General features: G+C 44.1%; 41 protein-coding genes and 1 pseudogene. 39 read left to right on the top strand and 3 right to left on the bottom strand.

Annotated features, from left to right (window positions below; genetic code table 11):
• The first annotated feature begins 283 nt into the window (after positions 1-283).
• From RDQ32_RS03955 to RDQ32_RS03920, 8 genes and pseudogenes are all read left to right on the top strand, one after another.
• Positions 284-1,747, top strand: a complete 1,464-nt coding sequence (locus RDQ32_RS03955) for an anthranilate synthase component I family protein (protein WP_308579204.1) — start codon at positions 284-286, stop codon at positions 1,745-1,747.
• A complete protein-coding gene (locus RDQ32_RS03950) occupies positions 1,744-2,322 on the top strand; it encodes an aminodeoxychorismate/anthranilate synthase component II (RefSeq protein ID WP_007156979.1) in 579 nt (192 codons plus the stop codon). Before RDQ32_RS03955 ends, RDQ32_RS03950 begins: the two co-directional genes overlap by 4 nt.
• Positions 2,323-2,334: 12 nt before the next feature.
• Positions 2,335-3,189, top strand: a complete 855-nt coding sequence (gene trpC, locus RDQ32_RS03945; RefSeq protein WP_308579203.1) for an indole-3-glycerol phosphate synthase TrpC — start codon at positions 2,335-2,337, stop codon at positions 3,187-3,189.
• 125 nt (positions 3,190-3,314) lie between these two features.
• A complete protein-coding gene (trpD, locus tag RDQ32_RS03940) occupies positions 3,315-4,337 on the top strand; it encodes an anthranilate phosphoribosyltransferase (RefSeq protein ID WP_308579202.1) in 1,023 nt (340 codons plus the stop codon).
• Between the two features lie 83 nt (positions 4,338-4,420).
• Positions 4,421-5,008, top strand: a pseudogene (locus RDQ32_RS11140) (phosphoribosylanthranilate isomerase); the annotation flags it as partial.
• Positions 5,009-5,047: 39 nt separating this feature from the next.
• Positions 5,048-6,238, top strand: coding sequence for a tryptophan synthase subunit beta (gene trpB, locus RDQ32_RS03930; RefSeq protein ID WP_308579205.1), 1,191 nt, complete (start codon positions 5,048-5,050; stop codon positions 6,236-6,238).
• Positions 6,235-7,002, top strand: a complete 768-nt coding sequence (trpA, locus tag RDQ32_RS03925) for a tryptophan synthase subunit alpha (RefSeq protein ID WP_308579201.1) — start codon at positions 6,235-6,237, stop codon at positions 7,000-7,002. The genes trpB and trpA overlap by 4 nt, the downstream gene beginning before the upstream one ends.
• A 570-nt stretch (positions 7,003-7,572) precedes the next feature.
• Entirely contained in the window at positions 7,573-9,345 is a 1,773-nt protein-coding gene (locus RDQ32_RS03920; RefSeq protein WP_308579200.1) for an oleate hydratase, read from the top strand.
• Between the two features lie 25 nt (positions 9,346-9,370).
• Here RDQ32_RS03920 and RDQ32_RS03915 read toward each other — a convergent pair whose 3' ends face one another.
• Positions 9,371-10,270 (bottom strand): EamA family transporter, encoded by a 900-nt coding sequence (locus RDQ32_RS03915; protein WP_308579199.1) that lies wholly within the window; start codon positions 10,268-10,270, stop codon positions 9,371-9,373.
• A 349-nt stretch (positions 10,271-10,619) separates the two neighbouring features.
• On the opposite strand from RDQ32_RS03915, the gene RDQ32_RS03910 reads away from it, so the two are divergent.
• From RDQ32_RS03910 to RDQ32_RS03885, 6 genes are all read left to right on the top strand, one after another.
• Positions 10,620-11,747 carry an acyl-CoA dehydrogenase family protein gene (locus RDQ32_RS03910; RefSeq protein ID WP_308579198.1) on the top strand — a complete coding sequence of 376 codons (1,128 nt, stop codon included), beginning with the start codon at positions 10,620-10,622 and terminating at the stop codon, positions 11,745-11,747.
• 159 nt (positions 11,748-11,906) lie between these two features.
• Positions 11,907-12,728, top strand: coding sequence for a phosphate/phosphite/phosphonate ABC transporter substrate-binding protein (locus tag RDQ32_RS03905; RefSeq protein WP_007156970.1), 822 nt, complete (start codon positions 11,907-11,909; stop codon positions 12,726-12,728).
• A complete protein-coding gene (locus RDQ32_RS03900) occupies positions 12,725-13,903 on the top strand; it encodes a cobalamin-independent methionine synthase II family protein (protein WP_308579197.1) in 1,179 nt (392 codons plus the stop codon). Before RDQ32_RS03905 ends, RDQ32_RS03900 begins: the two co-directional genes overlap by 4 nt.
• Before the next feature lie 10 nt (positions 13,904-13,913).
• Complete coding sequence (locus RDQ32_RS03895) at positions 13,914-14,384, top strand: hypothetical protein (RefSeq protein ID WP_308579196.1); 471 nt, start codon at positions 13,914-13,916, stop codon at positions 14,382-14,384.
• 169 nt (positions 14,385-14,553) lie between these two features.
• Positions 14,554-15,300: an enhanced serine sensitivity protein SseB C-terminal domain-containing protein gene (locus tag RDQ32_RS03890; protein WP_040648734.1), complete on the top strand. Its 747-nt coding sequence runs from the start codon at positions 14,554-14,556 to the stop codon at positions 15,298-15,300.
• Between the two features lie 339 nt (positions 15,301-15,639).
• Positions 15,640-15,876: a hypothetical protein gene (locus RDQ32_RS03885; RefSeq protein WP_183682709.1), complete on the top strand. Its 237-nt coding sequence runs from the start codon at positions 15,640-15,642 to the stop codon at positions 15,874-15,876.
• Between the two features lie 214 nt (positions 15,877-16,090).
• On the opposite strand, the gene RDQ32_RS03880 is transcribed toward RDQ32_RS03885, so the two are convergent.
• Positions 16,091-16,261, bottom strand: a complete 171-nt coding sequence (locus tag RDQ32_RS03880; protein ID WP_007156965.1) for a DUF362 domain-containing protein — start codon at positions 16,259-16,261, stop codon at positions 16,091-16,093.
• 263 nt (positions 16,262-16,524) lie between these two features.
• Between RDQ32_RS03880 and RDQ32_RS03875 the strand changes: the two genes are divergently transcribed.
• The 6 genes from RDQ32_RS03875 (at position 16,525) to RDQ32_RS03850 (ending at position 21,116) form a co-directional block, all read left to right on the top strand.
• Positions 16,525-16,704: a hypothetical protein gene (locus RDQ32_RS03875; RefSeq protein WP_007156964.1), complete on the top strand. Its 180-nt coding sequence runs from the start codon at positions 16,525-16,527 to the stop codon at positions 16,702-16,704.
• Positions 16,705-16,960: 256 nt separating this feature from the next.
• A complete protein-coding gene (locus tag RDQ32_RS03870; RefSeq protein ID WP_308579195.1) occupies positions 16,961-17,560 on the top strand; it encodes a DUF6088 family protein in 600 nt (199 codons plus the stop codon).
• A gap of 2 nt (positions 17,561-17,562) precedes the next feature.
• Positions 17,563-18,564 carry a nucleotidyl transferase AbiEii/AbiGii toxin family protein gene (locus tag RDQ32_RS03865; protein WP_308579194.1) on the top strand — a complete coding sequence of 334 codons (1,002 nt, stop codon included), beginning with the start codon at positions 17,563-17,565 and terminating at the stop codon, positions 18,562-18,564.
• A 127-nt stretch (positions 18,565-18,691) separates the two neighbouring features.
• The gene (locus tag RDQ32_RS03860) at positions 18,692-20,428 is read left to right on the top strand and encodes an ATP-binding cassette domain-containing protein (protein WP_308579193.1); all 1,737 of its coding nucleotides are present in this window, start codon (positions 18,692-18,694) and stop codon (positions 20,426-20,428) included.
• A gap of 122 nt (positions 20,429-20,550) precedes the next feature.
• Positions 20,551-20,838, top strand: a complete 288-nt coding sequence (locus tag RDQ32_RS03855) for a type II toxin-antitoxin system RelB/DinJ family antitoxin (RefSeq protein ID WP_040648731.1) — start codon at positions 20,551-20,553, stop codon at positions 20,836-20,838.
• Positions 20,838-21,116, top strand: coding sequence for a type II toxin-antitoxin system YafQ family toxin (locus RDQ32_RS03850; protein WP_183682723.1), 279 nt, complete (start codon positions 20,838-20,840; stop codon positions 21,114-21,116). The genes RDQ32_RS03855 and RDQ32_RS03850 overlap by 1 nt, the downstream gene beginning before the upstream one ends.
• Positions 21,117-21,158: 42 nt before the next feature.
• Here RDQ32_RS03850 and RDQ32_RS03845 read toward each other — a convergent pair whose 3' ends face one another.
• Complete coding sequence (locus RDQ32_RS03845; RefSeq protein WP_308579192.1) at positions 21,159-23,321, bottom strand: Tex family protein; 2,163 nt, start codon at positions 23,319-23,321, stop codon at positions 21,159-21,161.
• 423 nt (positions 23,322-23,744) lie between these two features.
• Between RDQ32_RS03845 and RDQ32_RS03840 the strand changes: the two genes are divergently transcribed.
• The 19 genes from RDQ32_RS03840 to rlmD all read left to right on the top strand — a co-directional run bounded on the left by RDQ32_RS03840 (position 23,745) and on the right by rlmD (position 48,361).
• On the top strand, positions 23,745-24,173 hold the full coding sequence (locus tag RDQ32_RS03840; RefSeq protein ID WP_308579191.1) for a DNA-binding protein: 429 nt from the start codon (positions 23,745-23,747) through the stop codon (positions 24,171-24,173).
• A gap of 464 nt (positions 24,174-24,637) precedes the next feature.
• Positions 24,638-25,198, top strand: coding sequence for a manganese efflux pump MntP family protein (locus tag RDQ32_RS03835; protein WP_308579190.1), 561 nt, complete (start codon positions 24,638-24,640; stop codon positions 25,196-25,198).
• A gap of 13 nt (positions 25,199-25,211) precedes the next feature.
• Positions 25,212-26,387: an A/G-specific adenine glycosylase gene (gene mutY / locus RDQ32_RS03830; protein WP_308579189.1), complete on the top strand. Its 1,176-nt coding sequence runs from the start codon at positions 25,212-25,214 to the stop codon at positions 26,385-26,387.
• 69 nt (positions 26,388-26,456) lie between these two features.
• Positions 26,457-27,536 carry a PLP-dependent aminotransferase family protein gene (locus RDQ32_RS03825; RefSeq protein ID WP_308579188.1) on the top strand — a complete coding sequence of 360 codons (1,080 nt, stop codon included), beginning with the start codon at positions 26,457-26,459 and terminating at the stop codon, positions 27,534-27,536.
• Between the two features lie 122 nt (positions 27,537-27,658).
• Complete coding sequence (locus RDQ32_RS03820; protein WP_007156953.1) at positions 27,659-28,210, top strand: signal peptidase II; 552 nt, start codon at positions 27,659-27,661, stop codon at positions 28,208-28,210.
• 201 nt (positions 28,211-28,411) lie between these two features.
• Complete coding sequence (locus RDQ32_RS03815; RefSeq protein ID WP_007156951.1) at positions 28,412-30,394, top strand: sodium-translocating pyrophosphatase; 1,983 nt, start codon at positions 28,412-28,414, stop codon at positions 30,392-30,394.
• A 358-nt stretch (positions 30,395-30,752) separates the two neighbouring features.
• Entirely contained in the window at positions 30,753-31,955 is a 1,203-nt protein-coding gene (locus RDQ32_RS03810) for a dicarboxylate/amino acid:cation symporter (protein WP_243155818.1), read from the top strand.
• Between the two features lie 238 nt (positions 31,956-32,193).
• On the top strand, positions 32,194-35,247 hold the full coding sequence (locus tag RDQ32_RS03805) for a leucine-rich repeat protein (protein WP_308579187.1): 3,054 nt from the start codon (positions 32,194-32,196) through the stop codon (positions 35,245-35,247).
• Positions 35,248-35,544: 297 nt separating this feature from the next.
• Positions 35,545-36,213 carry an L-serine ammonia-lyase, iron-sulfur-dependent subunit beta gene (gene sdaAB, locus RDQ32_RS03800; RefSeq protein ID WP_308579186.1) on the top strand — a complete coding sequence of 223 codons (669 nt, stop codon included), beginning with the start codon at positions 35,545-35,547 and terminating at the stop codon, positions 36,211-36,213.
• A 203-nt stretch (positions 36,214-36,416) separates the two neighbouring features.
• Positions 36,417-37,298 carry an L-serine ammonia-lyase, iron-sulfur-dependent, subunit alpha gene (gene sdaAA, locus RDQ32_RS03795; RefSeq protein ID WP_183682744.1) on the top strand — a complete coding sequence of 294 codons (882 nt, stop codon included), beginning with the start codon at positions 36,417-36,419 and terminating at the stop codon, positions 37,296-37,298.
• Positions 37,299-37,464: 166 nt separating this feature from the next.
• Positions 37,465-38,913 (top strand): L,D-transpeptidase family protein, encoded by a 1,449-nt coding sequence (locus RDQ32_RS03790; protein ID WP_308579185.1) that lies wholly within the window; start codon positions 37,465-37,467, stop codon positions 38,911-38,913.
• A gap of 361 nt (positions 38,914-39,274) precedes the next feature.
• Positions 39,275-39,955: a DUF6198 family protein gene (locus tag RDQ32_RS03785; RefSeq protein ID WP_308579184.1), complete on the top strand. Its 681-nt coding sequence runs from the start codon at positions 39,275-39,277 to the stop codon at positions 39,953-39,955.
• Between the two features lie 319 nt (positions 39,956-40,274).
• Entirely contained in the window at positions 40,275-40,916 is a 642-nt protein-coding gene (locus RDQ32_RS03780) for a C40 family peptidase (RefSeq protein WP_308579183.1), read from the top strand.
• Between the two features lie 334 nt (positions 40,917-41,250).
• Complete coding sequence (locus RDQ32_RS03775; RefSeq protein ID WP_308579181.1) at positions 41,251-42,810, top strand: GH25 family lysozyme; 1,560 nt, start codon at positions 41,251-41,253, stop codon at positions 42,808-42,810.
• A gap of 206 nt (positions 42,811-43,016) precedes the next feature.
• A complete protein-coding gene (locus RDQ32_RS03770; protein ID WP_308579180.1) occupies positions 43,017-44,381 on the top strand; it encodes an N-acetylmuramoyl-L-alanine amidase family protein in 1,365 nt (454 codons plus the stop codon).
• Positions 44,382-44,588: 207 nt separating this feature from the next.
• Positions 44,589-45,821, top strand: a complete 1,233-nt coding sequence (locus RDQ32_RS03765; protein ID WP_308579179.1) for an MBL fold metallo-hydrolase — start codon at positions 44,589-44,591, stop codon at positions 45,819-45,821.
• Between the two features lie 159 nt (positions 45,822-45,980).
• A complete protein-coding gene (locus RDQ32_RS03760; RefSeq protein WP_040649015.1) occupies positions 45,981-46,265 on the top strand; it encodes a hypothetical protein in 285 nt (94 codons plus the stop codon).
• 255 nt (positions 46,266-46,520) lie between these two features.
• A complete protein-coding gene (locus tag RDQ32_RS03755; protein WP_308579178.1) occupies positions 46,521-47,030 on the top strand; it encodes a helix-turn-helix transcriptional regulator in 510 nt (169 codons plus the stop codon).
• A gap of 62 nt (positions 47,031-47,092) precedes the next feature.
• The gene (gene rlmD, locus RDQ32_RS03750; protein ID WP_308579177.1) at positions 47,093-48,361 is read left to right on the top strand and encodes a 23S rRNA (uracil(1939)-C(5))-methyltransferase RlmD; all 1,269 of its coding nucleotides are present in this window, start codon (positions 47,093-47,095) and stop codon (positions 48,359-48,361) included.
• The last annotated feature ends 141 nt before the right edge of the window (positions 48,362-48,502 follow it).

Here is a 48,502-nt window from a genome sequence, read left to right as displayed (position 1 = left end):
GTATGAGCTCACAGAGAGTCCGGGAAGGTGAGAGCCGGGCAGAACACAGCTTAGCAAATGGACCACTGAGGGCATGGTCAAAGGAGCAATCCGAGTATTCCATGACGCGTAGGAATGCGTTAGTTTCCGGAGGTATGTTAGTACCTTGCTAAGAGCACGAGTGAATCGTGAACTAGGGTGGCACCGCGAACTTTAATTTTCGTCCCTAGCAGAATTTTTATTCTGCTGGGGTTTTTTTATTTAAAAAAATACTCCCCATGCAGAGCGTAGAGAAAGGAAGAAAATGATGATTAGACCAAGTCTTGTGGAAATGGAAGCCTACCGGAAGGATGAAAGCCTTCGCCTGCTTCCCGTCATGAAGGAGATTTTTTCAGATTTCATTACTCCCATTACCGCATTGTCCATTTTGAAAAATATTTCGCAAAATGTCTTTTTACTGGAGTCCATGGAGGACAGAGAAAAATGGGGGAGATATACCTTTCTGGGCTATGATCCGAAGCAAAGCATTTCCTGTAAAAATGGAATCGTAGAAAGCTCCGGCTTAAAGCTTCCCACCAAGGATCCCAAGGCTCTAATCCGGCAAATCCTTCAAGAGCACAAGGCGCCCAAAGTACCCGGGGCCCCTTCCTTTACCGGAGGACTGGTTGGATACTTCGCTTATGACTTTATCCAGTATGAGGAGAACAGCCTTCATTTTTCAGGAAAGGATGAGGAGGACTTCCAGGATTTGGACCTGATGCTCTTTGACAAGGTAATCTGTTTTGACCACTTTCTGCAAAAGATTTTCCTGATTGTGAATATGTCCCTTTCCGAGGGCGAGGCGGGATATAAGAGAGCGGTTTTGGAATTGGAAAATATGCACAGGCTCTTAAAGAGCGGAGAGCAGAAGAAGGAAGAGCCCGGCAGATGCCTAAGCGACTTCCGCCTCCTCCACAGCAAGGAAGAATATATGCAAATGGTGAAGAAGGCCAAGAGACATTTGAAGGATGGAGACATTTTCCAAATCGTCCTCTCCAACAGGCTGGAAGCGGACTATGAGGGAAGTCTTTTGGAAAGCTATAGGCACCTTCGTTGCTTAAATCCCTCCCCCTACCTTTTCTACTTTTCCAGTAAGGACTTGGAGCTGGCAGGAGCCAGCCCGGAAACGCTGGTGAAGCTTGAGGAGGGCGTTTTGCAGACCTTCCCTCTGGCAGGAACCAGAAAGAGGGGAGGAACAGAGGAAGAGGACAAGCGCATCGCCATGGAGCTTTTACAGGATGAAAAGGAAGTTTCCGAGCACGATATGCTGGTGGATTTAGGCAGAAACGATATCGGGAAAATCGCCAAGGTAGGCACTGTGAAGGTGGAAAAGTACCACGAGATTCAGCGTTATTCCCATGTGATGCATATCGGTTCCACCGTAATGGGAGAGCTTAAGGAAGGCTATGACGCGCTGGACTGCGTTTCCGCCGTGCTTCCTGCCGGAACCCTAAGCGGAGCACCGAAGATTCGGGCCATGCAGCTGATTGACGATATAGAGCAAAACCGCCGGGGCATCTACGGGGGAGGAATCGGATACATTGATTTCAACGGAAATCTGGACCTCTGTATTGCGATCCGCTTTGCCTACAAGAAAAATGGAAAGGTGGGGATTCGCTCCGGCGCAGGCATCGTGGTGGACTCCTCCGAGGAAAAGGAATTTGAGGAGTGTAAGAATAAGGCGCAGGCCATGGTAGAAGCCATTCGAAGAGGGGAGGAGGCAGAATGATTCTTTTAATTGATAACTATGACAGCTTTACCTTTAACCTATATCAGATGCTGTCCCAATACGAGAGGGTGGAAGTGATTCGAAATGACGGGAAAACGGTGGAAGAAATCGAGGCCATGAAGCCGGCAGGAATCGTTCTTTCTCCCGGACCGGGCAGACCGGAAAATTCCGGCATTTGCCCCCAAGTCATTCGTTCTCTTCGGGGAAAAATCCCTATTCTTGGGGTTTGTCTTGGAGAACAGGCCATCTGTCAGGTCTATGGGGGTACCGTAAGCCACGCCATAAAACCCATGCACGGCAGACAGTCCGAGGTGGACATTGTGGAAGACTCGGAGCTTTTTAAAGGTCTTGGCCGGAAAATGAAGGTGGCTCGCTACCATAGCCTCATTGCCGAGGAGGAAAGTCTGGAGGGCACAGAGCTTAGGATTACCGGAAAAACCAAGCAGGAGGAAGTGATGGCGGTGGAAGACAGGGAGCGGAAGGTTTACGGCGTACAGTTCCATCCGGAAAGTATCATGACCAAGGACGGAGCGAAGATTTTAGAAAACTTTGCAAGGATTTGTAAGGGAGCATAAGGGCAGAAGCAAATGAGCATTTTAGAAGAAATTGCAAGGGAAAGAAGAAAGGCTGTGGAAGAGGAGAAAAAGCTGCTTTCGTTTATGGAGCTGGAAAGGCTTTTGGAGGAGCGGGAGGCCTTAAGGAAAGCTGCTTTAAAGAATGAAGTTCAGGAAAATGATGCATCAAGCCTAAAATCTTCGGAAACCGAAGGCAAAAGCTTTTACCAGGCCTTAGCCAAGAAGGGCTTATCCATTATCGGAGAGGTGAAGAAAGCTTCTCCCTCCAAGGGCATTATCGCAGAGGATTTTCCCTATTTACAGATTGCAAAGGACTATGAAGCTGCCGGCATTGACGCCATTTCCTGCTTGACGGAGCCTAAGTATTTTCTGGGGAAGGATCAATATTTACAAGAAATCGCACAAGCTGTTTCGGTACCGGTGCTTCGGAAGGATTTTCTGATTGACCCCTACCAAATCTATCAGGCCAAGCTTTTAGGAGCGAAAGCTATTCTCCTGATTGTTTCTCTTCTTGGAGAAAGGGAACTGAAGGAATTTCTAAGCATAGCCGGAAAGCTGGGACTGGATGCCTTGGTGGAATGCCATGATGAGGAAGAAATCCGCTGTGCCCTTTCTGTGGGAGCGGAGATTATCGGAGTCAACAACAGAAATCTAAAGACCTTTTCCGTAAATCTGGAAAACAGCCTATCCCTAAGAAATTTGGTACCAAAGGGACAGCTCTTCGTGGCGGAAAGCGGAATGTCCAAGGCGGAAGAACTAAGGCTTTTAGAGGAAGCCGGGGTAGATGGGGTTCTGATTGGAGAAAGCCTGATGCGGGCAGAGAGCAAGAAGGAAAAACTTCAGGAATTACGGAGCCTATTGAAATAAGAAATAATCTACAAAAAAGGAGTCTTATGTAGAGAAGTAGAATAGCTAGCCTGCGTAGAACAGACGGTTTTTGCCAAAAAAGAGGATTTCAAAGGAACAGAAGTAAGGGAGAGAAAGGAGCGGGTATGCTGCAAGAATGTATCAAAAAACTGGTGTTGGGAGAGGATTTAAGCTTTCAGGAAAGTTACGAAAGCATGAATGAAATTCTGGACGGGAAAAGCTCTCCGGTGCAAAATACCGCCTTTCTTACGGCTCTGGCCTGCAGAAAGCGGGAGGAAGAAAATATCACGGAAATTACCGCATTTGCCAAGGCGATGCGGGAGCACGCCACAGAGGTAAAGCATGAGGGTATGGAGGTTTTAGAAATCGTAGGAACCGGTGGTGACCACAGCAACAGCTACAACATTTCCACCACCTCCGCTTTGGTGGTAGCTTCTTTAGGGGTAAAGGTGGCTAAGCATGGAAATCGGGCAGCCTCCTCCAAGTCCGGCACCGCGGATTGTCAGGAAGCCCTGGGCATTAACATTGTGCAGGACAAGGAAAAGGCGGAGGAAATACTGAGAAATACCGGCCTTTGCTTCCTCTTTGCCCAGCACTACCATACCGCCATGAAGTATGTGGGCGCTATCCGTAAGGAATTGGGCTTTCGGACCATTTTCAATATCCTTGGACCCCTGACCAACCCTGCAAAGCCGGATGCCATGCTTCTTGGGGTATATCAGGAAAGACTATTAGAGCCGATGGCGGCAGTGCTGCATCACTTAGGGGTAAAGCGGGCGTTGGTGGTCTACGGAGAGGACGGCATGGATGAAATTTCCGTTTCCGACAAGACCTTGGTGTGCGAATTAAGGGATGGACAAAGCCGAATCTTTGAGATTGCTCCGGAGGACTTCCATTTGGAAAGAGGAAAGAAAGAGGAGCTTGTGGGGGGAGATGCAGCGGAAAATGCAGCAATTACCAAGGGACTTTTGGGCAATGAAATCCAGGGCAGCAAGAAAACGGCTCTTTTGTTAAATGCGGGAGCAGCCCTCTTTATCGCCGGAAAGGCGGAAAGCATTGAAGAAGGCATTCGACTGGCAGAGGAAGCCATCAGCAGCGGAAAGGCATTGGCCTTCTTGGAAGAGTATAGAAAGGCCTCCCAAAGCTAGGGCAGGAAAGGAAGGGGCATGATCGTCAAGCATCGAGGGCTGAAAGGAGTTGGCGTGAAGGTCAAGTACTGAAAGGAGTTGGCATGGTCGTCAAGTACTGCGGTATCACAAAGGAAGAGGAAATTCAGCATTTGCAGCAGCTTCCCATAGATTATGTGGGTTTTGTCTTCTATAAGAAAAGCAAACGCTATGTGGATAAGGAGCAGGCAAGGCGTCTTAGGGAAAAATTGAATCCTTCCATTCCGGCGGTGGGAGTCTTTGTAGAGGAAGAGATTCCGAAGATTTTGGAACTTTTGCAGGAGGGGATTATCCAAGGGGTTCAGCTCCATGGGGAAGAAGAGGAAGCATACGTCTTGAAACTTAAGCAGGAGATGGCAAAGCTTGGTATAAAGCCCTTTCTCTGGCAGGCCTTTATCTTAAAGGAAGAAAAGGATATAGAACGGGCAAATGCTTCCCCGGCGGATCTGATTCTTCTGGACGGAGGTAAGGGGGAAGGAAAAGAGGCGGAGTCAGGGCTTTTACAAAAGATTCATCGTCCCTATATCTTGGCAGGAGGACTTTCCCCGGAAAATGTAGTAGAGAAAATCAAAGCATTTTCCCCCTATGGGCTGGATGTCAGCTCCGGAATCGAGGAGCAGGGAGAAGAGGGAAGCCGGAAAAGCCCGGAGAAAATGGAGAGTTTTATTCGCTTGGTAAAAGAAAGGAGTAGTATGGCAGAGAAAATCGGACGTTTTGGGATTCACGGAGGACAGTACATTCCGGAAACCCTGATGCAGGCAATAGAAGAATTGGATAAGGCCTATACAGAGACTAAGGCGGATCCTGCATTTCAGAAGGAGTTAAGCCGTTACTTAAATGACTATGCAGGACGGCCCTCCCGTCTGTATTATGCGGAAAAGATGACGAAGGATCTTGGAGGCGCCAGGATTTACTTAAAGAGAGAGGACTTAAACCATACCGGAGCCCACAAAATCAACAATGTTTTGGGGCAGGCCTTGCTGGCAAAGCGTATGGGAAAGACCAGATTGATTGCGGAAACCGGAGCAGGACAGCACGGCGTGGCAACGGCAACGGCAGCAGCCCTTTTCGGCATGGAATGTGTGGTTTTCATGGGGCAGGAGGACATTGAGCGTCAGGCTTTAAATGTTTACAAGATGCGTCTTTTAGGAGCGGAGGTGGTTTCCGTAAAGACCGGAACTGCTACCTTAAAGGATGCGGTGTCTGAGGCCATGAGAGAGTGGACGAAGAGAATTTCCGATACCCACTACTGCCTCGGTTCCGTTATGGGACCTCACCCCTTCCCTGCCATGGTCAGGGATTTTCAGGCGGTGATTTCCAAGGAGATTCGAGAAGAGATTTTGGAAAGGGAAGGAAAGCTTCCTGCAGCAGTATTGGCCTGCGTGGGAGGCGGCTCCAATGCCATCGGAACCTTCTATCATTTTATTCCGGATGAGGGTGTAGAGCTGATTGGCTGTGAGGCGGCAGGAAGAGGGGTGGATACGGAGGAAACTGCGGCCACCATTGCGGTAGGGAAGCTGGGCATTTTCCACGGCATGAAGTCCTACTTCTGTCAGGATGAATTTGGACAGATTGCCCCGGTATACTCCATTTCCGCAGGACTGGATTATCCCGGAATCGGACCGGAGCACGCAGCACTCCATGACAGCGGACGGGCAAAGTATGTGCCGGTAACGGATTTGGAGGCGGTAGAGGCCTTTGAGTATCTTTCGAAAATGGAGGGAATCATCCCGGCCATTGAATCCGCCCATGCCATTTCCTATGGCATGAAGGTGGCGAAGGAGAAGAGTAAGGAGGAAAGCATTGTTATCTGCATCTCCGGAAGAGGGGATAAGGACTGTGTTTCCGTAGCACGTTTTAGAGGGGAGGACCTGGTAGAATGAGAAGCATAAAAGACGCATTTGCAAAGGGAAAGGCATTTATTCCCTTTATCACCTGTGGAGATCCGGATTTGGAAAGCACCAAGAAGCTGGTAAAGAGCATGGTGGAAAATGGAGCGGACCTGATTGAGTTGGGGATTCCCTTCTCCGACCCCACCGCAGAGGGACCGGTGATTATGGAGGCGGACCTTCGGGCCTTGCAAGGAGGATGCACCACAGAGCAGGTTTTTCAAATGACCAAGGAGCTTCGGCAGGAAGTGGATGTGCCCTTTGTGTATATGACCTATGCCAATGTGGTTTTCTCCTACGGCAGCAGAAAGTTCATGGAAAAGGCCAAGGAAGCAGGGGTTTCCGGACTGATTCTTCCGGATGTGCCCTATGAAGAGCGGGAAGAGTTTTTGCAGGATTGTAGGGACTTCGGCATTGCCCTCATTTCCATGGTTGCCCCCACCTCCGAGGATCGTATCGCAAAGATTGCGAAAGATGCGGAAGGATTTTTATATATCGTGTCATCCCTTGGGGTTACGGGAGAACGAAAGGAAATCACCACGGACCTGTCTTCTCTTTCGAAAATGGTGAAGAGTCACACGGACATTCCCTGTGCTGTCGGTTTTGGTATTTCCACCAAGGAGCAGGCAAAGGAAGTGGCACAGTATGCGGACGGCGTGATTGTAGGATCCGCCATTATGAAAAAAATCCATGAGAATCCGGGGGAGGAAGAGGCAGTACTGGGAGAGTATGTGGCGTCTATGAAGTCGGTGTTATAAATGTGGTATCACCGTCCGGCAATGAGTTTCTTCTGTAGAAATAGTGTCACCGTCCTACAATGAAGTTTCTTTCTTCAGACACGTTCTCACTAACCTCGCCTCATAGCAGTACTAAGCTGAAAGCTTCGTTCACTCGCTTTCAGCAAGTACTGATGGGCTCAGATTGTCTTCAGAAAGAAACTTCTTGCGGGTCGGTGAGCTGTATTTCGGGCTAAAGAAAAATCTTCTATGTTCGGCTGGGACTAGAATGTCTTCAGAATGAAAACTCATTGCAGGACGGTGAGGAAAATTTCTAGTCTCAAGACAATTTTCTATGTGCGACTGGGACTAAAATGTCTTCAGAAAGAAAACTCATTGCCGGATGGTGAGGTACATTTCCGGGCTAAAGAAAAATGATTTAAATAGGGGCTGTAAAAAATCATAATAATAATTAGATTTTCGGCAATTTAGACCTATATTGCTTAGAAAACTATTTTGATTTTTTACAGCTTCTTATTGTTTCCATATTTTTATAGGAGTAAGATATATTGTATACACGAAAACGGTAGTTTTAAGAAAGGAAGGTATGATATGTATTATTCCAGCGGAAATTATGAGGCATTTGCCCGTCCGGAAAAGCCGGAGGGGATTGAGAACAAGTCGGCCTATTTAATTGGTAGTGGTTTAGCTTCTCTCGCAGCTGCCTGCTTTTTGGTACGGGATGCACAGATGGAAGGGAAGAGAATTCATATTCTGGAAAAGGAATCTCATCCGGGCGGAGCTTTGGATGGGGATAAAATTTCTGCGGGTTATGTCATGCGTGGCGGCAGAGAGATGGATAACCATTTCGAATGTATGTGGGATCTGTTTCATTCTATTCCCTCTATAGAGACGGAGGGAGTCAGCGTTCTGGATGAGTATTACTGGTTAAATAAAAAGGATCCAAATTATTCTTTATGCCGTGCTACCAAAAATCGGGGAGAAAATGCCAAAACCGGCGATAAGTTCGGTCTTTCCGACAAGGGAAGCATGGAAATCATGAAGCTTTTTATGACAACGGATGAAGATTTGGCCAATGTGAAAATGACGGAAATTTTTGACGATGAAGTCTTTAAGACCAATTTCTGGATGTATTGGCGGACCATGTTTGCCTTTAAGGATGATCAAAGTGCTCTGGAAATGAAGCGTTATATGCAAAGATTCATCCATCATATCGGGGGATTGCCGGACTTTAAGGCATTACGTTTTACCAGATACAATCAGTATGAGTCTATGGTACTACCGATGGTGAAGTATCTGGAGGAGCGTGGGGTTGCGTTTCACTACGGTGTTAGCGTGACAAATGTGCTTTTTGATATTTCTGCCGGAAAAAAGCAGGCAAAACGGATTGAGCTTTTGCGAGACGGTAAAGAGGAAAGCATTGACCTAACGGAAAATGATTTGCTTTTCTATACGAATGGAAGTAACGTGGAAAATTCCACTTATGGCAGTCAGACAGAAGCTACAGGCATGGATAGTGAGATTCATCCGGGAGGCTCCTTTGACTTATGGAGAAAAATTGCGGCACAGGATCCATCTTTCGGAAAACCGGACAAATTCTGTACAAACCCTGAGGATAGTAACTGGGTAAGTGCAACGGTGAATACCTTGGATGAGAAGATTCTTCCTTATATCAAAAACATTTGCAAAAGAGACCCTCTCTCCGGAAAAGTTGTCACCGGCGGTATTGTAACCGTAACGGATTCCTCTTGGCTTCTAAGCTGGACCATTAATCGTCAACCCCAGTACAGAAATCAGCCGAAGGGACAGGTTCTGGTATGGCTTTACGGTATGTTTTCCGATAAGCCCGGAGATTTTATTAAGAAATCCATGCGGGAATGTACCGGACAGGAAATCTGTGAAGAATGGCTCTATCACCTAGGTGTTCCGGTGGAGGAAATTCCGGAACTGGCAGCCCATAGTGCCAATACCGTTCCGGTGATGATGCCCTTTGCCAGCGCTTATTTCCAGCCCAGAGAAGCCGGAGACCGTCCTTTAGTGGTACCGGAGGGCTCTGTAAACTTTGCTTTTATCGGAAACTTTGCGGAAACGCCCAGAGATACCGTTTTTACTACAGAGTATTCTATTCGAACAGCTATGGAGGCCGTGTACACCCTGGCAAATGTGGATAGAGGCGTTCCGGAGGTCTGGGGTAGCGTGTTCGACCTTCGAGATCTGTTAAATGCTACCGTTGCCCTTCGAGACGGAAAGAAAATTACGGACTTACATCTTGGATTTATTCAGGATATTGTACTGAAGACAGCCCTGAAGCGTGTAAAAGGAACGGAAATTGAGAAGCTGATGAAGAACTGCCGGATGCTGTAAGAAAAGCTCTCTATATCTTGCGATTCTAGCCTTCTTCAAAGAAGCCCAAAATCAAGATTCCCAAAACCGCCAGTCCAACGGCAAAATACTGGGCTTTGCTGAGCTTTTCTTTTAGGAAGATTCTGGCCCAGATTACGGAGAAGAGGCAGTAGCTGGAAATCAGGGGTGCGGAGGCAACAGCATTTGCCCCAATGGCATAGATATAGGTGAACTGGCCTATTGTTTCACAGATGGCACCTAAAAATTTCGGCCCTTCCGTAGGAAGGCTGAACTTGGTCTTTTTGACAAAAACCAAATAGAAGAAAAGGCAGACGGCCAGGGTACAGAAGGTGTACTCGTAGGCTACATTTGCAGAGGCTTCCGGAATTTTTTCCAGAACCACCGCGTCTAAAAATGTGCCCAGTCCGTCAATGATGCAGTAAAAGATGGGGAAGAAAATGGCGATAAAGCTGTTTACATATTTATCCTCCACCTTTTTCTGCATCTTTTTTCGTTCCGCATCCTCACGCTTTTTTTGTAGATAGGAAAGCAGGTAAATGGCGAAAAGAATCAAAAGAATGGCAAAAAGCTGGGGTAGTGCCAAGACCTGCTTTAGAAAGATAAAGGAAAGCAGAGCCGCCACCGCACCGGAGGTATTGCAGATGGGGGAAGAGACGGAAAGCTCAATATAGCGCAATCCTATATAACCCAAAAGCATGGAGGAAATGTAAAGGAAGGAAACCGGCAAATAAGCAATGAGAATTTCCTTGGTAAAGCTTACACCTTGAAACAAAACCTGACTGGTGGCGTGGGCACCCATAACCAATCCCACCACCATAAGCATTTTTAAATGACTGTCTTTATCCTTGGCAGGGGATCCCAGCTTGGAAAAGAAATCCGAACCGGACCAGAAAAAGATAGAAATTAATGATAAAATAAACCACATATTGACTCCTTTTTAAAGAATTTTCATGTTTTTTTCGTCACTTTTATATCGAAAACCGATAAATAAATATTCTAAAAATTAAACTAAGAAGTTTTTTAATTCCTAGTAAAACAATAGGAATAATAGCATAGAAGCCTTGTTCTGTATAGAGATTTTTAGCTTCTATAGCGTAAAGTTTTGGATAGTTCAAAATATTATTTATTCAAATTCCGCATAAATAAACAAAAATATTTGAAAAAAATATATAGATATACAGCATACTGGCTAAGTATTATGATGCTAAACGAGTGTCGTAACAAAACTGTGCGACCTCTCCTTGTAAGCACAGTCGTTTTTTTATGGAGGTACAATGATGTCAATTTATTGTGAGGCTAGAAATTTTGCAGAGAAATTCATTGATCCTTATAGCAAAAAGGTAGATGAAGAAGGAGTATTTCCTGTAGAAGCGTTTGCAGAGATTAAAAAATCGGATTTTTTAACTCTGCTCATTCCTAAGGAGCAGGGAGGCTTAGGCTTGGGAATTCAGGAGCATGTGGAAGTTTGTCGCGCTTTTGCCAAAAGTGATGCGACAACCGGACTATGCTATATGATGCATAATGTGGCTTTGACAGTAGTTTTGTCTCGAGGAAGTGAGGAGATGAAGAAGAGAATTGTCAAAGAAGTGGTAGAAGAGAGAAAGCTTCTTGCTCTGGCATACAGTGAGCTGGGAACAGGAACCCATTTCTATATTTCCGATTTAAAGGCGGAAAATGATGGAGACAAGAAACTCTTAAGCGGTGTAAAGAGCATGGTTACCTCCGCCGGGCAGGCTTCTTATTACCTGGTTTTAGCTCCATCAGACGTGGAGGGAGCTATTGATAACTGGTTGGTTCCTCTGGAGACTCCGGGATTAAAGTTTGAACAAAACACCTGGCATGGTCTTGGGATGAGAGGAAATGTTTCCTGCCAGATGCACTTAAACAAGGCGGCTGTTTCCGTAAGCAATAGAATCGGCGAGGAGGGTGCCGGACAGGAACATGTATTTAACGTTGTAGCACCTTACTTTATTGCAGGACTTGCAGGAGTCTATTCCGGACTTGGGGAGCACATGTTAGAGGAAAGCATTGCCCATGCAAAAGAAAGAAAATACACTTCCGGAACTTCTTTGGCAGAAATAGAAACCGTTCAGATTCATCTTGCGAAGATGTACAATCTGGTTAATTCCTCCGTTTGCACAGCAAAGGAAGCGACCAGAAGTGCTGCAGCAGGAGAAGAGGATGCTTTGGCTAAGATTTTGTCCGCTCGTGTGATTGCTTGTGAAATGGTTATTGAAGCCGGAAGACTGGGCATGAGAGTTGGAGGTGGAAAGGCTTATAACAAGGTCGGCAGTATGGAAAGACTCTTAAGAGATGCCTACGCCGGACAGATTATGGCTCCCAGTGCAGACGTGCTTACCGTTTGGCTCGGAAAAGCCATTACAGGCTTGCCCTTGGTATAAGCTTTAAGGATGAAGAAAGGGAGGGAGGAAATATCTCTTCCTTTCTTTAATTATTGCAGGAAGGAACGAGAGGGACAGACTCTTAGCTTCGGCTTGGGCTTTGCACTCTACCGTAACACCTTCGATATTTTACAGTGTTGATAAAGAAAAGAGGATAAAATGGAAAAGATAAAGTTAGGAGCAGTTATTTACGCGCCAAAGGTAACCGTTATTTGGGGAATCATTCAGGAGTTTTTCGAGCAGGAAAATTGCCCGATAGAGCCGGTTTTTTATAAGGATTACAAGAGTCAGGTGGACGGACTGATGAATGGAGAAATCGACATTGCCTGGAATTCCCCTCTGGCTTGGCTGGACAGTTATTTGCGGACTAAGGGAGAATGTTTAAACGGATCCATGCGTGATACGGATCAGGATCGGAAGAGTTATCTTGTGGTAAGAAAGGACAAGGGCTATCAGACTATTTCGGATATCAAGGGAAAGACCATTGGCTTCGGAGCCTATGATTCTCCTCAGGCGCGTTTAATTCCTATATGTCATTTACATAAGAATGGATTAGAGTTTGAAAAGGACTATACGGAAAAGCGCTTTGATATCGGTCTTGGCCTCCACGGAGATCATGTGGGAGGAGAGTTGGATGCGGCAAAGGCCATGCTTTCCGGTGAAGTAGACGGAAGCTGGATGCTGGATTTAAACTACAAGGCTTGGATTCTAGATGGAACCCTGGATGAAGCGCAGGTACAGATTTTGTCCGAGACAGATTTCTTTGACCATTGCATTTTTACCGGAAGAGCGGATTTTTCCAAGGAAGCCTTTGCTCATTTTACAGAGGTACTGCATAAGATGGATTACAATAATCCTGCTCATAAGGAAATGATGGACATGGAAGGATTGAAGGCTTGGGTGCCGGGAAGAACCAAGAATTTTGAGCAGATTAAGAAGGCTAATGAGTACCTGCATTTCTTTGAGAAGGAGAATGAATGAGTAAGCATTTTCTCCCCTTTACCAGCTCCCTTATAGGAAGTATGCCCAGAACGAAGGACTTGCTTTCAGGAAAACGTCGCCTGCAAAACGGACAGCTTTCCCGGGAGGACTATGAGGCCTTACTCCTTAAAGAGACGGAAGAAGTGATTCGTTTGCAGGAAAGAAACGGAATAGATATTCTTACCGGGGGAGAGCTAAGCCGGGACAATTATGTTTCCTTTGTGGCGGAAAAGCTGGAAGGTGCCACCATGATGAGCATGGCGGATATGCTTCCTTACATGGAGGACAAGCAGGGCTTTGAAGAAATTCTGGATACCCTGGATGTACCTGCAGTCAGTATCAAAAATGCCATTTGCACCGGGAAAATCAAAAGAAAGGAAAGTCTTTTAAAGGAAGAGATCCTTAGAATCCGGCAGTTTTCGGAGAAGGAGCTTAAGGCGACTCTTCCGGGTCCTTACCTAATGACCCGTTCCATGTGGCTTCCGGCCCTTTCTTCCAAGGTCTATGACAGCAAAGAAGAGCTGGGGAAAGATGTAATGGCTCTTTTAAAAGAAGAAATTGAAGAGCTTAGGCAAATGGGGGTATCGGTGATTCAGCTGGACGAGCCGGTGCTTACAGAGGTAGTCTTTAGCAAGGGGAAAACCAGATCCTTTATGTGTGCCGCCTTGTCAGAGAAGAAAGATCCTACAGAGGAATTGGAATTTGCCGCATCTTTGTTGAAAGAAGTGGTAGATTTTATGAAGGAAAAGGAACTTTGCAGCGTTCTTCATGTTTGCAGAGGCAACTGGAGTAAGAATGAGGGAATTCTTTTAACAGGCTCCTACACACCGTTGGTTCCTTTATTTGCCAAGGTACTTCCTTCGGTTTTGGCCTTGGAATACTCCACTAAGAGGGCGGGAGACTTATCTTCCCTTTTGGAAAATGATGCAATTCGTGAAAATTGTATTTTGGGCTTAGGAGTGATCAATCCAAGAATTGATTTGGTAGAATCCGGGGAAAGCATAGTACAACGGGCGGAGGAGGCATTGCAATATCTGCCAAAGGAAAGACTGTGGCTAAATCCGGACTGCGGCTTTGCTACCTTTGCCAATCGCCCTGTAAATGAATTTCCCTGTATTGAGGCCAAATTAAGGGAGTTGCACAGAGCCCAGGAATTTTTACGGAAAAAGTATTAGGAGGAAGCTTGTGGAAAGCCATGAATATGAAATGCACCATCAGGACTTACGCTATCGCGGTATTGTAAGGCAGGATGGTCAGGTTCAGGTCTATATGCAAAACCATTGTATAGATTCTTCTAAAGAAATGGAGTTTGACAGCAAAAAAGATACGGACACCTCTGTGAACCTTTTCTGTGCAGGCCTGCTTTCCGGAATTCTTCATGGCATTTGCAGTTTTATGAAGAAGGAAGGGAATCCTCTGGAGGATGTGGAAGCAAAGGCGAGGGTGGTTTTAGACCACCCTCTATCCTACTTAGGGGTAAAAGGATACGAAGAAAGCCCGAGAATCTCTAAAATTACCATTGACCTGTATTTCTATAGCTTTTTGGAAGAGGAAGAGGCGATAGAACGGTGTAAGGAAGCCTTAAAGAAGAATATTTTGTATCAAACAATTCTTCCGGCAGTGGAGATAGAGCTTCGTTACCATAGTTCTCTTTAAAGAAATTCCATTGTAGTGATACGATTTTTGACACAACCCGAGTAATGCATTTTTGCCATGGTCAGGGGAATGTGATTTTTGCCATAATCCGGGTATTAGGATTTTTTACAAAACTTGTGCAGTTTAGGCCTCTATGTTAAAATGGCAAAGGAAAGGGAGGTCTATTTCCATGAGTGATTATAGAGAAAAGAAGAATGCCCGCCTGCTAATGGCGATACACGGTTTACAGGCTGAGCCTAATCAGCAGTGGGAAGACCGTCTGATGGATGCGTTGAATCATCATACAGAATTTTATGTGCCTATGCGAACTGTGGGAGAAGGTCAGGAAAGAAAGCCTGCCTTTGCCGTAGTAGAGGATAAGGACCACAATCATTTTTATGTTTTGTTTACTTCACAAGAAAAGGCAAAGCATTGGACTAAGGGCCTGGAAACCCATGCCGTTTTAAGCTTCCACCAGGTAGCTTCCATGGCTTTGGGGGATCCCAGAATCTCCGGCTTTGTGATTAATATGAATACCGAAAACTTTATTCTGTGGCGTCAGTTTATCGTAAATTGCTTCCATCAGAATCAAGCGCATTTGATGGGACAGGATCCGGTGCAGGTTTCCGATGCTATTGAGTTTTCCGACCCGGTGGGAGACACCAAGGAATTGGAAGAGGCTCTGGCAGAGTATATGCGGGATGACCAGAATGTTACTGCGGCATACTTGGTGGGAGCTCGTCAAAATGATAAGGAGTTTAATGTTTGCATCGTTAGTCATGTAGGCAGCATTCAGCCAAGCTTCTCCAACATTTCCGTATTGGGAAGAGATTTTGGTGGAAACACGCCACTGGCAGTTATGTCCTATCAGAATAAGAAGGCGGAAGACGCTGTAAGGGATAGAATGCCTTTCTACAGAAGACCTTTCGTGTTATAAGCCGGAAAAGATCCTATATATGATAGAAGATAGAGGAGAAGCAGATATAAAAGTATTCTTGAATATAAGTACTCATGAATATAAGTACTCATGAATATAAGTATTCTGTAATATAGGGTTATCAGACAAAACAGAATAAACATCAGAAATAGAAGAAAAGCCAATCAGGAGTCCGTTTTTTCGGACTCCTTTTTTGTTAGCATAAAGCGGTAATAGATAAAAAGAATAAAATAGAACAAAAATAAAAACAAACATTTATTCGAGAATATCTATTTACAAAACAAATGTACTGTTTTATAATATGGAAAAGCTAATCCGAAAGGAAGCGAGGAGGAGAAAATGATGAAGATTACGTTAAAAACTTTTGAGATATTTGTTGCTTGTATGCTGGGATTCGGTCTGGTGGGGATGCTGTCTATCCTTCCTCAGGTAAGGTGGATGGCGTATTTTGCCGTTGTAGCTTCTCTGTTCTTTTTATGGCAGATTGAGGAAGAAAAGAAGAGAAGAAAGAAAAAAGTACAGTTCTATAAGAAGATGGGAAAGATTATTGCCCGTAGGCTCCATGAAAGCGCCTAGATGGATGGGGCAGATATAAGCTTAGCCTTTGAATAATGCATGATACTTTGCTTTAAATAAGTAAGCATGAGAAATATCGAAATGTATATAGAGATTTTTTAAAGCGGAAAAGCTCTTGGAAGGTCTGTGATAAAAGAAAAAAGTTGCTCGATTGAGCAACTTTTTTTGAACTCTTATTCATAATGACTGCCCTGCGATACGCAAGACATCTTGATTATTCAGCTGCGATTGCTCCGGTTGGGCATGGCTCTTCGCAAGCGCCGCAATCGATGCAAGTATCTGGATCTACAACATACTTTGTTGGGCCCTCAGAAATTGCCTCTACTGGACATACTGCTGCACATGCTCCACAGCTTACGCACTCATCACTAACTACGTGTGCCATAATGGTTCCTCCTTTTTAATGATAAATAGACTAAGTGTAACTTCACCTCCCAGTAAAGTCCTCTATATTCTAAAGCATTTGCGGAATATTGACAAGAATTTCTCAGAATTCCCTTGTTCAAAATAAAAACCAGCGGAAAGTACCTGTACTACTTTGCAATGTTTTTAATATCTATCTCGCTTCTTTTTATTCGTATGTTTTAAAAAATATAGTAAGGAGATTTAGATAATATTCTATAAAGCTGAAAAGAGAATCTGTATTTCTTGGAGAGAGTGATAGACTCTGCTATTCGTTTCCTCGTTCTTGTTGGATTGGAGCTATCTCTGAATGATGATCTGCCTGAAAGCTATGACAAAGCATCCTTTGATTCTAAGGTATATCTGCTTATGAACCATTTTGTGGATATGGCAGTTCAGGGATATGGGTGGATCGGGGTTGCATAGTCCTTGGCAGAGATGATGTGATGAGAATTGTTGAAACTGAGTAATAAAAAGACATGGTAAGGACAAAGAAGAAGTTTTAGTACATTTGGGAATCCTTTCGCAAGATATTTAAAATGCGACACAGTGTGTAGCAAATTCATAGAGGTGAAAACATGCAAAAGCAGCCATTTTTAGAACATACCGAGGAGATTTACTACCATTGACCCTTTGCACCAAATATTATACAATATTTGGTGCAAAGGAGGTGGCATATCAAGTGAATTATAAGCAAAAAATATTAAGTAGGATAGAAAATTTTGACTCCAATCAGGTTTTCATCGCCAATGATTTTTTTGATATTGCAGGATATGAAACAGTTCGCAGTACATTAAATCGTCTAGTACAAGATGAAGAGATTATCCGTATTATGAAAGGCATCTACTATAAGCCGAAATATATAGAACTGATTGGAGAGTATGAAGCACCGTCCGTGAATGAAGTTGCGAATGCAATTGCCAGAAAATATAATTGGACGATTGCTCCATCGGGCAATACGGCTTTAAATTTATTAGGCTTGTCTACGCAAGTCCCGGCAAAGTGGACATACATCTCAGACGGAAGATATGTCAGTTTCAGTTTCGGTAATGCAACAATCGAATTTAAGCGTAGAAATAATGGAGATGTTTCCCAAATGTCAACACTTACTGCAATGGTTATACAATCTATTAAGGCAATCGGAAAAGATAAAATCACTTCAAAGCAGATTGATTATCTACGAGAAAAATTATCCGAAAAAGAAAAGTCGGAACTACTTGCGGATAGTAAAACCACAAGTGCCTGGGTATACGGCGTTATTAAGAAAATTTCAAAGGTGTAGAAATGTTTGAATACAAAAAGATGTCAAAAAATGAATTGGAGCAAGTTATCAAAAATGCTTCCTTGAAAATAGGTGTAAATGAGGTAATTCTTGAAAAAGATTATTGGGTATGCTTTGTTTTGAATTATCTCTTCTCTAAGTGTAAGTGGAAAGAGGCTTTTACTTTTAAGGGTGGCACAAGCCTTTCAAAGTGCTTTAATTTAATTCACAGATTTTCTGAAGATATTGACTTAATACTTGATTGGAGAGTAATCGGGTATAGCTTTGATGAACCGTGGCAAGAACGCTCCAACACAAATCAAGATAAATTTAATAAAGACTCCAATCAAAAGACAGAAGACTTTCTAAAAAATGAATTTGTTCCTCAGTTAGAAAGTGATTTTAGAGATATGCTTAATGAGGAATTTCATATAAGAATAGATGAAAGCGATCTGCAGACAGTATTGTTTGAATATCCGAAAGTATTTAAGTCTTCGTATGTAACACAAGTAGTAAGACTTGAGATTGGAACACTGGCAGCATGGACACCATCGGAAGCAGTTCATATTGTGCCTGATATACAAAAAATATATCCTATGCTCTTTGAGGGGGATTTCATAGAAGTAAAAACCGTTCTTCCTGAAAGAACATTCTGGGAGAAAGCGACTATCCTTCATCATGAAGCAAACAGACCTGAAGAGCTTGCAATACCTAGAAGATATGCAAGACACTATTATGATTTAGTTTGTATTGCAAATTCGAGGTATAAAGACAGAGCTTTTAAGAGCCATGAGCTCCTTGAAAAAGTTGTTCAGTTTAAACAGAAATTTTATCCGAGAAAATGGGCAAAATATGAAGAAGCTACAACCGAAACAATCAGACTTATGCCTGATGAGTATCGCCTAAGGGATATTAAAGAAGATTATAAAAATATGACTGAGATGTTCTTTGGCGAGTATCCGAGTTTTGAAGAACTAATGAATTCAGTGCTTGAACTGGAAAAAGAAATTCACGAAATTAAATAATGCACCAAAAATAATATAATATTTGGTGCAAAGCGTGGAGGGAGAGTAAAATCTTTCGCTCTTTTTTATTGAAAACAGGAGGAAAAAACCATAGCCGAAAGTCAGGGAATCCAGTATACTAAAGCCTATGATTTTAAATATCTCTAATCTAAGTAAGTCCTATGTAGGACAATCAGTATTAAAGGAAGTATCTTTTCATCTTGAGGAAAAGGAAAAGGCAGCCATTGTGGGAATCAATGGTTCCGGAAAGACTACGTTACTCCGCTGTATTCTGGGAATTGAGGAGGCAGATGAGGGGGGGATTGCATTTTCCAAAGATAAGAAGATGGCTTACCTTGCGCAGCAACATGCGGATATGGAGCAGGAGGACGAAGAATACGAGTCTCTTTCCGGAGGGCAGAAGACCAAGAAGAGATTGGAAGAAATCCTGATGGAAAAGCCTGACCTTTTGATTTTGGACGAGCCTACCAACCACTTGGATATCGGCTCTATTCAGTGGCTGGAAAAGGTCCTAAAACGATATGACGGGGCTGTTCTTTTGGTGTCCCATGACCGATACTTTTTAGATAAAATCGTGACGAAGGTAATTGACCTGGAACGGGGAAAGGCCCGGATGTATCTGGGAAATTACACCGCCTATGCGGAAAAGAAGAAAATGATTCGGGAGGCGGAAAGAAAGGCTTACGAGAATCAACAGGCGGAAATCAAACATCAGGAAGCGGTTATCGAAAAGCTAAAGCAGTTCAACCGGGAAAAAAGCATTAAGAGGGCAGAGTCTCGAGAAAAGCTTCTGTCCAAGGTGGAGCGACTGGAGCAACCGGAGGATTTGCAGAATGAGATGCGCCTTTTGTTTATGCCAAGGGAAGCCTCCGGAAATGACGTTTTGATTGCGAAAGATTTAGGAAAAAGCTTTGATGGTAAAAGGCTATTCTCCCATGGGACTTTTTCCATTCAAAGAGGAGAACATGTAGCAGTAATCGGAGATAACGGTACCGGAAAGACAACGCTTTTAAAGATTTTAAATGGCCTGATTCAGGCGGATGAAGGGGAGTTTCGTCTGGGCTCCAAAGTGAAGATTGCCTACTATGACCAGGAGCATGCCGTTCTTCATATGGAAAAAACCCTGTTTGATGAAATTCAGGACACTTATCCTGATATGAACAACACCAGAGTTCGGAATGTACTGGCAGCATTCCTTTTTACCGGAGATGATGTGTATAAAAAAGTGGGGGACCTTTCCGGTGGAGAAAGGGGTAGAGTGAGCTTGGCAAAGCTTATGCTTTCCGATGCCAACTTCTTGATTTTGGACGAGCCTACCAACCACTTGGATATTCAGGGAAAAGAAGTTCTGGAAGAAGCTATCCGTAACTATGAGGGAACGGTTTTATATGTTTCCCATGACCGATATTTTATCAACCAAACAGCCACAAGAATCATGGAGCTTTTTTCCAATCGTTTTGATAATTATATCGGAAATTACGACTATTATCTGGAAAAGAAGGAAGACGTCAGAAGCTACGGTGACAGCCTTCAAAAGGATACAGTGCAAAACACTTGGGTAGACCCTGAGGAATTAAAGAAGGCGCAGGAGAAAGAGGCTGCCAAGCAGGATTGGGCTTCGCAAAAGGAATTTGCCGCAAAGAAAAGAAAATGGGAGACCAGCCTGAAAAAGGCAGAGGAAGAAATTGCCCGCTTGGAAGAAAAAATTACGGAACTCTCCACTGCCATGGAAGAGGTGGGAAGTGATGCAGGCAGACTGATGGAGCTCCATAAAGAGCAGGAAGCCGCAGAAGCTTCCCTTCAGGAGCAATATGCTATCTGGGAAGAAAGCTCCTTGGCATTGGAAGAGCTGGAAGAGGGATAAATAAGGGACTGAAAAACTTCATGCTATTCGTTTTTTGCGAGAGTATGAAAAAGTTTCACATTGTATTGCATTTGTTTGCAAAAGTGATATAATCCCTATAAGAAAGCAGGGAGGTGAAAACCATGGCAAAAACGGCGAATATCAATGTCCGTATTGATCCGGAAACAAAAGCGAGTGCGGAACAGTTATTTTCAAGCTTTGGAATTACCGTAACCGATGCCATCAATATTTTTCTTCATAAATCACTGATGGAGGGAGGACTTCCTTTTGAAATGAAACAGCCTCGTTTCAACTTGGAAACGGAAATGGCGATGGAGGAAGCAAAGCTCATTATGGCAGGAAAAATTCCCGCCAAGCGTTATGCCTCGGTACACGAATTATTGGATGAGCCGGAAACGGACGGTGAATAATGTTAGAGCTTGTAACCACAGGTGTCTTTCGCAAGGATTTGAAACTTGCAAAAAAACGAGGCTATGATCTATCTTTGCTTGAAACGGTACTAAATGCTCTTTTAGAAGAAAAAACCTTGGATCAGCGTTATCACGACCATGCTTTAACCGGAAATTATATCGGGTTTCGAGAATGTCATATCCTGCCGGATTGGCTGCTTATTTATGCAGTAAATAAATCACAGCTGATCCTCACAGCTTCAAGGACGGGAACGCACTCCGATTTGTTTGGGAGATAGGGTACATCTGTTTTCGCAGATGTACCTTTTATATTAGCCCCCTTACTCTACATCCTTCATACTTAAGGAAATCTTCTTCCTGGCCACATCTACAGACAAGACCTTCACCTTCACTATATCCCCAAGCTTTACCACATCCAAAGGATGCTTCACAAATTTCTTGGACAGGGCGGAAATATGCACAAGGCCGTCCTGATGCACCCCGATATCCACAAAGGCACCGAAGTCAATGACATTTCTCACGGTTCCCTGTAGAACCATGCCTTCTTTTAAATCTTCCAGTTCCAGCACATCCTCTCGAAGGATGGGGGCGGGAACATCTTCTCTTGGGTCTCTTCCCGGCTTTGCCAAAGCTTCAATAATGTCCTTTAAGGTATATTCTCCTACGGAAAGTTTCTGCTCTACGCCCTTTAATCCACCGGGGAGAGAAGAAAGGATTTTTCCCATTTCCTTGCCTTTTCCGGAAAGGAGTTCATTCTCCGCAATTCCCGCTAATGCCAGCATTTCCTTCGCTACGCTGTAGGACTCGGGATGTACGGAGGTCATATCCAAAAGCTCTTTTCCCCCACGGATTCTGAGGAATCCGGCACTCTGCTCAAAGGCCTTTGGTCCTAACTTGGCCACCTTTAAAAGCTCTTTTCGAGACTTGAAGGCACCGTTTTCTTCCCGGAAAGCCACAATATTTTTGGCAATAGTCTTGCTGATTCCGGAAATGTAGGATAGGAGAGAGGCGGAGGCGGTGTTTAAGTCTACCCCTACCTTATTTACACAGTCCTCCACCACCTTGTTTAACTGCTCTGTAAGCTTACTTTGGTTCATATCGTGCTGATACTGTCCCACGCCGATGGACTTGGGATCAATTTTCACAAGCTCCGCCAAGGGGTCTTGCAAACGCCTTGCCATGGAGGTGGAGCTTCTTTCTCCCACATCAAAATTGGGAAATTCTTCTGTGGCAAGCTTGCTGGCAGAATATACGGAGGCCCCTGCTTCATTGACAATCACATATTTTACAGGACTCTTTTGCTCCTTTAAATAGTCGGAAATCACCTTTTCCGATTCTCTGGAGGCGGTTCCATTTCCCAAAGCGATAATATCCACATGGTGCTTTTGAATCAGCTGGTGGATTGTTGCCATAGACTCCTTCACCTGATTTTTAGGAGGGGTGGGATAAATGACGGTGGTATCCAGTACCTTTCCGGTGGCATCCACCACGGCGATTTTACAGCCGGTACGAAAGCCCGGATCCCAGCCCAGCACTACCTTTCCGGTAATGGGTGCCTGCATCAAAAGCTGCTTTAAGTTATCGGAGAAAACCAGGATGGCCCCGTCCTCCGCCTTTTCGGTCAAAATATTTCGGATTTCCGTCTCAATGGAGGGGGCAATCAGACGCTTGTAGGAGTCGGCAATGGCTTCCTCCAGGTAAGGTCTGCATTTTCCTTTCTTGCTGACTTGCACCTGCTCCTCTATATAATGAAGGATTTCTTCTTCAGGAAAACGGAGCTTTACGCTGAGAATTTTTTCTTTTTCCCCACGATTCAAGGCCAGAATACGGTGTCCCGGAATGGATTGGATTTTTTCTTCATAGGAAAAATAATTTTCATAGGTTTTACTTTCTGGTGTTTCTTCCTTTTCCTTTAAGGAGGAGCAAATGAAGCCCTCCTTCAGGCTCTTGTTTCGAATCCATTCTCTTAAGCGGGCATCCTCGGAGAAGTCCTCCGCCAAAATATCCTTGGCGTAGTTTAGTGCATCCGCAGCAGTCAACACTTCCTTTTCAGGAGAAATATATTTTTTCGCTTCTGCTTCCGGATTTTCACAGGGTAAAATAAGGGCCTTCGCCAGTCCTTCCAGTCCCTTTTCTCTGGCAATCATGCCTCTGGTTCTCCGCTTGGGCTTATAGGGAAGATACAGGTCCTCCAGACGAACGGCGGTATCTGCGGCCAGGATTTCCTTTTTCAATTCCTCCGTTAATTTTCCCTGCTCCTCAATGCTATGGAGAATACTTTCTCTACGCTCTTCCAGCTTCCGAAGATACTGGAGCTTCTCCTCAAGATTTCGTAGCTCTTCATCATTTAAACCGGAGGTCAGCTCCTTACGGTACCGGGCAATAAAGGGGACGGTATTTCCCTCATCCAAAAGCTGTACCGCCGCCTCTACCTGTTTTTTCTTTAAGGACAAATCCTCGCTGATTTTCTGAATAATATCCATATTTTTCTGCTCTTCTCCTTTTTTCGACTTCTTCCTACGGATAGGCCTGCCATTTTCTGTACAATTTCTATCCGTCTGATAGGCTTGCCATTTTCTTTGCCGGTTCCAACCTTCTGTATAGGAAGAAATAGCTTTTTTAATTCCTAAAAAATAGTTCAAAAAGTCTGCCTAAGTATACAATAGCTTTGTTTTTTTCGAAAGAGAATCCCGGAGATTTTCCCGAAGCAGAAAAGGCGTCCGGGAATAAATCGATTATATGTGTTTTCTGAGCAATCATACGTATTTTCCTGAGTGCGATAGAAAAAAACTGTTCACAGCGTTATACTGTAAAGGAAAACTAATCACAGTGTTATACTGTAAAAGAAAACTGTTCACGGCGTTACGCTAAAAAACTTGAGTTTGAGAGAAGGGAAAGGAGATTCTATGGAGTTTCGGAAAATCGGAGAGGATTATGTGGTACGTTTAGACAGGGGAGAGGAAGTGATGGAATGTCTTACAAACCTTTGTGAGAAGGAGGGCATTGCCTTGGCCAGCATTTCCGGAATCGGTGCTTCCGATTGCATGGAAGTGGGGCTTTATAATGTTTCCGAGAAGAAATACTATCCCAAGGAGTTTACCGGGGAAATGGAAGTTACCTCTTTGCTTGGTTCTGTAACGGAAAAGGACGGAAAGCCCTATTTGCACATCCATGCCAATGCCTGTGATGAAGAGCTTAGAGGCATTGGAGGACATTTGAAAAAATGCAGAATCTCCGGAACGGGAGAAATCTTCCTTCATACCCTGCCTGGCAAGGTGGGAAGACAGGAAGATTTAAAGGGACAGACCGGACTGAATGTTTTTGCCTTCGAATAAATCTTTAAAGCTTTGAATATTGTTATCTGTATATAGCTTTCGGGAAGCATAGTGGTTTCCAAAGCTTTTCCGTTACCAGGCTTCTGTATGAGAAGAAAAACAGCTGAAAGTATTGTTAGAATTGACTAACCCTGTGCTTTTATGGGAAACTCCATAAGAGCAGTGAGGGAGTAGCATACGCGAAAGCGCAACAAGTCAACATACTGGCGGGAAGCCTGGCTTGTTTTAAAATGCGAGACTCATGTATAACGCAAGCTATACATGGAGTCTGTCATAGGATTTTTAAGGTATAGCGAGCAATCGTTATACCTTTTTGTTTTTTATCGAGTACCTGTATCGCGGGGAATCTCAATTTTCCTACGTGTTAGCGCTGAAGTGCGGGAGTTTTCGTTGTGTAGGAGCAGTGTAGAAGAATCTCATAAACCGGATTCGACTTAAGTTGAGATGCAGGAGTCAGGAGTGTTATGAAGTTTATCATCAACAGTATTTTATTGGGAGCAGGTCTTGCCATGGATGCGGTAACGGTTTCCATGGCCAACGGTCTTGCGGAAAAAAGAATGCAGGAAAAGAAGAGGTGGTCTATTGCAGGAGTATATGGCTTCTTCCAGTTTTTGATGCCACTTTTGGGCTGGATTATGGTACATTGTTTGTTGCAGTATTTTCAGAAGCTGGAAACTTTGATTCCCTGGATTTCTTTAGGACTTCTACTCTATATCGGTGGGAAAATGCTGCTTGCAGGCATTCAGAAAAAGGAGGAAGAGGCGGAATCCATTCTGACAAAGAAGGATTTACTGCTACAGGGAATCGCCACCTCTATCGATGCTCTTTCTGTTGGCTTTACTATCGCAAGCTATACTCTGACGAAGGCACTGTTGGCTTCTCTGATTATCGGAGGGGAAACCCTGCTTCTTTGTTACCTTGCCATCGGCATAGGGAAAAAATGCGGAACGATTCTTTCCAATAAGGCGGAAATCCTAGGTGGCGTTATATTGATTTTGATTGGATTGGAAATATTTTTCTTTTAAAGAGGTTTAATAAATGGAAGAAGCGAAGATGAAAGAGAAAAGACAGTTTAGCGGAGGGGAGGATCCCTTTGCGAAAGCGCTTCTTTCCTGGTATAACGAAAATAGGAGGATTCTTCCTTGGCGAGAAGATCCGGGACCTTATCACACCTGGCTGTCCGAAATTATGTTGCAGCAGACCAGAGTGGAGGCGGTGAAGGGCTATTATTCCCGCTTTTTATCGGCACTTCCGGAAATTGCGGATCTTGCAAATGCGGAGGAGGAGAAGGTTTTAAAGCTCTGGGAGGGACTGGGCTATTATTCCCGGGCAAGAAATCTGCAAAAGGCGGCGAAGACAATTATGACGGAATACGCCGGAGAAATGCCGAAAACTTTTCAGGAATTAAAGAAGCTTCCCGGCATCGGAGAGTATACCGCCGCAGCCATTGCCTCCATTGTTTATAAGGAAGAAATTCCGACACTGGATGGAAATCTGCTTCGGATTTTTGCTCGTTTAACAAGCTATCCCAAGGTGGTATTGGAGCCGGAGGGAAAGAAGCTTGCTTTTTCGTATTTTCAGGAGAAAATGCAGGGCATTGACCCGGGGGATTTTAACCAGGCTTTAATGGATCTTGGCTCCGGAGTCTGCCTTCCCAAGGGGGAGATTGGCTGTAAGACCTGTCCTTTGAAAGCGTTTTGCAGCAGTGCCAAGGCGGGGAATCCTATGGACTACCCCAAGCTTCCGGAGAAAAAGAAAAGAAAAGTGGAGCAGTACAGCATTTTCCTGATACGACATCGGGAGGAGCTTATGCTGAAGAAACGGGAAAATAAAGGCCTTTTGGCAGGGCTTTACGAGTTTTATAAGCTGGAAGGGCATTGTTCGGAAAAGGAAGCCTTGGAAGCGGTGGAAAACTTAGGCTTACGTTCCTTGCGAATCAAAGCTTTAGGTGAGGCAAAACACATTTTCACCCACAAGGAGTGGGAAATGATAGGCTATGAGGTTTATTGCGGAGACTTTCAGGAGGAAGGACGGCAAGAGGAAAGACAGAAAGAAGAAAAGGCCGTCATTTTAAGAGAACGTTTTCTCCCGGAGGAGAGCGGTAAAGCTAAGAAGACTTGGGAAAAGCAGGGCTATCGTTTCTATAGTAAGGAAGAAATCCACGGAGAACTCAGTATTCCCTCTGCATTTGCCTACTATAAGCAGTTTTTATAAATTTGGCAGAGTAAAATTCAGCTACGAAAAAGTGATTTAGGAGCTTACAGCCAAAGAAAGGAGGGAAGGGTGAAAAAGTACATGGAGCTTTACCGGGAAATGCGGCAGGATATTGTGGAAGGCCGCTACGGCTTCTCGGAACGCCTTCCCTCCAAGCGCTATCTTTCCGAGGAACGGGGCATTTCCCTGATTACAGTGGAACATGCGCTGGCACTTTTGGAGGAGGAAGGGTATATTGAGGGGAAGGAACGAAGCGGTTACTTTGTTTCCTACCAGGAGGGAGATGTTTTTCCTGTTACCGATAAGGAAGAGAAAGCCGGTTTTATCGATTTTTTCAAGAGGAAAACTGCTGTTTCCCGGGAGCAAATGTCCTATCCCACCATTGCCAAAGCGGTGCGGAGAGCCATGAGCAAGTATCAGGAGGAGATTCTGGAAGCCTCCGAAATGCAGGGGAAGTTTTTTTTAAGAAGGGCACTGAAGGAATATTTGCGAAGAGGACGGGGAATCTTTGTGGAGGAAGAGCAAATGATTCTGGGCGCCGGAGCAGAGAATCTCTATGCCCTTCTGGCGCAAATCCTGGGAGAAGAAAAGCGCTTTGCCGTGGAATCTCCTTCCTATGATAAGATGCAAAGGATTTATGAGAGCCATGGTATTCAACTGGAGCTCCTTCCCATGGGAAAGAACGGTATTGAAAGTGCTGCCCTGCAAAAGGCAAAGGCCAAGGTGCTTCATGTGACTCCCTTCCACAGCTACCCTACAGGGATCACGGCGGATGCGTCCAAAAGGCGGGAATATCTGGACTTTGCCCATAGAAACGGGGCGGTTATTATTGAGGATGATTATGATTCCGAGTTTTCTCCCCTGGGAAAGCCGGAGGATTGTCTCTTTTCCATGGAAGCCGGGGAAAATGTCTTTTACATGAACAGCTTTTCCAAAACCATCGGTCCGGCCTTTCGTATGGCGTATCTATTGCTACCAAAGAAGAATTTGAAAGAAAATCTGGAGAAAATTTCCTTTTACTCCTGCTCCGTGCCGGTGCTGGAGCAGTGCATCCTTACGGAGCTTTTGGAAAGCGGAGAGTTTGAACGGCATATCAATAGGGTGAGAAGAAGCAGAAGGATAAGAAAAAAGAGTAGGGAAGAAGAATAAAGAAGCAATCAGGAATATTGCAAAATAAAAATGACGAAGGTATAAAGAATACTGCAAAGTCATAATGATGAAGGTGCAGAGAGTAAGAAGGCAAATCTTATAAAAGGATTTAGGGTGAAAAAATGGGAAAGCATGGACTTTTGTTACGGATATTGAAACAGTATCATATCGAATGGATATGGTATCTCAGTAAGGAAATGAGTTACCTCATCTTTTTTGCGGCAGGCATTTTTGCCATAGACCAGCTTTTTAAACATGCCATAGACGAAGAGCCGAAGGAAAATTTCCCCAGAGATTTACCCGGCTCCAAAGGTCTTGTGCAGATACGAAGAGCCCATAATCCGGGATTTTCCATGGGAAGACTTGAAAAGTATCCGAAGCTGGTAAAGACCTTGTCCTTGCTGGCTACCCTTTTCCTGATTTTTGCCTTGCCTTATATGAGTATTCTTCTGGGGGACGGTTTCTTTTTGCAAAAATGGGGTACCGCCATGGTCATCGGCGGGGCGTCCTCCAATACTTATGATCGACTGATTAAGGGAAAGGTGACAGACTATATCAATGTTCGTGTTCCCTTTTTGAAAAATGCCATCATTAACATAGGGGATATTGCCATTTACTTGGGAGGAATGCTCTACGGAATAGGTGTGATTATTGATTTACTGAAGAATAAGTAAGGAGAGATTTTTAGCGAAGCTTATTTATTTAAAAATATAAAATCAAATTGTACGAAAAGAAAAGCATAAATAATAGTGGAATAAATTTCTTTTTTAAAAATAATAGTAGAAAAAACCTAATCATTTTGTTAAAATGGGGAAACAGCAGGAGAAAATCCATGAGTTTTTGACAAAATTTATGGTTTCACGAGGGAGGAAGATATGAATACTATGTTTATGCTGGTGCCCGTATTGGGCGTATTGGGTCTTTTGTTCGCTTTTTTTCAGGCACAGAAGATTCAGAAGGAAGATTCCGGTAACGAGAGGATGAAGGAAATTGCCCATGCGATTGCAGAGGGTGCACAGGCCTTTCTCTTCGCGGAATACAAGATTCTTCTTTTTTTTGTTTGTAGCCTTTTCCTTTGCATCGGTTTAGGAACAAGAAGCTGGCTTAGCGGAGCGGCTTTTGTCTTCGGTGCTTTGCTTTCCACATTGGCAGGATATTTCGGAATGCGTTCCGCAACCGCAGCCAATGTTCGTACTGCAGAGGCGGCAAGACAGTCCGGAATGAAGAAGGCTTTATCCATTGCCTTTTCCGGCGGTTCCGTAATGGGAATGTCCGTGGCAGGCTTCGGTATTTTCGGTTTGGGACTTTTCTATTACTTCACGAAGGACGTAGGTGTGCTTTCCGGATTCTCCCTGGGAGCTTCCAGCATTGCCCTTTTCGCCCGTGTAGGTGGAGGAATCTATACCAAGGCAGCCGACGTTGGAGCAGACCTTGTAGGTAAGGTTGAGGCGGGAATCCCTGAGGATGACCCCAGAAATCCTGCGGTTATTGCGGACAATGTAGGAGATAACGTAGGTGACGTTGCTGGAATGGGAGCTGACCTTTTCGAGTCCTATGTAGGTGCTTTGGTTTCTGCTATGACTTTAGGCGCACTGGCTTTTCAGGATAAAGGAATTGCCTTTCCTCTGCTTCTTGCAGGATTATCCTTACTGGCTTGTATCTTAGGAAGCTTTTCCGTAGTTATGATTGGTGGAGAGGATCCCAGTAAGGTATTAAAGACTGCCAGCTACTCTGCTGCAGTGGCAGTTATTGTTTTTGCTTTTGGACTTTCCAATTATTTCTTCGGAGATTTCCATGCGGCTTTGGCTGTTACAGCAGGATTGATTGCAGGATTATGCATCGGTGCCATTACCGAGTATTACACATCCTCCAGCTATGCTCCTGTAAAGGAAATTGCGAAGCAGTCTGAAACCGGATCCGCTACCAATATCATTTCCGGTATGGCTATCGGAATGCGTTCTACCGCTATTCCTATTTTATTGATTTCCGTAGCAATTTTTGTATCCTTCAGTCTTTTGGGACTTTACGGTATTGCTTTATCCGCTGTAGGTATGCTTTCCACAACGGCAATCACCGTTGCGGTAGACGCTTACGGACCAATCGCGGACAATGCAGGCGGTATTGCGGAAATGGCAGGCCTGGAAGAGGGCGTTCGTAAGATTACCGACCAGCTGGATGCTGTAGGAAATACAACAGCGGCTATGGGTAAGGGATTTGCTATCGGTTCCGCGGCTTTAACAGCTCTTGCTTTATTTGCTTCCTATGCAGAAGCTGTACAGTTAAAGAGCATCAATGTTTTGGACAGTAGGGTATGTATCGGACTCTTTATCGGTGCTATGCTTCCCTTCCTTTTCTCTGCATTTACCATGAGCTCTGTAAGTAAGGCAGCCTTTGCCATGATTTCAGAGGTTAGAAGACAGTTTAAAGAGAAGCCGGGCATTATGGCAGGAACAGATAAGCCTGACTATAAGACCTGCGTAAGTATTTCTACCCGTGCGGCTTTAAGGGAAATGATTGTTCCCGGTGTACTGGCTGTTATTGCACCGCTGGCTATCGGATTACTTCTCGGTGCAGAGGCTCTTGGCGGACTTTTGGCAGGATCTTTGGTTTCCGGTGTTATGATGGCAATCTTCATGTCCAACTCCGGTGGAGCATGGGACAATGCTAAAAAGTACATTGAAGAAGGTCACAACGGCGGAAAAGGCTCTGAAACCCATAAGGCTGCGGTTGTAGGAGATACTGTAGGAGATCCTTTCAAGGATACCTCCGGACCTTCCATCAACATTTTGATTAAGTTGATGACCGTAATTGCATTGGTATTTGCTCCGCTCATTATGACTCTTGGCGGAATTTTATAAAAGTGCTATACTATGAGGAGTATTCTTTATAAGTTGTTTATAAAGATAGGACAAAGTGGCTAAAATACTCCGATAGTTAAAAATACTTTTGTGAAAAAGAACGAAGTATTTCTCGAGACTTTTGGGAGAAGAGAGGGATGCTTTAAAACAGAAAAGCATTGTCAGATACAATAGCCATTTATCCATTTCTGTGGATAGGTGGCTTTTGTTTTTAACGAGTATCGCCGGTAAAGCCTGCGTTATAGCGTCATTGACAGGGGATAAACAAAGTAGTCCTGTGCTTTTTTTGTAAGTATTTTGGAGAAAATGCGGATTATTCCCTTCGGAGTAGCTAGCCCCATAGAAGAGGAGGCTTCGTATGAAAATCAAAATTGGCTTAGTGCCAAGACTGATCATTGCCATCATTTTGGGTATTCTTGTTGGTCAGTTTTTCCCGTTGTGGTTCTGTAGAGGTATCGTTACTCTTTCAGGCGTGTTTAGTAGCTTTTTAAAGTTCGTTATTCCCTTGATGATTCTTGCTTATGTTACCATGGGAATTGCAGACCTGTCTCAAGGAGCAGGGAAGCTCCTCCTGATTACCGTTTGTCTGGCTTACGGCTCTACCTTGGTTGCAGGAACTGCATCCTATGTGGTATCCAGTAACCTTTTCCCCAGCTTTATGTCTCCGGACGCTTTGGATCAGATTGCAAAGACTGCGGATAATTCCGTTTCCGGATACTTTAGCATTGCTCTTCCCCCATTATTAGATACCCTTTCTGCAGTGGTATTGGCCTTTATCATGGGACTTTGCCTTTCTTCCATGAAGGGGAAGGAAATTGGAAATGACCTTTACAATACCATGAAGGATTTTTCCGGCATTATTGATAAGGTACTGCATACCGCTATTATCCCTCTGCTTCCTTTATATATCATGGGAACCTTTGTGGATATGACCTACTCCGGAAAGACCTTCGCAATTTTGAGCATTTTGTGGAAGGTATTCTTAACCGTAATCTGCATGCACTTAATCTACATCACTGTGCAGTTCTTTATTGCAGGAACCGTTGCCAAGAAGAACCCGATTACTTTAATCAAGAATCAGATTCCGGGATATACAACCGCTTTGGGAACCCAGTCCTCTGCGGCAACCATTCCTGTAAACCTGGAGTGTGCAAAGAAGGATGGAGTATCTGAGCAGATTCGTAACTTCGTGGTGCCTCTCTGTGCCAACATCCATATGTGCGGATCCATGATTACCATCACAGCCTGTGCAACTGCAGTATGTCTGATGAACAACCTTCCAATTTCCATCGGAACCGTTGTGCCTTTCATTATGACTCTGGGTATCGCGATGGTGGCAAGTCCCGGTGCTCCCGGAGGTTCCATTATGACAGCACTTCCTTTCCTCTATATGATTTTCGGTAAGGAAGCAGGAGATCCTAATGGCCCCATCTGTGCCATCATGGTGGCTTTATACATCACCCAGGACTCCTTCGGAACTGCTTGTAACGTATCCGGAGACAATGCCATCGGTGTTGTGGTCAATGAGATTAACGAAAGACTTTTTGCAAAGAAGGCATAAGAAGCATGATTTGACAGATAAAAAAGAGTGGAATGCCCGAAATTCGGGTGTTCCACTCTTTTTTCTATATAAAAATAAAACTTACACCTACTTACACTCCCTAAGGTGTAAGAAAGTGGAAATGAAAAATAAGGAGAATGTGATAAAGTAAAAATTAAGTATTTTCTGTATGTAAGGAAGACTCACTATGAAAGTTCTTCGCTTCATACCGAATAAATTTTAGGTCAAGGAGGAAAAAATGTTTAGACGAAGATGTGCAATGGCATTGTTAGTGCTCCTAACTCTTTCCTCTATCTTCCCTACAAGTGTGTTTGCCAAGGCTTTAGTAGAGCAAAATCCAACACTTGTTCAAGAGGAAGAAGAGGTTGTAAGGGCAGAGGAAAAGACTGAAGTAGAAGAATCAGATTCTACAAAGCTTTTTCAAGCTTTGGGAGAAAGGGAAGTTTCCTTTTATCAAAGTGAAATTGTAGATGGTATTGTTGTAACAGTTACTGCGGATGTGGGCGTGTTCCCTGAAGATGCAAAGCTTAGAGTAAAGAAACCTTCCAAAGCAACAGAAAAAAAGGTGGAAAGTGCTGTGGAAGAGAAACTGGAGGAGGATCAAGACCTGGCCAATAGCCTTGTTCTGGATATCAGTATTCTAAATGCGAACGGCGAAGAACTTCAGCCGGATACAAATAAAGGAGAAGTTAAGGTGCAATTTGAACAGCTTAACTTTTTTAATGAAGAAGGAAATCAGGAACTGGCGGTTTATCATTTGAATGAGTCGGATGCGGAAGTAGAAAAGCTGGAGGGACTTAAAATTGACTTGGAGAGTAAGAGTCTGGAGGTTTCTGCAAAGCATTTTTCGCTCTTTGTAATCAGTTTGATTGATCAGAAGCGGGCTAACAGTTCTTCTATAGCTTTAGACTTAGGAGGTAGTCATAATGTTAAGGAATTGTTTGATCTTCAAGATTCAAATCAATTCTTCTACTCAGTTAAGGAAATTAAATCTTTAAATGAAGATATTCTTGCTGTAGAGAAAAGAGGAGCAGAATACTTTATTAGCGGTAAAAAGGCAGGAAGTGGAAGGATAGAGATAAAGTCCATGGATGAAAGTATTCGATATCTAGATTTTATCGTACAGAATGCCATCTATTCCGGAAGAATCGGAAAAAATATAGACTATATATTGACCGGAAAAGATAATAACCTAACCCTTACCATAAGGGGATATGGGGATACAGACTTTAGAGAAACGGCTCCTTGGAAGGTATTTAGAAATCAGATTAGTACGGTTGTTTTGGAGGAGGGAATACAGCGTTTTGATATCAGTGAGGCCTTCAAGGGAATGCCGAATTTAAAGAAGGTTTCTTTACCTTCAACTTTAAACTATATTCCTCGAGAGTCATTTTATCAGTCTAATCAGCTGGGGGATGTGACGATTCCTGCCTCAGTAAAGGAAATAGAGAGCAGAGCCTTTGTGAAGACTGCAGGAAATAAGAATAAGATTAAAAATCTTTCTTCCTGTAAACTAAAAAATCAGGATGAAATTGAAGATCAAATGAGTCATTATGATTCTCGTTATACCATTGTGGAGCAAAGTCCGGAAGCAGACTCGGATAAGATTATTTCTTTTGAATTCGAGGGGCTAAAGCTATGGACTTTTCAGGGGAAAACAGCCTTTTTGGAATTATCAACCTTACTTACACGAAAAACAGGTACTTATGGCATAGAAGATGTGGATTATTATCTCTACAGAACCGATAATCCTGCTGAACAAGTGAATGAAGGTACATTTAAGACGGCAGAGGGAACATGGAATAGCAATTTATCAATGCGTGGATATAAGTCTATACTGAATTTGTCCGGTGGCAATAAAATGGTGCAAAGAGAATTGAAGTATGACCGTCGCTTTGATCTTAGTGCTTGGGAGGCAGGAAAAAGCTATAGTTGTTATGTGCTGGCAGTCATAAAGGAGGAAGGGAAGGAGAAGTACAGGAAGGTTTCTCCTGCTTTTACCGTTGCGTTAGCCAATGCAACAGAACTACCCACCCAAGAAGGGGATATTACTTGGAGTATCCGACCCAAGAATCCGGGAGAGTTTAAGCAGCCCTTTGTTCTTACTATTGGAGGACAGGGAGAAATACTGGATTGCAATGGAAAGAATGGGGACAGACCTTGGGTAAAGCTTTTAAAGGCAATGAATCAGCCTACAATATATGTAGAATTACAGGAAGGAATTACAAGAATTGGTTATGAGAGCTTTTATGCTACCAATATAATTGGCAATCTTAATTTGCCGGATTCCATAAGAAGCATTGGTGGAAATGCTTTTTTGCTAGCGATTATTGAGGGAAATATCCATTTTCCTAAGAATTTAAAACGCATAGAGTTTAGTGCTTTTGATGGAATTTATTACACCGGTGATATAAACCTGCCGGAGGGATTGGAAGAAATAGACTCCGGTGCCTTTTATGGAAGGAGCAGTGATTCAGGAAGTACCTATACTCCTGCCGGAGGGGAGGAAAAACTGATACCAAATTCCTCTATAGGAACCATAACCATTCCATCTACAGTAAGAAGAATTGGAAATACTGCCTTTTATAAGGAAGATATGGGTATTAACGGAAAGAATAAAATTATTAACCATTCTTCTGTAAAGCTTAGCGATCGTCATGCCAATCCTCTCTTTACCGACTTTGCCCTGGATAATTCCGGAGAGGAAAGTATCATAAAGCCAAAGAGTAAAAATACAGGCTCTTCTTCTAGTGGCTCTCATGGAGGCGGCGGTGGAGGATCTTCTCATAGCGGAGGCAACTCTTCCTATAGTGGCGGCTCTAAGTCCATAGTGAATCAAGACAGTAAGCCCAAGGAGGGATCCGATAAGGCTGACTGGCAGAAGGATAGTAAGGGCTGGTGGGTGAAGAATGATGACGGCTCTTACCCTAAGGATGAATGGAAGAAGATAAACAACAACTGGTACTTCTTTAATAAGGAAGGTTATATGTCCACCGGATGGGTACAGATTAAGGATGCCTGGTATTATCTGGATAATACGGATACGGAAAATGGTGGAAAGATGAATACCGGTTGGAAGTATATTGGAGAACAGTGGTACTACTTCGGTACCGAAGAAGGCGAGATGCAGGGAAAGATGAGTACCGGATGGAAGTATATCAGTGGAAAATGGTACTATCTAAACCCTGAAGTAGGTGCTAACAACGGAAAAATGCTTTTTAATACTGTGGTGGACGGCTATACGCTGGGGCCTGATGGAGCATGGGATAACCAGCCAAAGAAAGCAGGATAGATATATTTTCGGAATTTTAAAATGCAATGATGAACAGAGCTTTTCGGGATTTGGAAATATTTACAAAGAAATTATAAACAAATCATGAGAAATTGAAGAAAAAGGGGGGTGTGCTTGTTATACTCCCTTTTTTTCTACTTTTGTTTATGGTATATTTTACTAGGAAATAAAGCGATTTTTAGATATATTTTGTCGTTTGGGATAAGCGGGGGAAAAGCAGAAGTGTTGCCCCTTGTTCCCGGAGGGAAGAGAATACCGTGTTAAGTTGAAGCTATCATAAAACACAAAGGAGAGCTTATGAACGTTTTTAACATTATCGGTCCGATTATGATCGGGCCAAGCAGTTCCCATACCGCAGGAGCGGTTCGTTTGGGAAGAGTAGTAAACAAGGTGGCAGGATCGGAAGACTTTAAGGAGTTGGATATCGAGCTGTCCGGGTCCTTTGCCAGAACCTACAGAGGCCATGGTACAGACAGAGCTTTGCTTGCCGGCATTATGGGCTATCACAGCTATTCTGAGGAGATTCGTGATGCACTGCAGATTGCTAAGGATAGGGGAATAGATTATCGTTTTATTGAAAATGATATTCCCGGGGCTCATCCCAATACCGCTCGGATTCATTATGTCCTTCAGAATGGACAGGAGGGGACGGTGGAAGGCGCCAGTATCGGTGGAGGAAACATCCGGGTAGATGTGATTAACGGTTTACGGGTGGACTTTACCGGAGAAAGTAATACCATACTAGTACTGCATCGGGATAAGCCGGGCATGATTGCACTGGTAACCCAGATTATGTACGATAAATATAAGGATTTGAATATCGGCAACTTCCGTTTAAGCCGTCCGGAAAAGGGTGGAATCGCCTTAATGACCATCGAAATAGACCAGATGCCGCCGGAAGAACTGATGGACGAAATCAATAAGCTCCCTAATGTGGAGAATGCCTTACTGATTCGTGCAATTTAGTGTTCATTAGAGCTCATTTACTATAGAGCATTTACTATAGAGCATTTATTATAGAGCATTTATTATAGAGCATTTACTATAGAGCATTTATTATAGAGCATTTATTATAGAACATTGATTAGATAGAGCATTGATTAGATAAGCTGCGAGACTATTTGGTGGTACATTGGCTACCAAAGAAAGGTCTACGGCAGGAGGAAAAAATGATTAAATACGATACAATTAAAGAAATATGTGACAAGGCAGAGGCGCGGGGAATCAAGATCAGCGAACTTTGCCTGGAAGACCAGTCAGAGCAGATGGGGCTTCCTAAAGAGGAAATCTACGAAATGATGGAGAAGAATTTCGATGTGATGGTGGACTCCGTTGGAAAGGGTGGGGATAAGAATCTCCGTTCCACTTCCGGTCTTACCGGAGGAGAGGGAGCAACCATGCTGGAATACTCTCAGAAAGCTCAAGGCGGTTTGATGGGAGAGTTTATGACCAAGGCTATCGGCAGGGCGATGTGCGTGTCCAACTGTAATGCAGCTATGGGTAGAATTGTGGCAACCCCTACTGCCGGATCCTGTGGAATCTTGCCCGGATGCCTGGTTTCCATGTATCAGGACAAGGGCTATAACAAGAAAGACATTGTAATGTCTATATTTACTGCAGCGGCTTTTGGAATGGTCATTGCCAAGCAGGCCTCCATTGCCGGCGCTGAGGGAGGATGTCAGGCGGAGTGCGGTTCCGCTTCCGGTATGGCAGCAGCATCTTTGGTGGAGCTTATGGGGGGAAGTCCCAAGGCTTGCGGAGATGCTTTAGGAATGTCCTTGGTGAACCAGATGGGCCTGGTTTGTGATCCGGTGGCAGGTCTTGTGGAAATCCCCTGTGTTAAAAGAAACGTATCCGGAGTAGTGATTGCCTTTTCCTCTGCGGATATGGCTCTGGCAGGAGTAGAGTTGAAGATTCCTGTAGATGAATGTATTGCGGCGATGAAGTCGGTAGGAGACAGCATGTCCAGCGCCTTGAAGGAAACCGCCATGGGCGGCTTGGCAGCAAGCCCAACAGGAATTCGCTTAAGAAAAGAAGTCTTCGGAGAATAAGCAATAGGGGCTATAAAATTCAAACTATTTTTATCGCCCCTATTGCTTTTCTTTATGGAGATTTCTTTTTTCTTAAGACTTATTTCTTTATACTTTTTTGACTAGCCAAGGGGAGGACTAGGGCGTACAATAGTAAACACTAACATAAAGAGAGGAAATTGAGGACATGGCGATAAATGCACAGAAGAAAATGCTACCGACAGCAACAAAGCAGAAAGGAAGAAGCGGAAGAAGCTTAAAAAGCAATTATTTTCAAAAAATTGCCCTTGGGCTTCTTTTTTCCGGTATTCTGACATTTTCTCAGGCAGGGAAAGGCTTTGCGCTGGATCGCTTTCTGGCGGGAACCTATGGAAACGGTATTCCCATCGGAGGAAAGACCATAGAGGAGGCCAAGGCCTATCTGGAAGGGGCATATAGTCAGAATTATGTCCTCTATCTTATAGGAAGAGAAAAAACGGAGGAGATTTCCGGAAAGGATATCGGCTATCACTTACAGGCAGCTAGCAATCTTCCGGAAATTTTACAGAAGGAAGCGGAAAGCGGAGCCCAGGGAAGTCCGGACCAAAGAATCGATTATTCCTTGGAAGGCAGTACCGCAAGCTATGACACCGTGAAATTGAAGGAAAAGCTGGAAGCGCTTTCCATGGTAAAGGATGCCAAGGAGACCAGAACTGCCAGCGTGGTGAAGGAAAACGGAGTCTACACCATTATTCCGGAGCAGGAAGGAAATTCTCTGAATTGGGACAGACTTTGGGCAAGGGTGGAAAGAGCTCTGCAAAGAGGAGAGAATACGATTCAGCTGTCCGATGACGGAATCTATGATGCCATCACCCAGAGAAAGGCGGATTTAGAGGGCAAGGTTGATGCCATGAATAAGCTTTCCTCTGTGACGATTGTTACCAACATTTTAGGAAATAAGGAAAGCTTGACGGGAGAGCAGCTACAGGAGATGGTTACCGGCGTGAATGCTTCCGGACTAAGCTTCGATGAAGAGAAGCTTCTGGCTTATGCCCAGTCTTTGGAAAATAAGTACGGAAATCTTGGAAATACCGTGTCCTTCCATTCTGCCAGCGGAAAAGACATTGCCATGAATACCCCCTATGGCTTACACATCAACGTGGCGGCGGAAAGGGATGCGTTACGGGCTGCCATTTCTTCCCTGCAAAGTCAGGAGAGAGAACCGGTTTATGCTTATAGGCCTGCACAGTATGCCCAGCCCCAGTTTGGAAATACTTTCCTGGAGATTGATTTGGGATTGCAGCATGTGTATTACTATGAAAATGGCGCATTGACCTGGGAGAGCCCTACGGTAACCGGGATGCTTACCGAGGATCGTGCTACCCCTAGCGGTGTATTCTTCCTAAAAGGAAAGGAAACCAACAGAACCCTGAAGGGAAAGATGGTGGACGGAAAGCCGGAATATGAGGCTCCTGTGTCCTATTGGATGCCCTTTAACGGAAACATCGGTTTACATGATGCGACTTGGCGTTCCAAGTTCGGTGGAAACATTTATGTGAAGAATGGTTCCCACGGCTGTATCAATCTGCCGAAGAACAAGGCTGCGGAGCTTTTTGCCAAAATCCAGAAGGGATGCCCGGTAGTGGTTCATCCATAAGAGAAGGAAAGTAAGAAAGTAAGGAAGAGTGTAGTTATCGGAGGCTTAAGGCTTTCGTTAACTACACTTTTTTTAATTATCGGTACAGTTGTCAAAAGAACAATGTTCCTGCAAGCAATCCTGTATTGCACTTTGAGTTGTTGGGCTTAAGATCAAAAGAAAAAAATAATAAAAAGTCTGGATAAAAAAAGGAAAATTGTTTAAGATAATGTCCTTACAGGAAAACTCAGCACAGTATGAAATACAGAATATAGAAAAAATGAAAAGACCTAAGCTTTGGAAAGAAAGTACAGAACTTAGAGAGTAGACAAGGTTTTTGTAGTAGAGTAGAGCATAAAAGTAGTATAGAAAAGGGGTGGCTATGCAAACAAAGAATATTATGGTGAGAAGGTATATCGGAATGCTTTTGGGGGTGCTGGTGATTTCCATCGGCATCGCCCTGTTTAAGGAGTCTCATTTGGGAAATGACCCGATTTCCGCCTTAAATATGCGCTTGGCAGAAATCTTCGGGATTTCATTGGGACAGCAGAATATGATAGCCAATGTGCTGTTTTTCATGGTTCAGCTTGCTTTCGGACGAAAGTATATCGGTGCGGGAACCTTTGCCAACGGTATCTTGGTAGGCTATATCGTGACTTTCTTCTATGAAATATTTACAAAGCACTTCGGCTATGCGGAGGAGCACGGTTTGGTGGTACAGTTGATTTGGGTAAGCCTTGCGGTGGTGGTAACTTCCTTCGGCGTTTCTCTGTACCAGACAGCGGACCTGGGGGTTGCGCCCTATGATTACCTTTCCTTGGGCTTAAGGGACAAGACCAAGAAGCATTATTACGGATGCAGAATGTTAACAGACGGTTTGGCAGCTCTTGGCACCTTCCTTACCGGAGGATTGGTAGGAATCGGAACCTTGGTTTCCGCCCTTTTCCTGGGACCGATTATTCATTTCTTCGACGTGCATTTTTCCGAGAAGTGGATTGGCTATACCCCAAGCGGTGAAAAGGCGGAAGAAGAGCGGGATTTAGAGAATAAAAGCAAAGAATAAAGAGAGAAGAAAAGTAAAGTTTAAGGGAGATAAAAAGCAAGGAATAAAAAAAGAGAAAAGCATGGAATCAAAGAAAAGAAAAATTGTTATGAAGAAATTTACTTATGACTAAAAAAATGGAACCATTTTACCAAAGAGGCGTAAAAATGCTTCCAAAATAAGAAAATGTCAGAATTTCGTAAAAAACACGGGATGAAAATGTAAAAACACTAGGCAGTTTTGTAAGAATGCGTTAGTGAATCTTCATCTTGTGTTTTTATTTTCGCCACATTTTCTCCCTAAAATGGCAAACTGTAACACAAACCATAAAGGAGAGTTTATGCAGGACGCGAATTTTACAGTAAAGAACAATAGAACAGAAGAGGGAAATTCCGTAAACGGGAATTTAGGAAAAGCGAATCGGAAAGGAATGAGAAGAAGCGCTCTTAAATTTGGGAAAAAAGGCTTAGCCCTTGCCCTTGCTCTGATGAGTTTGAGCATGAGTACTGCTTTCACTGCTTCCGCAAGTCCAAAGGAAGAGGAGCTTTTGGTATTTTCCGAGGAGGGTGCTATCATTTCTCAGGAGGATCAGTCCACTACTTTATTTTCCGACGATGTTTTGGTGGGAGATACTGTCAGCAGAAGTCAGCAGATTGTAGATTATGCAACCCAGTATATCGGCAGACCTTATCGCTACGGCGGAGTAAGCCTTCTTCACGGATCGGACTGTTCCGGCTTCTTAATGGGAATCTTCGGACACTTCGGCATCGGCCTTCCCCATTCCTCTGCAGAGATTGGAACCATGGGAACCAATGTAGGATCTTTGGCAAATGCGATTCCCGGTGATGTTTTGGCTTATGCAGGCCATGTAGGAATCTATTTAGGAAACGGAAGAATGCTTTCCGCATTGAATTCCCGCTCCGGTGTAACCATTGAATCTGCAACCTACAAGCCTATAAAATCCATTAGAAGGTTCGTATAAAAATATTTTTCTTTAAAAAATAAGAAAATCGCTTATACTCTATATCATACCGCCGATATTACTATCACAAGGATAAAATTCCTAAGAAAATTATCCCTCAAATAGTTATCAAGTTCTCCTAGTAGAATGTGTGTGATAAAAAAGTCCACGAAAGTGGCAAATGCGGCAAAAAGCCCCGGAATGCTGAGCTTATCAGCGTCCCGGGGCTTTTTGTATCCGGATATTTTCGGAAACTCTTACTGAATTCTGAAAAACTCTTACAGTTCTATGGACGGTATTGCATTTGCCCTTGAAAAGCTGATAAGCTAACGAAGTTAAAGATGATGGAGGAAGTATGGAATTTCAGAAGAAAGGGCGAAGAGTCGCCGTCCTGACCGTCCTGTCGTTAAGCCTGCTTTTTGGACAAAGCGTAAGCTATGCCGCGGGCCCCGGGGACAGTCTGGGAAAAAATGCAGGGAACAGCACAGGAAGCAGTACGTCAAGCAGTACCAACAATTTGAGCCAGAGCAACAGCTCCTCTTCGGGGGCTTTAGATTACTCCGGCTGGTACGGTTATACCAACGCGGACGGCTCCGATTTAAAGTATCTGGAGAAGGGAACCGAGGTTTCCAAGTTCCAGAATGAAAACGGTCCCATTGATTGGGATGCGGCGAAGAAGGACGGATTGGACTTTGTCATGATTCGTATCGCCTACGGCACCAAGGAAGACGCCTATTTTGATGAGAACGTAAAGGGCGCTCAGAAGGCCGGTATTAAGGTGGGAGCCTACCTTTGCTCCACAGCGAAAAATATGGACGATGCCTTGGCAGAGGCCAAGCTTACCGTAAAGAAGATTAAGCCCTATAAGTTTGAATATCCGGTAGCCTATGACCTGGAGGTCGGCTCCATGCTTTCCGACGGCCTTACGAAGGAAGGGCTTACCGCCATGACCAACGCCTACTGTAAGAGGGTGAAGGATGCGGGATTTATTCCTATGGTCTATGCCAATAAAACCTGGCTGACCAAACACATGAATTTATCGGATTTACCCTATGATGTGTGGTTTGCGGCCTATCCCTTGGATCGGGTGTATCGTCCGGTAGAGGGAAGTACCACCACCATTTGGCAGTCCAGTGAAAAGGGTGTGGTGCGAGGCATCAAAGGACTGGTTACCACGGAATTTTCCTGGAAGGCTTACGGCGGAGGCAATCCTTCCGAGAAAAATGCCGGAAAGTCCGGCAGTGCTTCCGGGAACAGCTCCAACAATGGCGGAAATTCTTCTAATAATTCCTCCGATAACGGAAAGAACAGCAATAATTCCAATAACGGAAATTCCGGAAAGAATGGCGGTAATAAGAACGGCAACAATTCCGGCGGTGCTTCCGGAAATAACTCTTCCAATGGAGGCAACACAAGCCTGAATAAGGAAGAAAACAGTACCATCAGCACCGGCGGACCTACAGCAGAGTCTCAGACTTCCGTGGAAAACGGTTGGGTACAAAGCACTCCCGGAAAGTGGCAGTATAAGGAAAATGGAAAGGCTGTCACCGGCTGGAAAAAGGTATCGGATAAGTGGTACTTTATGAATTCCGACGGCAATATGCAGACCGGCTGGGTGAAGGATCAAAACAGCTGGTATTTCTTAGATGACCAGGGCGCAATGCGTAGCGGCTGGATCAAAGATAACGGAAACTGGTACTTCCTGAAGGACAGCGGGGCAATGGCCAAGAACTGGCAGAAGGTCTCCGGAAAATGGTATTGGCTTTCCGAGGACGGCGCAATGCGAACCGGCTGGAGAAATCTCAATAATGTATGGTATTATATGGAGGATTCCGGCGCGATGGTAGCGGATACCACGAGAAACATTAACGGCGTGGACTATCGTTTTGATGCCTCCGGTGCATGGCTTCCTTAAGATAATACAATACCCTACTATCGCCGATGAAGATAAGGGAAAGAAAGGCTTCTCTTAAGGAATAAGACGTTTCCGGAAAAAATGTGAAACTTAGAAGGAAATCATAGGCTTAAAGAAAGAACGTACAATCCGAAAGGGAATTAAGATGCTGAAAGAAAAAGCGTTAAATCCGAAAGAGAATGAAAAATAAGAAAGAGGAGAATACTATGCTAAAGAAAAAAGAAAGCATTTTCAAAACAGCAGGAAAGAAGGCTCTGCTTTTGGGGCTGGCAATGTGTGCTCTATGGAGCATTCCTGCATTTGCGGAGGATAAGCCGGTAAGCCGTGTGCAAATTGACATCAGTCCCAGTGAGGATTTGGAGCTGGAGTCCGGTAAAACCTATGCCAAGCCTGAGGCTGTGGCGATGGACAGCGGCTATGAGGTTTCCGGATTTTCCATTGACGGAAAGAATCAGGGCTCTCCCAAGAAGCCCTATACCTACACCATTTCCGTGAAGGCGGAGGGGGGAAATGTCTTTGATGACAATACCGTGGTAGAGGTTCGAGGTGCTTATGAAATGGCGGTAACCGAGAAGTCCAAGACAAGCATTAAGCTTAAGGCAAATGCCTATCCCTTCACTATTTTGAAGGAACCGACAAACTTTACCCAGGACGGAACTTTGATTCGTTGGGGAAAGGTGGATTACGCTTCCGGTTATGATGTGGTTATTTATTACACCACCAAAAACGGAGACGACAAGGTAGCGAAGAAGTCCGTAAACGGTACCAGCATTAACGTGAAGTCCTATTCCGAAAACGGAAAGGAATTTGATCATATCGCTGTAAGAGCAAAATATGACAAGAAGGACGATTTGGCTCAGTATATTGCGGATTCTCAGTATGTGGAGCCCTCCGGAGATGTGGACGGAGAGTATTCCGATGACGGCTACATTTTCAACCTGATTACCTTGAAGGCAAAGGGCATCAGCAAGGGAAGCTTCAAGGAATACAGTGCCAAGAAAAAGAAGAAGACTGCGGCAGAGAAGGCTCAGGACAATAAGAAGAGGCCTTCCAATGACTACTATGGAAATAACGAGGACGGCAGTAATGCTTCCGGCGGCCCCTCCGGTGCGGTTTTAGGCTGGAGACAGAACGGAGAAGACTGGTATTTTGAGGAAAACGGTCAGCTTTCCAAGGGCTGGAAGCAGATTAAAGACCGGTGGTATTTCTTCGATGAGGATGGAAAAATGCTTACCGGCTGGAGAAAGATTGGTGAGCAGTGGTACTATCTGGATCAAAATGCAGCAAGTGCCGGTGCGATGCTTAGCGGATGGGCATTTTTAAATAATCAGTGGTATTATTTGGAGCCGAAGGCCGAGGGACAGGGAAAGATGCTCAGCGGTTGGCAGGAAATCAACGGACAGTGGTACTATTTCCAGCCGGAGAACGGTGCAATGCTTAGCGGATGGCAGAATATCGGAGATAAGTGGTACTTCCTGAATGTGAATAAGGAAGGTGTTCCTGCAGGGGCTATGCTGAAGGATACCGTGCAGGATGGCTACACCATCAACGGGGAAGGTGTTCGGCAGTAAGCAAAGCGGTTTGGGAAACATGCTGTTTGAGACAGATAGGGAAAATTCTTGCTTTTTATGAGGAAGGATTTGTAACCTTTGGGAGAGATAATCTGTCTTTATAAAAGAGACTATTTTCGATATGTTTGCGGCCCTTATTGCAAAAGAGTATAGCTTGACTGTGGCAGCAAAGGAGAATTCAAGTTTTTGCATGGCAAAGGAGTTAAAATGAAGAAAAAAGCTTTAGCAGTGGCATTGTTATTAAGTGGAACTTTGGCTTTCCACGGACAGGCTTTTGCGGATGAGTACAGTAACGGTACCATTCAGGGAGAAGCGCTTCCCAACGTGGTTCATGGCGTAAATCAGCAGGCTTCCGGAAGCCCCAAGGCACCCTGGCAGGATGCGAGCTTAACCCAGGCGGCTCAGGCAGCAAATGCCGGTAACACGGGAAATAGCGGTAACGGAAATAACGGCACAGGAAGTAATGCTTCAGTGTCCAACAGCTCTTCCAATGCAGTTAGTTCCTCCGAGAGCAGTACCCAGGGCGCTACTACAAGCAATGCTCCTTTAAATGTGCAAAACGGTAGCACTACCCCAACTTATACCGACAGTACCATCGGTTTGGGCGGCGCCAGCATTACCATGATTAAGGGAGAGCAAAGCGGACAGCAGATTTCCATTGTAATTGAGAGCAATGACGGCAGCTTAATCGTAGTGGACGGTGGTTTAAAGACCAATGCTCCCTACCTTGCGAAATACATTAAGGACAGGGGGAGAAAGGTAGCAGCTTGGCTCCTTACCCATCCTCATGAAGACCATGTAGGTGCCCTTGCGGTAATCCTTGAGCAGCAGAAGAAGGAAGGTCATCCGGATTATTACAACATTGACCCGGGACAGATTTACTACGGCTTTGCGCCCTTGGCCTTCTATGAGCAGTATGAGCCGGCTCACCGTATCCCCATGATGAAGGAAATTATGGAAGACCTGGCCCAGTACGACAGTGCAAAGCGCCATGAAAGCTCCCCTGCAGGAACCAGCTTCACCTATGGCAATGTGGCGGTAGAGGTTTTGAACACCCCTTATTCCATTCCTATCGACTCAGGAAACAATAGCTCTGTTTGCTATATGATTACCATTAACGGAAAGAAGCTTTTGATTACCGGAGACCTTCCCTATGAAGCGGCAGGAAAGTTGATGGAAGAAAGAGGCGCCGATAAGCTTAAGGCGGATATCGTGCAGATGGCTCATCACGGACAGCATGGCGGATCCTTTGCCTTCTATAGTGCGGTACATCCCAGATACGCTTTATGGCCCAGCTCTCAGGAACTTTGGAACAAACGTAAGGATGCCTTCACTGAAGACCAGGAAAGCTATACCGTGGCTTTGACCAAATTCTGGATGAATAAGCTGGGTGTGGAGAAGAACTTCGTTATGGCGGATGGAAACTGGGTACTGAAGTAAGGTGGAAAAGCCCTGTGCCCATAAAGAAAAAATGCTGTATCCTACAGAAATAGTTTTGTATCGTTGAAGAGAAAAAGCCTCGTATCCTTAGAGAAGACTTGCTTTTTTACCCAAGAATCTTTATACTTAAGAGAAAGTTTTTGGGGAAAGGATAAAAATATGGAACAGTGGAATGTAGAAGCTTTCAGAGATAGAGCTAAGAAGTTCACAGAAGATGCAAGAGCATTAAGCAATGATTTTCAATATGCCATTGGCTTAAGAGAGAAGCAGAAAGAAGGAGAAGATATGAAGAAAAAGATTTGTACCGTACTGGCCATCATCGGTGGAATCATCGCTTTTTGCGGATTGGCTTACGGCGTATATCGTTTGCTTGCTCCGGATTATCTGGAGGATTACGAGGACTACGATGATTTAGAGGATGAAGATTATCTGGAAGAGGAATAATCTTATTGCATAGTGCTTTGAGCGAAAGAAAAAGAGGCAGTAGCCTCTTTTTTTTATACAGAGCTCGGTGGTGATTGAAGATTTTGACATTCGATTCATTTTAAGTGCAATAGTTAAAGTGTGGCCTTTTTTACGTTTAAACGTTGGAAAGACATCGTAAATGAATGACAAAAGAAACATAAGATAAACAAGTGCACCAAAAATGGTGCAAGCAATAGCGTTTTATGCTATACTAGAAAAAAATAAGGAGGTCTTATGATAGGAGAAAATATTCGAAAGCTTAGACATACACAGGGACTTACCCAACCTGAGTTTGCGGAAAGAATAGGTGTTTCTCGCAATAGCTTAAGTCGATACGAAAATGGAAGCAGTCCTATTTCAACGGATATTATTGATCGGATTTGCCAAGCGTTTCAAGTTTCTTATAGAGAAATAGTAGGAGAAGAAAAGATGATTAACCCGTTAGAAGAATACCAACTTAGCTCCAAAATAGATTTATTTAAAGAGCGGGCAGCGTCTATTCTGGCCAGACTATATCATTTTCAAGATAAACATGCCATAGCATTTGATGATGAGCAAAATCCATGGGTTTTACTGGGAGATGATTTGTCTATGATTTTACAAGATAAAATCTATACTATTCAGACTATCGAAGAGCTGGAACGATATCAGGGATATTTGGATGGCATTGAAAGAATGTTGGATTTGGCGGAACAACAGAAAGGCCGAAGAAAGATTAAAACTGTTACAGGAACGAAATGGTAATACAGGGGAAGAGTAGAGGAATTTTCCTTTAAAAAAGGGTCAAAAGAAAGAGGTCAGGAGATATGGAAAAAGAAAATTCAAATAGCAAAATAGGGGAGGCTGTGCAGCAGCAGGAAAAGCACTGGTGCCAAAATCAGGATCGTTGCGGCGGCTGCTTTTATCAGGAAATCCCCTATGAAGAGGAGGTAGCGAAAAAGGAGCAGGAGATTCGAGACTTATTTGATCCGGTGATTCAGGGAAACTATCTTTTTGAGGGCATCATTTCTTCTCCAAAGAAAGAAGCCTACCGTAATAAGATGGAGTTTTCCTTCGGCGATCAGGAAAAGGATGGTCCCCTTTGCTTGGGCTTGCACCAAAAAAGGAGCTTTTTCAACATTTTAAATACGGAAGACTGTCGCCTGCCTCACCCGGATATGGGAGAGATTTTATTGGCTACAAGACTGTATTTTCAGGAGCAGGGACTTGGCTATTATCATAAAAAGCGCCATGAGGGCTATCTTCGGCATCTCTTAATCAGACGGGCGGAGAAGACGGGAGAAATCTTACTTTCTCTAGTGCATAGCACCCAGCTGCCTGCAGAAGAGGAAGAAAAGATTTTAAGGGGCTGGAGAGATAGGCTTCTTTCCCTGGAAAAGGAAGGAAAGCTGGAAGGAAGCTATGCGGGTATTTTGCATACGAAAAATGACAGCTTGGCGGATGCAGTCATTAACGACGGAACAGAGGCGCTCTACGGAAAAGACTATTTTTATGAAGAGCTTTTAGGCCTTAACTTTAAAATCACGCCTTTTTCCTTCTTCCAAACCAATACCTTAGGGGCGGAAAAGCTCTACGCTAAGGTACAGGAGTACTCCAGCTTTTCCGAAAATGCAGAGGAAAAGCCGGTGATTTACGACCTTTACTCCGGAACCGGCACCATTACCCAGCTGATGAGTAAGGTGGCAAAGCAGGCAATCGGGGTTGAAATCGTGGAAGAGGCGGTGGAAGCCGCCAAGGAAAATGCCAAGGAAAATCAGGAGGAGAACTGTATTTTCTATGCTGGAGATGTGCTGAAGGTGCTGGAAGCAGGGCAGGGGGAGACGGAACTTCCCTATCCGGACTTTATTATTGTGGATCCTCCAAGAGACGGAATGCATAAGAAGGCCTTGGAAAAAATCATTTCCTACGGAGTGAAGCGACTGGTCTATGTGGCTTGTAAGCCAAAGAGCCTGGCAAGAGACTTGAAAGCTTTACAAAATGACGGATATAAGGTACAAAAGTTATGTGCTGTAGATATGTTTCCCAGAACCAATAATTGCGAGGTGGTGGCGTTGTTGGAGAAAGAGGAATCGTAGTTTGTATATATAGTAGTAAGGAGAGAAAAGGTGTTAAAAAGAATTTTAAATATTTCATTGGCTTATGTTGGAGTTGTTATTGGTGCCGGATTATGCAGGTGGTGAAGTAAGAAGGGGAAAATGATGCGAAGCATAGCAATG

This window comes from uncultured Oribacterium sp. (assembly GCF_902481605.1).
Lineage (GTDB): Bacteria > Bacillota > Clostridia > Lachnospirales > Lachnospiraceae > Oribacterium > Oribacterium sinus.
This window is presented reverse-complemented; position numbering and strand designations above follow the sequence as displayed.

Coding starts and splice junctions, on each gene's coding strand:
- RDQ32_RS03835 (WP_308579190.1), top strand. CDS start 24,638: ATGAAGTTTATCATCAACAGTATTTTATTGGGAGCAGGTCTTGCCATG.
- RDQ32_RS03910 (WP_308579198.1), top strand. CDS start 10,620: ATGATGTCAATTTATTGTGAGGCTAGAAATTTTGCAGAGAAATTCATT.
- RDQ32_RS03790 (WP_308579185.1), top strand. CDS start 37,465: ATGGCGATAAATGCACAGAAGAAAATGCTACCGACAGCAACAAAGCAG.
- trpA (WP_308579201.1), top strand. CDS start 6,235: ATGAGAAGCATAAAAGACGCATTTGCAAAGGGAAAGGCATTTATTCCC.
- RDQ32_RS03805 (WP_308579187.1), top strand. CDS start 32,194: ATGTTTAGACGAAGATGTGCAATGGCATTGTTAGTGCTCCTAACTCTT.
- RDQ32_RS03845 (WP_308579192.1), bottom strand. CDS start 23,321: ATGGATATTATTCAGAAAATCAGCGAGGATTTGTCCTTAAAGAAAAAA.
- sdaAB (WP_308579186.1), top strand. CDS start 35,545: ATGAACGTTTTTAACATTATCGGTCCGATTATGATCGGGCCAAGCAGT.
- RDQ32_RS03950 (WP_007156979.1), top strand. CDS start 1,744: ATGATTCTTTTAATTGATAACTATGACAGCTTTACCTTTAACCTATAT.
- trpC (WP_308579203.1), top strand. CDS start 2,335: ATGAGCATTTTAGAAGAAATTGCAAGGGAAAGAAGAAAGGCTGTGGAA.
- RDQ32_RS03880 (WP_007156965.1), bottom strand. CDS start 16,261: ATGGCACACGTAGTTAGTGATGAGTGCGTAAGCTGTGGAGCATGTGCA.
- RDQ32_RS03890 (WP_040648734.1), top strand. CDS start 14,554: ATGAGTGATTATAGAGAAAAGAAGAATGCCCGCCTGCTAATGGCGATA.
- RDQ32_RS03765 (WP_308579179.1), top strand. CDS start 44,589: ATGAAGAAAAAAGCTTTAGCAGTGGCATTGTTATTAAGTGGAACTTTG.
- RDQ32_RS03820 (WP_007156953.1), top strand. CDS start 27,659: ATGGGAAAGCATGGACTTTTGTTACGGATATTGAAACAGTATCATATC.
- RDQ32_RS03755 (WP_308579178.1), top strand. CDS start 46,521: ATGATAGGAGAAAATATTCGAAAGCTTAGACATACACAGGGACTTACC.
- RDQ32_RS03760 (WP_040649015.1), top strand. CDS start 45,981: ATGGAACAGTGGAATGTAGAAGCTTTCAGAGATAGAGCTAAGAAGTTC.
- RDQ32_RS03855 (WP_040648731.1), top strand. CDS start 20,551: ATGGCAAAAACGGCGAATATCAATGTCCGTATTGATCCGGAAACAAAA.
- RDQ32_RS03850 (WP_183682723.1), top strand. CDS start 20,838: ATGTTAGAGCTTGTAACCACAGGTGTCTTTCGCAAGGATTTGAAACTT.
- mutY (WP_308579189.1), top strand. CDS start 25,212: ATGGAAGAAGCGAAGATGAAAGAGAAAAGACAGTTTAGCGGAGGGGAG.
- trpD (WP_308579202.1), top strand. CDS start 3,315: ATGCTGCAAGAATGTATCAAAAAACTGGTGTTGGGAGAGGATTTAAGC.
- RDQ32_RS03900 (WP_308579197.1), top strand. CDS start 12,725: ATGAGTAAGCATTTTCTCCCCTTTACCAGCTCCCTTATAGGAAGTATG.
- rlmD (WP_308579177.1), top strand. CDS start 47,093: ATGGAAAAAGAAAATTCAAATAGCAAAATAGGGGAGGCTGTGCAGCAG.
- trpB (WP_308579205.1), top strand. CDS start 5,048: ATGGCAGAGAAAATCGGACGTTTTGGGATTCACGGAGGACAGTACATT.
- RDQ32_RS03920 (WP_308579200.1), top strand. CDS start 7,573: ATGTATTATTCCAGCGGAAATTATGAGGCATTTGCCCGTCCGGAAAAG.
- RDQ32_RS03840 (WP_308579191.1), top strand. CDS start 23,745: ATGGAGTTTCGGAAAATCGGAGAGGATTATGTGGTACGTTTAGACAGG.
- RDQ32_RS03770 (WP_308579180.1), top strand. CDS start 43,017: ATGCTAAAGAAAAAAGAAAGCATTTTCAAAACAGCAGGAAAGAAGGCT.
- RDQ32_RS03865 (WP_308579194.1), top strand. CDS start 17,563: ATGTTTGAATACAAAAAGATGTCAAAAAATGAATTGGAGCAAGTTATC.
- RDQ32_RS03815 (WP_007156951.1), top strand. CDS start 28,412: ATGAATACTATGTTTATGCTGGTGCCCGTATTGGGCGTATTGGGTCTT.
- RDQ32_RS03885 (WP_183682709.1), top strand. CDS start 15,640: ATGATGAAGATTACGTTAAAAACTTTTGAGATATTTGTTGCTTGTATG.
- sdaAA (WP_183682744.1), top strand. CDS start 36,417: ATGATTAAATACGATACAATTAAAGAAATATGTGACAAGGCAGAGGCG.
- RDQ32_RS03915 (WP_308579199.1), bottom strand. CDS start 10,270: ATGTGGTTTATTTTATCATTAATTTCTATCTTTTTCTGGTCCGGTTCG.
- RDQ32_RS03775 (WP_308579181.1), top strand. CDS start 41,251: ATGGAATTTCAGAAGAAAGGGCGAAGAGTCGCCGTCCTGACCGTCCTG.
- RDQ32_RS03780 (WP_308579183.1), top strand. CDS start 40,275: ATGCAGGACGCGAATTTTACAGTAAAGAACAATAGAACAGAAGAGGGA.
- RDQ32_RS03860 (WP_308579193.1), top strand. CDS start 18,692: ATGATTTTAAATATCTCTAATCTAAGTAAGTCCTATGTAGGACAATCA.
- RDQ32_RS03905 (WP_007156970.1), top strand. CDS start 11,907: ATGGAAAAGATAAAGTTAGGAGCAGTTATTTACGCGCCAAAGGTAACC.
- RDQ32_RS03810 (WP_243155818.1), top strand. CDS start 30,753: ATGAAAATCAAAATTGGCTTAGTGCCAAGACTGATCATTGCCATCATT.
- RDQ32_RS03785 (WP_308579184.1), top strand. CDS start 39,275: ATGCAAACAAAGAATATTATGGTGAGAAGGTATATCGGAATGCTTTTG.
- RDQ32_RS03955 (WP_308579204.1), top strand. CDS start 284: ATGATGATTAGACCAAGTCTTGTGGAAATGGAAGCCTACCGGAAGGAT.